At 51.5% G+C, this 57,671-nt stretch carries 50 protein-coding genes and 1 riboswitch (1 of these 51 running past the window's edge); of the genes, 33 read left to right on the forward strand and 17 right to left on the reverse strand.

Annotated features, from left to right (window positions below):
* Positions 1–168: 168 nt before the first annotated feature.
* The 3 genes from L6H70_RS18925 to L6H70_RS18935 form a co-directional block, all read right to left on the reverse strand.
* Positions 169–2,499: a UvrD-helicase domain-containing protein gene (locus tag L6H70_RS18925; RefSeq protein ID WP_236335588.1), complete on the reverse strand. Its 2,331-nt coding sequence runs from the start codon at positions 2,497–2,499 to the stop codon at positions 169–171.
* Between the two features lie 232 nt (positions 2,500–2,731).
* Positions 2,732–3,190, reverse strand: a complete 459-nt coding sequence (locus tag L6H70_RS18930; RefSeq protein WP_236335591.1) for an Imm30 family immunity protein — start codon at positions 3,188–3,190, stop codon at positions 2,732–2,734.
* Positions 3,191–3,200: 10 nt separating this feature from the next.
* Positions 3,201–4,064 (reverse strand): Cof-type HAD-IIB family hydrolase, encoded by an 864-nt coding sequence (locus tag L6H70_RS18935; RefSeq protein ID WP_236335593.1) that lies wholly within the window; start codon positions 4,062–4,064, stop codon positions 3,201–3,203.
* Between the two features lie 237 nt (positions 4,065–4,301).
* On the opposite strand from L6H70_RS18935, the gene L6H70_RS18940 reads away from it, so the two are divergent.
* Positions 4,302–5,543 carry a DUF445 domain-containing protein gene (locus L6H70_RS18940; protein ID WP_236335595.1) on the forward strand — a complete coding sequence of 414 codons (1,242 nt, stop codon included), beginning with the start codon at positions 4,302–4,304 and terminating at the stop codon, positions 5,541–5,543.
* Between the two features lie 110 nt (positions 5,544–5,653).
* Here the strand turns inward: L6H70_RS18940 and L6H70_RS18945 are convergent, their stop codons facing one another.
* The 3 genes from L6H70_RS18945 to L6H70_RS18955 all read right to left on the reverse strand — a co-directional run bounded on the left by L6H70_RS18945 (position 5,654) and on the right by L6H70_RS18955 (position 8,195).
* Positions 5,654–5,980 carry a P-II family nitrogen regulator gene (locus tag L6H70_RS18945; RefSeq protein ID WP_236335597.1) on the reverse strand — a complete coding sequence of 109 codons (327 nt, stop codon included), beginning with the start codon at positions 5,978–5,980 and terminating at the stop codon, positions 5,654–5,656.
* 207 nt (positions 5,981–6,187) lie between these two features.
* Positions 6,188–7,288 (reverse strand): glycosyltransferase family 4 protein, encoded by a 1,101-nt coding sequence (locus L6H70_RS18950; protein WP_236335599.1) that lies wholly within the window; start codon positions 7,286–7,288, stop codon positions 6,188–6,190.
* A gap of 88 nt (positions 7,289–7,376) precedes the next feature.
* Positions 7,377–8,195, reverse strand: coding sequence for a hypothetical protein (locus tag L6H70_RS18955; protein ID WP_236335601.1), 819 nt, complete (start codon positions 8,193–8,195; stop codon positions 7,377–7,379).
* 287 nt (positions 8,196–8,482) lie between these two features.
* Here L6H70_RS18955 and L6H70_RS18960 point away from each other — a divergent pair, with 287 nt between their 5' ends.
* The 7 genes from L6H70_RS18960 to yfcE all read left to right on the forward strand — a co-directional run bounded on the left by L6H70_RS18960 (position 8,483) and on the right by yfcE (position 18,566).
* Positions 8,483–12,025, forward strand: coding sequence for a PAS domain-containing hybrid sensor histidine kinase/response regulator (locus L6H70_RS18960; protein WP_236335603.1), 3,543 nt, complete (start codon positions 8,483–8,485; stop codon positions 12,023–12,025).
* Positions 12,022–12,639, forward strand: a complete 618-nt coding sequence (locus L6H70_RS18965) for a C39 family peptidase (protein ID WP_236335605.1) — start codon at positions 12,022–12,024, stop codon at positions 12,637–12,639. Before L6H70_RS18960 ends, L6H70_RS18965 begins: the two co-directional genes overlap by 4 nt.
* Positions 12,640–12,774: 135 nt before the next feature.
* On the forward strand, positions 12,775–14,733 hold the full coding sequence (pulA, locus tag L6H70_RS18970) for a type I pullulanase (protein WP_236335607.1): 1,959 nt from the start codon (positions 12,775–12,777) through the stop codon (positions 14,731–14,733).
* 312 nt (positions 14,734–15,045) lie between these two features.
* Positions 15,046–15,372: a PadR family transcriptional regulator gene (locus L6H70_RS18975; RefSeq protein WP_236335608.1), complete on the forward strand. Its 327-nt coding sequence runs from the start codon at positions 15,046–15,048 to the stop codon at positions 15,370–15,372.
* 4 nt (positions 15,373–15,376) lie between these two features.
* Positions 15,377–16,177: a permease prefix domain 1-containing protein gene (locus L6H70_RS18980; protein WP_236335609.1), complete on the forward strand. Its 801-nt coding sequence runs from the start codon at positions 15,377–15,379 to the stop codon at positions 16,175–16,177.
* 244 nt (positions 16,178–16,421) lie between these two features.
* Positions 16,422–17,906 carry a glutamate synthase subunit beta gene (locus L6H70_RS18985; RefSeq protein WP_236335610.1) on the forward strand — a complete coding sequence of 495 codons (1,485 nt, stop codon included), beginning with the start codon at positions 16,422–16,424 and terminating at the stop codon, positions 17,904–17,906.
* 117 nt (positions 17,907–18,023) lie between these two features.
* Positions 18,024–18,566: a phosphodiesterase gene (yfcE, locus tag L6H70_RS18990; protein ID WP_236335611.1), complete on the forward strand. Its 543-nt coding sequence runs from the start codon at positions 18,024–18,026 to the stop codon at positions 18,564–18,566.
* A 22-nt stretch (positions 18,567–18,588) separates the two neighbouring features.
* On the opposite strand, the gene L6H70_RS18995 is transcribed toward yfcE, so the two are convergent.
* Together L6H70_RS18995 and L6H70_RS19000 are read right to left on the reverse strand one after the other, a co-directional pair.
* Complete coding sequence (locus tag L6H70_RS18995) at positions 18,589–18,756, reverse strand: aspartyl-phosphate phosphatase Spo0E family protein (protein ID WP_236335612.1); 168 nt, start codon at positions 18,754–18,756, stop codon at positions 18,589–18,591.
* Positions 18,757–19,016: 260 nt separating this feature from the next.
* Complete coding sequence (locus L6H70_RS19000) at positions 19,017–20,408, reverse strand: helix-turn-helix domain-containing protein (protein WP_236335613.1); 1,392 nt, start codon at positions 20,406–20,408, stop codon at positions 19,017–19,019.
* A gap of 218 nt (positions 20,409–20,626) precedes the next feature.
* Here L6H70_RS19000 and L6H70_RS19005 point away from each other — a divergent pair, with 218 nt between their 5' ends.
* The 21 genes from L6H70_RS19005 to L6H70_RS19100 all read left to right on the forward strand — a co-directional run bounded on the left by L6H70_RS19005 (position 20,627) and on the right by L6H70_RS19100 (position 41,346).
* Complete coding sequence (locus L6H70_RS19005) at positions 20,627–21,655, forward strand: agmatine deiminase family protein (RefSeq protein ID WP_236335614.1); 1,029 nt, start codon at positions 20,627–20,629, stop codon at positions 21,653–21,655.
* Positions 21,656–21,683: 28 nt separating this feature from the next.
* On the forward strand, positions 21,684–22,559 hold the full coding sequence (aguB, locus tag L6H70_RS19010; protein ID WP_236335616.1) for an N-carbamoylputrescine amidase: 876 nt from the start codon (positions 21,684–21,686) through the stop codon (positions 22,557–22,559).
* A 258-nt stretch (positions 22,560–22,817) separates the two neighbouring features.
* The gene (locus L6H70_RS19015) at positions 22,818–23,633 is read left to right on the forward strand and encodes a transporter substrate-binding domain-containing protein (RefSeq protein WP_236335618.1); all 816 of its coding nucleotides are present in this window, start codon (positions 22,818–22,820) and stop codon (positions 23,631–23,633) included.
* A 105-nt stretch (positions 23,634–23,738) separates the two neighbouring features.
* Positions 23,739–24,386: an amino acid ABC transporter permease gene (locus tag L6H70_RS19020; protein WP_206102895.1), complete on the forward strand. Its 648-nt coding sequence runs from the start codon at positions 23,739–23,741 to the stop codon at positions 24,384–24,386.
* Positions 24,387–24,401: 15 nt separating this feature from the next.
* Positions 24,402–25,124 (forward strand): amino acid ABC transporter ATP-binding protein, encoded by a 723-nt coding sequence (locus L6H70_RS19025; protein ID WP_236335899.1) that lies wholly within the window; start codon positions 24,402–24,404, stop codon positions 25,122–25,124.
* A 155-nt stretch (positions 25,125–25,279) separates the two neighbouring features.
* The gene (locus tag L6H70_RS19030; protein WP_236335620.1) at positions 25,280–25,726 is read left to right on the forward strand and encodes a tellurite resistance TerB family protein; all 447 of its coding nucleotides are present in this window, start codon (positions 25,280–25,282) and stop codon (positions 25,724–25,726) included.
* Between the two features lie 124 nt (positions 25,727–25,850).
* A complete protein-coding gene (locus tag L6H70_RS19035; protein WP_236335622.1) occupies positions 25,851–26,447 on the forward strand; it encodes a TerD family protein in 597 nt (198 codons plus the stop codon).
* Between the two features lie 26 nt (positions 26,448–26,473).
* The gene (locus L6H70_RS19040) at positions 26,474–27,049 is read left to right on the forward strand and encodes a TerD family protein (protein ID WP_236335623.1); all 576 of its coding nucleotides are present in this window, start codon (positions 26,474–26,476) and stop codon (positions 27,047–27,049) included.
* Between the two features lie 23 nt (positions 27,050–27,072).
* Positions 27,073–27,654, forward strand: coding sequence for a TerD family protein (locus L6H70_RS19045; RefSeq protein WP_236335624.1), 582 nt, complete (start codon positions 27,073–27,075; stop codon positions 27,652–27,654).
* Between the two features lie 94 nt (positions 27,655–27,748).
* Entirely contained in the window at positions 27,749–29,044 is a 1,296-nt protein-coding gene (locus tag L6H70_RS19050; protein WP_236335625.1) for a TerD family protein, read from the forward strand.
* Positions 29,045–29,072: 28 nt separating this feature from the next.
* Positions 29,073–29,816, forward strand: a complete 744-nt coding sequence (locus L6H70_RS19055; RefSeq protein WP_206102900.1) for a TerC family protein — start codon at positions 29,073–29,075, stop codon at positions 29,814–29,816.
* 235 nt (positions 29,817–30,051) lie between these two features.
* A complete protein-coding gene (locus tag L6H70_RS19060; protein WP_236335626.1) occupies positions 30,052–31,242 on the forward strand; it encodes an HpcH/HpaI aldolase/citrate lyase family protein in 1,191 nt (396 codons plus the stop codon).
* 76 nt (positions 31,243–31,318) lie between these two features.
* Positions 31,319–32,623 (forward strand): phosphoribosyltransferase family protein, encoded by a 1,305-nt coding sequence (locus L6H70_RS19065; protein WP_236335900.1) that lies wholly within the window; start codon positions 31,319–31,321, stop codon positions 32,621–32,623.
* Entirely contained in the window at positions 32,607–33,767 is a 1,161-nt protein-coding gene (locus L6H70_RS19070; RefSeq protein ID WP_236335627.1) for a cysteine protease StiP family protein, read from the forward strand. The genes L6H70_RS19065 and L6H70_RS19070 overlap by 17 nt, the downstream gene beginning before the upstream one ends.
* On the forward strand, positions 33,764–34,597 hold the full coding sequence (locus L6H70_RS19075; protein ID WP_236335628.1) for an HAD family hydrolase: 834 nt from the start codon (positions 33,764–33,766) through the stop codon (positions 34,595–34,597). The genes L6H70_RS19070 and L6H70_RS19075 overlap by 4 nt, the downstream gene beginning before the upstream one ends.
* Positions 34,594–35,649 (forward strand): ATP-grasp domain-containing protein, encoded by a 1,056-nt coding sequence (locus L6H70_RS19080; protein WP_236335629.1) that lies wholly within the window; start codon positions 34,594–34,596, stop codon positions 35,647–35,649. Before L6H70_RS19075 ends, L6H70_RS19080 begins: the two co-directional genes overlap by 4 nt.
* 34 nt (positions 35,650–35,683) lie before the next feature.
* Complete coding sequence (locus tag L6H70_RS19085; RefSeq protein ID WP_236335630.1) at positions 35,684–36,394, forward strand: hypothetical protein; 711 nt, start codon at positions 35,684–35,686, stop codon at positions 36,392–36,394.
* 11 nt (positions 36,395–36,405) lie between these two features.
* Entirely contained in the window at positions 36,406–37,506 is a 1,101-nt protein-coding gene (locus L6H70_RS19090; protein ID WP_236335631.1) for a toxic anion resistance protein, read from the forward strand.
* Positions 37,507–37,725: 219 nt separating this feature from the next.
* Positions 37,726–40,203, forward strand: a complete 2,478-nt coding sequence (locus L6H70_RS19095) for an S-layer homology domain-containing protein (RefSeq protein WP_236335632.1) — start codon at positions 37,726–37,728, stop codon at positions 40,201–40,203.
* A gap of 72 nt (positions 40,204–40,275) precedes the next feature.
* Positions 40,276–40,398: a hypothetical protein gene (locus L6H70_RS28720; protein WP_269751866.1), complete on the forward strand. Its 123-nt coding sequence runs from the start codon at positions 40,276–40,278 to the stop codon at positions 40,396–40,398.
* A 150-nt stretch (positions 40,399–40,548) separates the two neighbouring features.
* Complete coding sequence (locus tag L6H70_RS19100) at positions 40,549–41,346, forward strand: formate/nitrite transporter family protein (protein ID WP_206102908.1); 798 nt, start codon at positions 40,549–40,551, stop codon at positions 41,344–41,346.
* Positions 41,347–41,409: 63 nt separating this feature from the next.
* On the opposite strand, the gene L6H70_RS19105 is transcribed toward L6H70_RS19100, so the two are convergent.
* The gene (locus L6H70_RS19105; RefSeq protein ID WP_236335633.1) at positions 41,410–41,859 is read right to left on the reverse strand and encodes a rhodanese-like domain-containing protein; all 450 of its coding nucleotides are present in this window, start codon (positions 41,857–41,859) and stop codon (positions 41,410–41,412) included.
* A gap of 115 nt (positions 41,860–41,974) precedes the next feature.
* Between L6H70_RS19105 and L6H70_RS19110 the strand changes: the two genes are divergently transcribed.
* Entirely contained in the window at positions 41,975–42,847 is an 873-nt protein-coding gene (locus tag L6H70_RS19110) for a LysR family transcriptional regulator (protein WP_236335634.1), read from the forward strand.
* A gap of 82 nt (positions 42,848–42,929) precedes the next feature.
* On the opposite strand, the gene L6H70_RS19115 is transcribed toward L6H70_RS19110, so the two are convergent.
* Both L6H70_RS19115 and L6H70_RS19120 read right to left on the reverse strand, forming a co-directional pair.
* Positions 42,930–45,248 carry a TPM domain-containing protein gene (locus L6H70_RS19115; protein WP_236335635.1) on the reverse strand — a complete coding sequence of 773 codons (2,319 nt, stop codon included), beginning with the start codon at positions 45,246–45,248 and terminating at the stop codon, positions 42,930–42,932.
* Positions 45,249–45,415: 167 nt separating this feature from the next.
* Positions 45,416–45,559 carry a hypothetical protein gene (locus L6H70_RS19120; protein ID WP_167336675.1) on the reverse strand — a complete coding sequence of 48 codons (144 nt, stop codon included), beginning with the start codon at positions 45,557–45,559 and terminating at the stop codon, positions 45,416–45,418.
* A gap of 288 nt (positions 45,560–45,847) precedes the next feature.
* On the opposite strand from L6H70_RS19120, the gene L6H70_RS19125 reads away from it, so the two are divergent.
* Entirely contained in the window at positions 45,848–48,964 is a 3,117-nt protein-coding gene (locus L6H70_RS19125; RefSeq protein WP_236335636.1) for an EAL domain-containing protein, read from the forward strand.
* Positions 48,965–49,039: 75 nt separating this feature from the next.
* Here the strand turns inward: L6H70_RS19125 and L6H70_RS19130 are convergent, their stop codons facing one another.
* On the reverse strand, positions 49,040–50,020 hold the full coding sequence (locus L6H70_RS19130) for a GGDEF domain-containing protein (protein WP_236335637.1): 981 nt from the start codon (positions 50,018–50,020) through the stop codon (positions 49,040–49,042).
* A 328-nt stretch (positions 50,021–50,348) separates the two neighbouring features.
* Positions 50,349–50,448, forward strand: a riboswitch (purine riboswitch).
* Between the two features lie 129 nt (positions 50,449–50,577).
* On the opposite strand from L6H70_RS19130, the gene L6H70_RS19135 reads away from it, so the two are divergent.
* Together L6H70_RS19135 and L6H70_RS19140 are read left to right on the forward strand one after the other, a co-directional pair.
* A complete protein-coding gene (locus L6H70_RS19135; protein WP_236335638.1) occupies positions 50,578–52,020 on the forward strand; it encodes an NAD(P)/FAD-dependent oxidoreductase in 1,443 nt (480 codons plus the stop codon).
* A 145-nt stretch (positions 52,021–52,165) separates the two neighbouring features.
* Positions 52,166–53,683 (forward strand): methyl-accepting chemotaxis protein, encoded by a 1,518-nt coding sequence (locus L6H70_RS19140; RefSeq protein ID WP_236335640.1) that lies wholly within the window; start codon positions 52,166–52,168, stop codon positions 53,681–53,683.
* A 158-nt stretch (positions 53,684–53,841) separates the two neighbouring features.
* Here the strand turns inward: L6H70_RS19140 and L6H70_RS19145 are convergent, their stop codons facing one another.
* The 5 genes from L6H70_RS19145 to L6H70_RS19165 all read right to left on the reverse strand — a co-directional run.
* Positions 53,842–54,420: a nucleotidyltransferase family protein gene (locus L6H70_RS19145; protein ID WP_236335641.1), complete on the reverse strand. Its 579-nt coding sequence runs from the start codon at positions 54,418–54,420 to the stop codon at positions 53,842–53,844.
* A gap of 162 nt (positions 54,421–54,582) precedes the next feature.
* Complete coding sequence (locus tag L6H70_RS19150) at positions 54,583–55,014, reverse strand: MerR family transcriptional regulator (protein WP_236335642.1); 432 nt, start codon at positions 55,012–55,014, stop codon at positions 54,583–54,585.
* Between the two features lie 26 nt (positions 55,015–55,040).
* Positions 55,041–55,769, reverse strand: a complete 729-nt coding sequence (locus L6H70_RS19155; RefSeq protein WP_236335643.1) for an SDR family oxidoreductase — start codon at positions 55,767–55,769, stop codon at positions 55,041–55,043.
* A 179-nt stretch (positions 55,770–55,948) separates the two neighbouring features.
* Positions 55,949–57,262 (reverse strand): 2-oxoglutarate dehydrogenase complex dihydrolipoyllysine-residue succinyltransferase, encoded by a 1,314-nt coding sequence (odhB, locus tag L6H70_RS19160; protein WP_236335901.1) that lies wholly within the window; start codon positions 57,260–57,262, stop codon positions 55,949–55,951.
* 56 nt (positions 57,263–57,318) lie between these two features.
* On the reverse strand, positions 57,319–57,671 hold the end of the coding sequence (locus L6H70_RS19165; RefSeq protein ID WP_236335644.1) for a 2-oxoglutarate dehydrogenase E1 component. It continues 2,515 nt past the right edge of the window; only the last 353 of its 2,868 coding nucleotides appear in the window; its start codon lies off the right edge, out of view; the stop codon is at positions 57,319–57,321.

Consider the following 57,671-nt stretch of genomic DNA (forward strand, 5'->3'; position numbering starts at 1 on the left):
ATCTCATATGAATACGTTGTGAACTTTTGTCCTTTTTTCACCATAAAAAATGCACCCCTTAGATTTCATCGGATAAACCAGGGGTTTATTCCAATGTCTATTCTAAGGGGTGCACTTCACATTTGTTCTGTGGAAAGGGGCTTTGTCTGCAGGTGAGTCTGTCCTGTATTATACAGGAACCTCCCGCGTACTTTTCGCCATGGGCGAGCTGCACAGCGGGCAGGGCTTGGAGGCCAGATGATCCTCGGCCCCGCCTGCCTTCATCCGGGTCCAACCCGGGCAGCTTGTACCGGTACAGTTCCAGACCGGAACGGTATGCATCCGTACATTCGCTCCGCTGCCGGAGGAATACGATCTGGTCACGCCGGTTCTGCTTACCGCCACAGAGGCGGGCGCAGGCCGGGAAGGGGCGGCTGCTGCACGGAAGGCGGACAGCATAAAGCGGGAGACTTCCGCTTTCTTCCCCCGGTGTCTGGCCGGTGAGCTGATGAACAGCTCCTCCCGGGCCCGGGTGACGGCTACGTAGGCGAGCCGCCGCTCTTCTTCCAGTGCGGCAATGCCGGATTCGCTGCCGGTCTTGAAGGTGCCGGCTGCCGGGGGCTTGGTAGTCTTCCGGTCCTTCAGCCGCTCGCCTTCGAGCGCCGAGCTGTGGGGAAGGATGCCTTCCGATGCGCCGATCAGGAAGACAACAGGGAACTCCAGCCCCTTGGACTTGTGAATGGTCATCAGCGCAATCCGGTTGCCCTGCTCCTTCAGGCCGGGCTGGCGGCTCTGCTCATTCCGCTCGGTAATATTAGCAATGAATTCGAGGAAGACCGGGATGCTGTCGAACCGTTCAGCAGAGGACTCCAGCTCGTCTAGCATTTCCTTGAGCGTCTCACGGTGCAGTGTAGCCTGGTGCCGTTCATTGGCTTCAATGAAATAGTCATAGAAGTTCGTGCGGATCTGGCGGATCGCCTGCACCGGTGTTAACGCCGACAGCCCGCGTATCAGCTCCAGCCGGTCCCGCAGCTTAGCACCTTTGAAATCCTCCATGCCCGGCAGCGACAGGAGATGGATCAGCGGTCCTTGCTTGGGCTGGACAGCCTCCATCCGGCGGATATGGTCCATGCCTTTTTCCCGGCTCATATAGAGGGTCGGCAGGATGTTCTCCATCGCTGCGAAGTTGCGCCGGTTCAGTGACAACCGCAGATGATCCAGCACCGGGGAGATCAGCCAGTGCTCGTAGAGCAGCTGGCCTTCCCCGTAATCCACATAGGGGATATCCCGCAGGAGCAGCAGCTCCAGCACCGCCCGGTTGCTGCTGGAGGCGCGGTAGAGCAGGGCGAAATCACGGTATTCCCTGTTTCCGCTGTCCACTTGGCTGACAATATGTTCAACAATCTGCTCGGCTTCCTCATCCGCGGTCTGCGGGCGCAGATACCGGGGCTGGCTGCCGCTGTTTTTGGCGGCCTGCAGCGTTTTGGAGCGCCGCCGCAGGTTATGGCGGATGATGCCGTTGCCAAGGCCGACAATAGCCGGGCCGGAGCGGTAGTTAATATCCAGCGTGATTACCTTGGCGCCCGGGTAAAGCTTCTCGAATTCGAGGATGAACTCACTGCGCGCGCCGTTGAAAGAATAGATCGTCTGGTCATCATCGCCGACAACCATCAGATTGTGCTGCGGATGGGCAATCATTTTGACCAGCTCATACTGCAGCGCGTTCGTATCCTGAAATTCGTCGACCATGACATACTGGAATTTCTGCTGCAATTCATGGAGCAGCGCGGGCTGCTCCCGCAGCATTTTGTATGCGATCAGCAGCACATCGTCGAAATCGATTTTGAAATTATCGGTTTTCCATTGCTCGTACAGGACCAGGATCGCCTTCATTTCCTGTTCTGCGGTTGTGCTCTCCGGCAGATTCTCCGCCTCGCCCATATTCATCTTGCAGGAAGAGAGCAGGGCGAGCAGTGTTTCCGGCGGATAGGCATCCTTCGGCAGCCCCAGCTCCCGCATAATCTGCTTCAGCAGGATATGCTGGCGGCGCGTCTCATGAAAGATGTCCTGCCGCAGTCCTTGTCTTCTCAGGAAATAGAGAAAAAAGGAGTGGAATGTGCGGGCCTGAAGACGGGCGGCATCGCTTTCCTCCACACCCGGGAGCAAGGCGATGCGCTCACGCATTTCAGCAGCCGCCTTGCTCGAGAAGGTCAGCAGCAGCAGCCGGCTGGGCGAGATGCCCCGCACCGACAGCAAATAGCCGGTCCTGCAGATCAGCACCGAGGTTTTGCCGGAGCCTGCACCGGCCAGTGTCAGCAGCGGCCCCTGATGATGCCGTACTGCCGCGATCTGCGGCTGATTGAGCAGAATGCCCCCTTCTTCCAGCCTGCGGAAATAAGCGGCATCACTTTCCTCCGGCTTCACCATCTCGCGGCTGGTCCGGGCTGAAGCGATGGCCGCCTGGGGAATGCGCTCACCGGTTGCACCCAGCGGTATATTATGAAATAAGAGCTTGTTCATTAGATTCACCTTCATTTAAGTCCACTAACGGGTTGATTTTTGCCAACTTACACTATACCACGTATCTGTTTTGGCGAAATGTTATTTTTATGCCAGAGGATGGGGCGCGTATGGGGAACCGGTGCTACAGAGGGGGAAATGCCGAAATGAGATAAATTGCAGGGTGGGCCCATCCAGGGCATTTTAAGCAGTGGCCCTTTTTAACGGCAGCCTTCCGGGTTTCGGGCCACCGTCACTTTATCTTTCCAAGCACATAGTTCACTTTGCGCTCGTACCCGCGGGGTTTGTTCTCCCGGATCTCTTCGAGCAGAAAAGCCAGTGCCCGCTTCACCCTTGGAGGCATGCCTTTAGCTATAGCGGCATATTCCTTCAGGAACATATCGTCGCTCAAGATCCGCTCGTTCAGCACGATGGCCCAGCCCCGGGCAGGCTCGAGCATCTCAGGCAGCGATTCCAGCAGCTGGGTCAGGTACATCTCCATGTGGCAGCTTTCCACAAAATGAACGAGGCTGAACATCATTTCCTCGTGCTCCGTCTCGTCATCGAATACCTTGAAAATCTGCTGGATCACAGCATCCTCGGTATCACCTGCCAGTCCTTCGAGCGCCTGTTCAAACCGTTCGCACTCCAGCTCCGTCCGCAGCAGGCGGTTGTTGTACAGCTGGGCGATGCCCGGATACATATTCATCATGAGTGGCCTCCTACTTCCGGTCCAAAAGATGGCGGATTCCGGCGGCAACACCATGCTCTACATTACTCAGTGTGATGAAATCAGCGGTTTCCTTTAGCAGGGCAGCGGCATTCGCCATGGCAATTTTATAGCCGGCCTTCTCAAACATCGGAAGATCATTATAGCTGTCGCCCATCACAGCAACCTGCTCAGCCGGAATTCCGTAGTGGGCAGCCAGCAGGCTTACGCCGTTACCTTTGTTGGCCTCCTTGTGGTTGATCTCAATATTGCTCTCATGGGAAGCGGTGATAATGAGGCCGGGAATCGCGGCAAACCGGGTAGATGCTTCTTTGAGCACTTCAGGGTTCAACGAGAAGGCCAGAGCTTTATAGATATGGTTGTCTTCTTTGCTCCACACGTCTTCCATGCTCTCTACGTAAGTTACCGCAGCCTGCTGAAACTGCTTGGCGATCATCGCCTTCAACAGCCAGCCTACTCCGTCGGGGATGTCTTCGTCTTTCAGCTCCGATAATTTTTCCAGGCGGACACGCTTGTCCAGCTCTACATATACATTGTCCTTGGTGTACACTTCGTAATAAAGTTCGTTAATTTCGTTCATCCAGCGCAGCGCAGGAATAATATCCTCTTTGTCGAGCGGCCGGCTTGCCGCAATGGATCCGTCAGGCAGTGTCAGCACTGCTCCGTTCAGGCTGACCACCGGGCACTCCAGCTCGGCCAGCCGCAGCTGCCGCTCCGCATCCATGTACGAACGTCCGGTGGCGATTGCCACAATATGGCCCAGACTTTGAGCGTTTGCAATAGCCTCACGGTTCTCCGGGCTAATCTTGCCGTCCTCATTCAGCAGCGTTCCATCCATATCAAGTGCAATCAGCATGGCAGTGTTCTCCTTTTTCGCTTCGTAAAGTTGTCCCTACCTGGGACAGTGAAATGATTCTTTGTATTTTATCATTAATTCTTTGTAATTAAAAAATCCATTTTCAAGTAAGTGGAGGATTTTCAGAAAGGACTCCGGTCGTGTTACAATGAGAGGTAGACCAACAAGCTGGCATCCAGAGCGCTTTTAAGCTTACATTGCCCATTGTGAATTGTTTTTAGGTAAGGGGGATAAGGAATGAAATCCAGAAATTTAGCTACGATATCGCTTGCCGTGATGGCCTGCGGTTTTCTGATTACGCTGTTTTTACCGGAAAATATAGGGACCGAGCTGTTAAGAGGCGGCTTTGAGGCCGGCCTTGTCGGCGGGATTGCTGACTGGTTCGCAGTTACCGCGCTGTTCCGGCACCCGCTGGGCCTGCGGATTCCGCATACCTCACTGCTGCTCAAGAACCGGGACAAAATCGTGCAGTCACTGATCTCGGCCATGGAGAATGAACTGCTGAACAAGGCAAGTATTGAGAACAAGCTGCGCAAGGTCCGCATTGTCTCTCTGGGCAGCGGGCTGTTGACGAAATTTATGTCCAGAAAAAAAGCAAGAACCGAAATTCTCGGACAGCTTAGCGCGCTCGTGCAGCGCCTTCCGGTGGAACATGCGGTGCCTTATCTTCAAACGGCTCTCGCGGACTATCTCCGGGATGCAGAACTAGGTGTTGCTGCTGACCGGATCGCGACCAGGCTGATGAATGACGGAAAGGATACCGCAGCCCTTGATTATGCGCTGGAGGGGATTTCCGGCTGGAGCGGGCGTCCGGAGACGCGTGCCATGCTGGGCAAGATCGCCAGTGAAAAGCTGGCTGAAGTTAAGCTTGGCGGGCTGAAGGGGATGGCCTTTCAGGCCTTTGTAGGATTTATGGACGCAGACATGCTGGGAGAAATGCTGCAGGGCATGCTGCAGTCGGGTATCCGCGATTTCCGCGAAGCAGACAGTCCATACCGGGAAGAAATGATCCGCGAAATCCGCGTCGCCATATTCCAGCTTGTAAATGACGAAGCGAAGATCACTGCGCTGAAAGACTGGGCGCAAAAAGAGCTGCAGGGCGAAGAAGCAGCTGCGTTTCTGCGCCAGCAGCTGGAGGTTTTCCGTGGCAAGGCAGCTGCAATGCTGGAGGAGGACCGCAGTTCCGGCGGGCGCAGGCTGTTCGCGCTCTATGCCATGCTGATCCGCCGTATCAGCGGGGAGAAGGAGTGGATTCAGGGCTGGGAAGAACGGATTCGGGCTTCATTGATTAATATCGTAGAGGCTAATCATTTCCGGCTTGGTGTATTGGTCAAAGAAAACCTGGATCAAATGGACGATGCTAGCCTCGTTAACATGCTGGAGGATAAAGTGGGCAAGGATTTGCAGTGGATCCGGGTCAACGGCGCCGTATGCGGCTTTGTCGTGGGTCTGGTGCTGACAGTCATCCAGATGATTTGAGGATAAGGCAATTGGAAGAGGCAGCAGAACGTTTCCTGGAGCGGGATTTCCGTCCAGGCGACGCTTTGCTGCCTCTTTAATATGGAGATATGACTTAGGAAGATAAGCGGCTACAGTTGGTTTTTACCGTTGCTGATCGTGAAGGTCTCCAGCACAGGCAGGACAAAGATCTTGCCGTCACCGAAGGAGCCTTGTTCGCCGGTTCTTGCCGTTCTCATAATAATGCTGATGACATCGTCCTTCTCATCATCATTGATGACAATCATCAGGAGCTTTTTGGAGATTTGATTGTAGTAGTTGGTTCCAACTTGAATTCCTTTTTGTTTGCCGCGGCCCAGCAAATCCATTTTACTGATGGAGGGGAAGCCGGCCAGCATTAATTCAGCCATGACCGCATCCGCTTTCTCGGGTCTTACAATGGCTTTGATCATTAACATAACGATGCACCCTTTCTACAGCGAATAGTTGTTGTAGGGGGTTGCCAGCATCTTGATAGCGGTATAAACTAACACAGTTTGTTATTGGCAACGCTTACAATATGAGTATAATAGCTACAGCTGCCTATATCCTGCGAGGATGATCACAATTCCTTTGTTACACATTGTCGCAAAGGAAGAGGAGCGCCTGTTAGGTAGACTCCTCGGTTACGGCTTGAGTAGCAGGCCGTACAGCTCCTCTAAATGCGCTGCAGTATGTTGCCATTCGAAAGTCCGCAGCGCATCGCTGCGGCCCTGCATTCCGATCTTTGCCGCTAGTTTGGGATCTCGGCCTACCCTGAGCATAAGCCTTGCAAAAGGCAATGCTTCCTGGTACCGGTTCACCAGATAGCCGTTATGACCTGAAGTGATGATTTCCCGGATACCGCCATTGTTCGAAGCGATGACCGGCAGGCCTGAAGCCATAGCTTCCACATTCACTAATCCGAAGGATTCATGCCGCTGGGAAGGGCAGACGAAACAGTCAGCAGCCTGATACAAGCCGTGTATATGTTCGTGGGGGATAGTGCCAAGGAAGGTCACAGATACGCCGAGCCGGCTGGCCAGGCTCCTGAGCTTACGGATATATAACGGTTTGCCCGGGCCTGCGATGATCAGATGGGCGGGCAGGCGTTTGTTCAGATGCTGCATGGCCCGGATCAGCACAGGTACTCCTTTACGAGGAATAACCCTGCCCACGAACAATACAGTAAACTTCGGTGGAAGCCGGTATTTTCTGCGCAGAAGCAGACGCTCCGGCAATTCAACAGGGGTGAAGCGAGATAAGTCGGCTCCCAGCGGAACGACACTGAGCTTACTGGAAAGCCCCGAAAAACGCCTGGAAAGCCGCTTCTGCAAAGACCGGCTGTTGACCGCAACGGTATTGGCGTATGCAAGGCTGCGGGCAATTCTTGCTTCTGCCGGTACAAAGGTCAGGGAATGGAGATACAGCAGTACAGGGGTCTCCGGATGCTGCTGCTTCACGGCGGCCATCAGCAGCGGACGATTATCGACCTGAATCACATCGAAGGATTCCCCCTCCAGAAAGTGAAGCACGGAAGCCCGATAACGGGCGGGAGTTCCTGAAGCCAGCCGGATGATCCGTACCTGCTCCAGTTCCTCTGATTCAGGCAGAAGGGCTGTTGTACGGCTTAGAATTGTTACGTTATGTCTCCGGGCGAGCTGTTTGGCGATGGCCCAAATACAGATCTCCACAGATCCGTCTCCAGGTACCGGGAACTGCTCCGGGGCAATAATACAGATATGCATAGCTCCAGCCTCCTCAAGGCCCATTAACGGATGTTTTCTCTTTCCTACCATATGCGGACTGACAGGCGGAAGACACCCCGGGGTTAGTTCAGGCGGCGATTTGCTTCGTTGTCGCTGCAATCACTGCAGCAATCTTTTGTTCCAGCTCGATGATTTTCTGTTTACTGGCGGCGATCTGCTTGTATCCGGAAAGGAGTGAGGTCAGGGATTGTCCGGCAAGAACCGGATTCTGCTTGCGGATGGCGGACTTAAAGTCGCCGAAATCTGCAGTTATCCGCTGGTTTAGTGCGGTCGCCACACTTTTCTGGGACTTGATGGTGGTCTGGGGGCTGTCGATGCCGGCTAAGGTTTTGCGTGCTGCAGCAATCTTTCGGGTGCGCTCCTCTTTGGCAGCCTTTAGCAGGGTTTCTTTGTCCCGGATCTCCTGGCGGGCGATTTGGACGGCAAACTTCATGGCCTCCGCCTGTGTACGCAGTACGGAATTCAGCGTCTTGTCTTTAAGTCCCTTCAACAGGGTGATCCGGTTATTAAGCGCACTATATTGATCAAAGAGAGGCTGATAATGCTCTTTGGCGCTGCTGACCGCAGAGGTGAGCTTGGCCACAACAGCCTGATCGATCTCCTTAATCTGGTTACGGACCACAAGCAGTGCTTGTGCGTTGCTCTCATGCAGGAGACGGATCTGTTCTTCACGGCTCTCATACTGTGCAGTCTGGGCAGAGAGTTCACTGTACTGGCTCTTCAGCTTGACTCTGGCTGAGGATTCAGCGGCGGCGGCAGTCAGCTCAAAAGCGGCCTGAATCGAGGGTGTCAGCACAGCAGCAGCTGCGCTTGCTGCACCGGCTGAGGTGAATAAGGACACCATAAGCATAAGTGCTGCAGGGAATGTCTTCATAAGCTTGTTCAACTTTGGATTCTCCTCCTGTCTTCACTATTGTCCGCAAACGGCAAAAAGCACCCGTAAGTAAAAGGCCAATAAGCCTTTATTACGGGTGCTTCCATCGTAATTGGTTAAATATGTGATATTAACCAACACTCTAAATGAACCGCAGAGAGCCGTCAATATTTAAAATTTTTAATTTATGTTCCGAAGTCGCGCTGTACATTTCTTCCGGCTTCCTCTTATCGTATACTGGTAGAAGTACAACTGAGAGTCTGCACAGAGCTGGCTCATGAGAAGGGGGCCCCTATAAAATGAATTACTTGGCAGAGAACTGCAGTATTCTGGATCAAGCATTCATGATGTCTCCAGTAGGAATGGCTGTATGGGCCATAGAGGCGGACAAGTGGATTAAGGTTAACTCCGCGCTTTGCAATATTCTGGGCTGTAGTGAGTCTGACTTTCTTGAAGGAACTTTGTGCAGCGGGGATCATGCATCGCTGGCGGAACTGGAAGGATTGTCTCTGGCAGGGCGCATTGATGGGAAAGCTTTCCCGCCGGGTGCTTCTGTAGTAAAAGAATTGAGATTCCACAACCGTGCCGGGCGCTCTGTATGGCTGTCTCTTACGCTTGTCCGTGCAGAAGAGGGACAGGCCTCCCCGCATATTATAGTTTATGCCATAGATATTACCGACAGGAAAATCGCAGATCAGCTGACCGTAGACAGCCGCGATTTATACGATTTATTTATAAAAGATGATCAAAGCATTATTTCCTTTACCCAGCCGGACGGCATCCTGAGCTTTATTTCACCTTCTGCGAAGAAGCTGCTCGGCTATGAGCCTGAAGAGCTCATCGGCAGGAACCGCCTGGAATTCTATCATCCGGATGATGTCGCAGGCCTGGACAAGTCGTTCGAGGGACTTCTGCAGAATGATACGTATACCCGCCGTCTCCGCCACAAGGAAGGGCATTATATCTGGTTAGAAACCTCTTTTCATGCTATCCGGAATGAGCAGAATGAAATCACGAGAATTATGGGCATTGGCCGGAATGTGACCAGCCGCAAACAGAATGAAGAAGCGCTCGCCGCGGCACAGCGGGTTGCCAGAATCGGCTCCTGGACCTGGGATTTAGTCAAAAGCAAGCTGGCCTTCTCGGAGGAGCTGCGGCGTATTCTGCATTATAGTGTAGGTCCAACCGGTGTGGATTACCAGACGTTCGCAAAGCTGGTCCATCCGGAGGACCTGGGCTATTTGTATGAGAATGTAGAGCTGGCAATCAACCATGGAGAGTCCAGCGAAGCTACCTACCGGCTGGTCCTCCCTGATAATACCCTGCTGGCGGTAAATATTCAGTCGGATGTGATCTATAGTCCGGAAGGACAGCCTATCAAGCTAATCGGCATGATGCAGGATATTACCGAGCGGCAGCAGATGGAGCAGCAGCTCAGGGAGAGCGAGCGCAATTTCCGGCTGATGTCCGAAAACTCACTGGATCTGATTTCACGCCTTACAGTCGACGATGTCGTCTTTTTGTATTGCTCCCCGGCTAGCCGTACTTTACTTGGTTACGAGCCTGAGGAGATGGTCGGTACCAGCGCCTATGACTATCTGCATCCCGACGACCTGCCCCTGATACAGGAAAAGATGATGCAGAACAAGGCAGCCGGTTTCATTTCGCCGATCTCTTACCGGTACCGCCACAAAAACGGCAGCTATATCTGGTTCGAGACGAACAGTCGTTACATTTTTGATGAGCAGGGACAGCTGGTGGAGATTATTGCCGTCGCCAGAGATATTACGGAGCGCAAACAATTCGAGTCGAGGCTGCAGGAGAATGAGCAGCGATACAAATCGCTGTTCGAGTACAATCCGTCAGCGGTATATTCGATGAACCTGCAGGGGGATTACTTAACTGCAAATGCTATTTTGGAGAAATTGTCCGGCTACTCCATGGAAGAGCTGATCGGTAATTACTACGGGCCGCTTGTGCATGAAAAGGACATTGAGAAGACAAATTATCACTTTTCTTTGGCCTGCCAGGGATTCCCGCAAAGCTATGAACTCACGCTGATTCATAAAGATGGGCATCTGGTGGAGATCAATACGGTCAATATTCCGATTATCGTCGATGACGAGGTTGTCGGTGTCTACGGGATTTCCCGTGACATTACCGAGCGCATCCGGTATACCGAGCAGATTGAGAAGTTGAGCAATGATTATACCCTGATCCTTAATGCAGTCTCCGAGGGCATATTTGGCCTTGATACGGAAGGCAGGATAACCTTTATCAACCCTGCCGGTGCAGATATGCTGGGCTTTGCCTATGGCGAGATTATGGGACGTCCTTATCTTGGCCACATTCAGCAGACAGCACGGGACGGCATCTATTCCCGGCCTGAGGAATCCCCGCTGATCCGGGCTGTCCAGACCGGGGAGTCCCTTTCCAGCAAGGATGCGGTGTTATGGCGGAAAGACGGATCGAGCTTTTTGGCTGAATACCAGGTTACCCCTCTGTTTGATAAAGGAGAGCGCATAGGTGCGGTTGTCGTCTTTCGGGACAACACCAATGAGAAGGAGATTATCCGCGCTAAAGAATCCGCAGAGAAGGCGGATCAGGCCAAATCGGAATTTCTGGCCATCATGAGTCATGAGCTGCGGACACCGATGAATGGCATTATGGGCATGACAGACCTGCTCGCTGAGACAGAGCTTGACGAGGAGCAGCGCGGATACGCCAATATTATCAGTGAGAGCAGTGCTTCCCTGCTGTATATTCTGAATGAAATTCTGGATTTCAGTAAAATTGAAGCCGGGAAAATGACGCTGGTGCATGAGCCGCTTAGCCTGGAAAACGTCATGGATAGTGTCACCGAGCTGTTCCTGCCCAAAGCCAGGGAAAAAAACATCGAGCTGAGCTGCCGGATAGACCCCGATGTACCGGAGCTGATTATGGGGGATGCAGCCCGGCTGCGCCAGGTTTTGGTTAACCTGGTCAGCAATGCTGTTAAGTTTACCGATACGGGGCATGTTTCTATTGTTGTAGGGACGCAATTCTGTCCTAACCGCCGCAAGCTGACCCTGAAATTCAGTGTCCAGGATACAGGGATTGGCATTCCGTCCGAGAAGCAGTCCCTGTTATTTCAATCCTTTTCCCAGCTGCATCCGGCAATTAACCGTAAATATGGAGGTACCGGACTTGGACTTTCGATCTGCAAGCGGCTGGTTGAGCTGATGGGCGGGGCAATTACCGTGGACAGCAGGGAAGGGGAGGGCTCCAATTTCTACTTCACCCTGCCTATCGATATTGACAGTGATCCGGATGAATCTGCTGAGGAAATGGTAAGGCCGGAGGACAAGGAACCGGCAGGCCAAAGCGGAATGGGTGCGGACAGCATCCCGTACGCCTTGCCGGAGCCGGCGGAGGAAACGCTGCGGAATGCCGGGGCTCTGCCGCATGCAGAACCGAAATACGGTCCGCTGCGGATACTGGTTGCCGAAGACCATCCCATCAACCAAAAGCTGCTCCTGACCATGCTGCAGAAAAGAGGCTACAACGCCGATCTCGTAGAAAATGGGCAACAGGCGCTCCAAGCGGTGCAGCAGCAGGACTATGATCTTATCTTTATGGATGTGCAGATGCCAATAATGAGCGGGCTAAGTGCAGCAGCCCGGATTAGTAGGCTGCCTGTAACCGGCAGCCGCCCCTATATGGTAGCTGTAACTGCCTACGCCAGACCGGAGGATCGGGAGAAATGCCTGGCCGTAGGTATGAAGGATTTTATCAGCAAGCCTTTTCTCGCTTCTGACATTGAACGTATACTGCGGGAGCGGCAGGAGAAGATATCCTTATGACACAGTCACTGCTAAGCCGCCGGATTCCTGCAGAACCCTATACACAGTGGGAGCCGGGCGTTCGTTCACCCGGCTCGGCCTGCGGGCCTGCCACTATGGCAGCGTTAATGGAATATTGGCACACGCGGCAGGGAGTAGCCTTTATTCCTGGAATGAGGCATTTTGACACCAAAGCAGCACATATAAATAACATATACAGCCGTCACGGCGGAAGGCCCTGGGGCATGAGTGTGCGCAGCTTCACCCGAGGCCTCCATGCATATCTCAGGTTAGCTGCCGGGAAGGATGGCCATGACGGATGGCAGCACACTGTAACCGTCTTTAATGATATGGAGCGGTATACAGCGGAGATTGATGCAGCCAGGCCGGTAGCACTCAAGTTTGATAAATGGTGCAGCTTCCGCTGGCAAGGGGATTTTGCCTACAATTATCACTGGGTTCTGGGGATCGGCTATGAAAAGCCTGCTGGCGGAAAAGGGCCGGTGCTCCTTGTTCACGATAATGGACTCCGCCTTAAGGACGGCGGCTACCGCCCGGGGCAGGAGCGGCGCATCCCTTATCTTCCCAATCGGAATATCATCACAATGGTAGCACTGGACATCACCCGGGTTTAGTCCTGAAGTCTAAGCGGGAACCGCTCCTTTAACTTGTAAAGGGAGGAGCGGGCGAAAAGTTTGTACAAACGTTTGCGCAAAATGGATAATGGCGCTATAATTCCAGTTATTAAAGGGTAAAGGAGACAGGTTGCCTTGTCCGTACAAAAAGAAATGAAAGAACCTATTTATTATGGTGATCCGGCGGCCACGGACGGAATCTCCGTGTTCGACCAGGATTTTGATGATCTTTTCAGTTATGATGGCGATGATCTTGGCTTAAGCTACACTCCTGCTCAATCTGCCTTTTGCCTATGGGCACCCACTGCCTTTGAGGCTGAGGTTGTGCTCTATGAGTCATGGCAGGAAGCTGAAGGAGAGCATTTACCGATGACCCGGGATGTGCGGGGGGTCTGGAGGCTGATGGTAGCCGGAGACTTGGACGGCAAGTTCTATACATACCGGGTGCGTGTCGGGGAGCAGTGGAATGAAGCGGCAGATCCCTATGCCCGGGCTGTTGGCGTCAACGGAGACCGGGGCGCAATTTTGGATTTACGTAAAACTGACCCTGAGCGTTGGACTGACGAGAAGCCACTTCTGGTCGATCCGGTCGATGCTGTAATCTACGAGCTTCATTTGCGTGACTTATCTGTCCATCCGGCGAGCGGCATTACCCATAAGGGACAATATCTTGGTCTGGCGGAAGAGGGCACCCGCGGTCCGGGTGGAATTCTTACCGGACTTGATCATATTGCCGGCCTCGGAGTAACGCATGTGCAACTGCTGCCTATCTACGACTATGCTACAGAAAGCGTTGATGAGACCAGGCTCAGCCAGCCCCATTATAACTGGGGATATGATCCGAAGAATTACAATGCGCCGGAGGGCTCTTATGCCACCGATCCTTATGTACCGAGCGTACGCATCCGCGAATTGAAGACTATGATCCAAGCGCTGCATGACCGCGGTCTGCGGGTGATTATGGATGTGGTCTACAATCATGTATATGACGGGTTCCGGGTCAATTTCACCAAGCTGGTTCCCGGCTATTATCTGCGCTATAAGCCGGATGGCAGTCTGTCAAACGGGTCGGGCTGCGGCAATGATGTCGCCAGTGAACGGCTGATGATGTCCCGTTTTATTGTAGAATCCGTCCTCTACTGGGCTAGGGAGTATCATATCGACGGTTTCCGCTTTGATCTGATGGGACTTATTGATATTGAGACGATGCAGGAAGTCCGCCGCAGATTGGATGAGATCGATCCTTCGATCCTAACGATTGGCGAGGGCTGGATTATGGACACGGAGCTTTCCCCTTCGCGGCTGGCCAGCCAGAGTAACGCGGATGTGCTGCCGGGCATCGGGCACTTCAACGACGGCTTCCGCGATGCAGTGAAGGGTAACATCTTCCGGTATGAAGAGCCGGGATTTATCGGCGGCAAGGGTGGTCTTGAACAGGCTGTAAAGACAGGCATTACCGGCGGAGTAGTGTACGGTCAAGCTACAGGACAGTTTGCTGACGAGCCGCAGCAGTGTGTGAACTTCATGGAATGCCATGATAACCATACGCTGTGGGATAAAATCGTGCTGTCCTCGGAGGGGGTAAGCGATTCCCGCCGCGAAGCGATGCACCGCCTGGCCTCGGCCATGGTGCTGACGAGCCAAGGGATTCCGTTTGTTCACGCCGGACAGGAGTTCATGCGTACAAAGGACGGGGTTGAGAACAGCTATAAGTCGCCCGTTGAGATCAACCGCATGGATTGGGAACGCTGCGCTGCGCATACCAGTGATGTCGCTTATATGAAACGGCTTATCGCTTTGCGCAAGGCGCATCCGGCCTTCCGTCTGCGCACGGCGGAAGAAATCCGCACCCGCCTTATCTTTGAGCGGTCGCCGGCCGGTACGGTCGCCTACACGTTGCGTGATCATGCCGGAGGAGATTCCGCTAAGCACTTGTATGTGCTCTATAATGCGAATCCGGACGGAGCTTCGCTGAGCCTGCCTGCCCTTGGAGAATGGAGCATCCTGTTCGGGGATGAGCTGGTCACGGGTGTTGCCGGAGGTAAGCTGGCAGTCCGGGGACTTGGAATGGTTGTGCTGGCTGTGCAGCCTTAGGCAGCATCACTTGCTATATGCTTTGCTGGAAAAGAAACGGATACCGCCCCGAAAGGGGAGGGTACCCGTTTCTTTTCCATTTTATCGGCCAATATGTGTAAAAAAGTACTTCACCTGTCGTAGTAGATGTGCTACACTTCAGTTACTACGACAGATGAAGTAATAATTGACCGCGTGAATGCTTACGAAGTGAGTTTTGCGAAGTAATCCAGTGAAGCTTATGCTACAAAACTTTTAGCTTATGCTTACGAAGTAAGTTTTGCGAAGTCATTCAATGAAGCCTATGCTACAAAACTTTTAGGAGGGTGAATTTTGATCAGCAGTGATGTCATTCGGGGATACAACGATACGCTTATCCTTTACATGCTCCTCGATGGCGAATCCTACGGATATGAAATATCCAAGAACATCAGGAAGCTGTCGGACGAGAAATACATTATGAAGGAGACCACGCTATATTCGGCATTCACCCGGCTGGAGAAGAACGGATATATCGATTCCTTTTTTTTGGATGAGACGTTTGGCAAAAGGCGGACCTATTACCGGATTACTCCGCTGGGTCTGGCCTATTACCGTGAGAAATGCGAGGAATGGAAGGTTACGCAGGAGGTCGTCAATAAATTCATAAAGGAGCTGTAATGAGATGGATACCATTACCGGATATTTGAACAATATGTTCGCCTCTTTGCCCAGAACTGAGCAGACCTACAAGCTGAAGCAGGATCTGCTGTTGAGTATGGAAGACAAGTATTACGAACTGAAGCAGGACGGGAAATCGGAGAATGAGGCGGTAGGCATTGTCATTTCCGAATTCGGCAATATCGATGAACTGATTGAGGAGCTCGGCATCGCTGTAGAGGGAACAGATTCACCGCTTCCGCAGCTGGCTCCGGAAGATACCTGGAGCTATATGGCTGCCAAGAAGAGAGCCGGATTCATGGTGGGACTTGGCGTGATGCTGTGCATCGTTGGCCCTGCTTTACTGATTCTGCTTAGTACACTTGCAGAATATGGTTTCCTGCAAGGGGTTATTTCCGAGGATACAGCCGGAATCCTTGGGGTGGTCATCCTGCTTGTACTGGTGGCTCCAGCTGTCGGACTATTTATTTACAGTGGTACGGTGTCGGAGAAATATAAATATTTGCAAAAGGGCTTTACCCTGCCGCATTTTTTACGCACCGAAATTGAGCAGCGCAGCAGAGCATTTACTCCCACCTATACCCTTTCTCTGACTATGGGGGTATGCCTGTGTGTGCTGAGTCCGGTTCCGGTCATTACCTGGTCGATGATTAATGACGACGCTACCGCTTATGGTGTGGTCATTCTGCTGGCGCTGGTGGCACTTGCAGTCTTTCTGTTCATTTACTACGGAAGTATCAAGGATAGCTTCAAGTTCCTGCTCAAGGAAGAAGAGTATACTTATAATGCGTTTAGAGCCCAATAAGACATCCTCAGACCGCTTTACCCATCCCCGGAATTTTAATTAAAAAAGTGACATTACTCATTTAGGTCAAAGAGGATCAATGATAATATAAAGGCATTTCAATCCAAGAAAGATCCTAACAGGGACTGTGAAGTGGCGGAACACCGTTACCTCACAGCTTCTTACTTTGTTGCTTTACAGTGACAAATAACTAGTCGGTGACGGAGAGTAACGGCCAATCAGAGAAACTCGGAGGATGACAGGAATGGGTAAAACAACCGGATTTTTAGAGTATCAGCGGCAGGCTCCTGCGGAGTGCGAGCCTTTAGAACGCATTAAGAACTGGGATGAATTTTTAATACCAATGGATGAAGAGAAGCTGAAGGAGCAAGGGGCCCGATGTATGGACTGCGGAACACCGTTCTGTCATGTGGGGCGGCTGCTTTCCGGGATGGCATCCGGCTGTCCGCTGCATAATCTGATTCCCGAGTGGAATGACTTAGTATACCGCGGCAATTGGCAGGTTGCATTGAAGCGCCTGCATAAGACCAATAACTTTCCGGAGTTTACAGGACGTGTCTGTCCCTCGCCTTGCGAAGGGGCTTGCACCGTAGGACTGAACGGCAAGCCGGTAACCATCAAATCCATTGAGCGGTCGATTGTAGATAGAGGTTTTGCTGAGGGCTGGATCGTTCCTGAGCCTCCTTTGGTCCGTACAGGTAAGAAGGTAGCCGTAGTCGGCTCCGGTCCTGCAGGACTCGCCTGTGCGGCGCAGCTCAACAAGGCCGGACATACCGTAACTGTATATGAACGGGCAGACCGGATCGGTGGATTGCTGACGTACGGGATTCCCAACATGAAGCTGGATAAGCAAACCGTTCAGCGGCGGGTGGATCTTCTGGCTGCCGAAGGGATTACCTTTGTGACCCGGACCGAAATCGGCAAAGATATTACGGCTTCACAGCTCCAGGAAGAACATGATGCCGTTGTGCTATGCGGCGGCTCGACGCAGGCGCGCGACCTGCCGATTGAGGGGCGTGATCTCCGCGGTATACACCAGGCGATGGAGTTTTTGACGCTGAACACGAAGAGCCTGCTTGATTCCGGACTGGCAGACGGAGAATATCTCTCTGCTGCAGGCAAAGATGTAGTAGTTATCGGCGGCGGCGACACGGGTACCGACTGCGTGGCGACTTCCATCCGCCATGGCTGCCGCAGTGTAATCCAGCTCGAAATTATGCCGCAGTCTCCGCTGACCCGTCAGGCCAGCAACCCTTGGCCGGAATGGCCAAAGGTATTGAAGGTGGATTACGGCCAGCAGGAGGCAGCTTCCTTGTACCAGGAAGATCCGCGCCGCTATCTCGTTTCTTCGAAACGTTTTGTCGGAGATGATGGCGGACATGTCCAGGAACTGCATACTGTACGGATAGAGTGGACCCGTAATGAGCAGGGGCGAATGATTCCAGTGGAAGTGCCGGGCAGCGAAGAAATAATTAAGACACAGCTCGTGCTGCTGGCCCTTGGCTTCACGGGACCTGAAGATACAGTGCTGGATCAGCTTGGAGTAGAGCGTGATGAGCGTTCTAATGCCAAAGCGGAGTTCGGTACGCAAACCACCAATATCGAGGGCGTATTTGCGGCTGGAGACATGCGCCGTGGACAGAGCCTAGTAGTATGGGCGATTGATGAAGGACGTCAGACCGCGCGTGAAGTGGACCGCTATTTGATGGGTGCCTCCAATCTGCCTTAATTAATCCGGGAATATTAAAGTATGCGACAGGACGCCAGCGGCGTCCTGTTTTGCGCTCCGGGTACAAGAGGAAGTAAGATTAATAGGAAAGCGAATAAGGGAAGGGAAGATCACCTGATGAAACTAATGTTTATCTCCGATATTCATGGCTCACTGTTTTGGCTGGAACGGGCTTTAGAAAAGGCTGAGCAGGAACAGCCGCATACCCTTGTGATCTTGGGGGATTTCTTGTATCACGGGCCGAGGAATCCGCTGCCGGAGGGGTACGACCCGCAAGGTGTCGCTGCCCGGCTGAATGCCTACGGCAAATCGCTTGTGGCTGTGCGCGGTAATTGTGATGCCGAGGTGGATCAGATGCTGCTGCAGTTTCCGATGATGGGCGATTATGTGCTGATCCTTCATGAAGGCAGGAAAATCTACGCCACTCACGGTCATGGCTTCAGCATCGACCAATTGCCTCCACTCGTTCCGGGCGATGTCTTTATCCAGGGGCATACGCATCTTCCGGTAGCTGACGTTAAGGAAGGTATTTATGTACTTAATCCGGGTTCGATCTCTTTGCCTAAAGAGAATAACCCGCATTCTTACGGGATTATGGTTGACGGGAAATTCACCATTAAGGACTTTGAAGGCAATGTGGTGAAAGACATACGATTGTAAAGATAAGGTGAGCGAGGCAATACTAATGTGTAGGCTTATCATAGGGGTACTGGTTTAAGAGCTCGTCCAGGATCACAGACTGCTCAATGACCTTGGGATGAGTAAAGCACCCGTATATTTTCTCCGTCTGATAAAGCTTCGTCCGGGCGTTTTCCACCTGAAGTAATAATAAATCAAGATTATTCTGCATAAAACCCCCTCCTTAAGAGTATGTTAGTACATGCTGTCAAAAAGCAGAATGGTAAAAAATATGCGGAAACCAAAGAAGAAGCTGCGCCATTGGCGCAGCTTCTTCTTTGGTTCTATTTTAGAATAATCCTACCTGTAGTTGCTAAAAAGACTGCGCAAAACTCTTAACCCCCGGCACCATGGGTCATAGGCTGAAATACATTAGCTTGAATTGAATCGCTGCTGCTGGCATACGCAGGTACGGCAAGGAGAAGCACAATACTAGCTACTGACAGTAATAATGCCATCTTTCTCTTCATTGATCTTTTGCACCTCGCTAATGGAATTTGTGTACCTCTGAATTACTTCCGGGGATGCAGATACCCGGTGTTTCTCGAATAACCCCACACATTTAACAATGTTGGTGTCATTTCTTATAGTAACAGATGATTCCAAACTCTCTAGTAAGTAATGGAAGCCAAATTCGAATTTATTTCGACTAAGATGGTAAATCGCTAACTCGGTCAGAAACCGGGTATATCGGTCACCCGTTAATTGCTGATTGAATTTACCTAAGCGGCTGTGCTGTTCTCTGTAGGACAAATGGTCCTTAAAGCGCTCAAGAATATCATCAACATTAAACCCGTAACGGTTAGCAGCCTGCATAATTTTGAATAAGGCCGGGAAGATCTCAGCTTCCTTGGTTTCAACATAATGTATATATTCAGGCAGCACCTCGACTTGACCGGCCATTAAGCGGTACAAATACATATTGGCCATCGCCCATTCCTGAAACTGCTCCATAACCCGCTGTTCTTCTTGGCTGTATGGAGTATTTACCCAGCTCATATCGGAGTATAAGGAAGCATGATACAGGGCGTTGTCATAATTGCCGAGTTCATCGGAAACCAGTGACCGCAATAAATGTGCATACAATATATAGTAAATAAGCGGTCGTGCAGGCTGCTTCTGGGTGCTTTCTTTCTTTGTCTTTTGCTTATACTGCAGGCTGGCTTTTTGGCCTAAAAGCTCGGCTAGCTCATCAACCTTTTCCCAGCGGTGCATGGAAGCAAATACATCGGCCAGATGCTTAAGCGCATCGAGCTGATCGGCTTCGTCCAGGCGCTCTACATAGGGTTCGAATTGATTGGCGGCATGCAGGTTCGCATCCTGGCTCTCACTGAGCCCGATTGTAAACAGTCTATAACGGCAGAGGGCGAGCCGTTCGGAATGCTGGAAACGTTCACCTTCTGCGACACTTTCGTATATCAGTGCAGCAGCGGCATGGCTGCCCTGTTTGAACAGCTCTTCGGCCGTATCAAACAGCATGGGGGAGTAAATCAGCTTGTCCATAATGTGCTGGACTACACGGTGGATGCAGTCGAGTTTATTCAGTTCTGCGCACCGCTGGAGGAGAGGTCCGATCCGCCGCCAGTCCGGAGCGCCGTTAATAATGTAATTATCGACATACAGTTCATAAAAATAGCCCTCAGGCAGGTCCATGGCTGTGGTGATCCGGTCAAGCTGCTGCATTGCAATCGGACGATGTCCCTGGATCACATTGCTGAGTGTACCGGAATTCATTCCCGAGCGCGCGGCAAATTTTGAAATCGTCAAAGCTTCTCTTTTCATGTAATCTTCGAGCTCTGTTAGGATCGTTGATGCAGGTTCCAAGTCATGACCACCTTTCACGCTGTAGGTCCGGTAATTATAATTGTACATCTTCCAGTATTATACAAAATCTAACGATGGTCAATATTAGAGATACGTCTTATATGTGAACATGCTGTTTTCTGGCAATTGAGCGTGTCACCAGTTTATTGTATGATGGGTAAGGAGCTTTTTAGTAGTGATAACCCGCTCCAAATTTAACCAGTAGAGGTAGCTAACGAATGTATCCTAAAGACTTGAACTATACAATGCCCGCGGAATGGGACAAGCACGAACGGACCTTCATCTCCTGGCCGGTGCAGGCGTCGATGGTATTTCCGGATAACTATAAAGCTGTAAGCGAAGGCTATACTGAGATTATACAGGCGATTGCCGAGTTTGAGCCAGTAACAGTTATAGTAAATCCTGAAGAACTGGCAGCGGTGGAGGCTCTGGGTCTTGGATCCAATGTAACGCTTTTGCCGATCCGGCATAATGATGCCTGGCTGCGTGATAACGGGCCGACGTTTGTTGCGGCCGGGGACGGGAAGCTCGCCGGTGTGAACTGGAAGTTCAATGCCTGGGGCGGCAAATATATGCCTTGGGACCTCGATGATGAGGTGGCACCGCAGATCCTGGAGCAGCTGCAGGTTGAACGGTTTGATGCACCGCTCGTCATGGAGGGAGGCTCGATCCACACCGATGGTGAAGGAACACTGATTACCACGGAGGAGTGCCTGCTTAATACCAACCGCAATCCCGAGCTTAGCCGCGAAGAGATTGAGGATTATGTGCGCAAATTCACTGGTGCAGAGTCGATCATCTGGCTGAAACGCGGTCTCAGCGGCGACGAGACTGACGGACATGTCGATAATATTGCTTGTTTTGCCGCACCGGGCAAAGTAATTATCCAGGTATGTGACGATCCGAAGGACGAGAATTATGAGATTACCCGGGAGAATCTGCGTATTCTGGAGAGTGCAGTAGATGCTAAAGGCCGGAAGCTGGAGATTATCCAGATTGCCCAGCCTCCGCGGGTTGATTATGAGGACAGCCGCCTGACGCTCAGCTACCTAAATTTTTATTTTGTCAACGGCGGCATCATCCTGCCGGTATTCGGCGGTACGGCTGCTGAGACAGATAAGCTGGCCGAGCAGCAGCTGGGCGGGCTGTTCCCTGACCGCAGAATCCGCACGGTGAACGGTATGGCCGTGATTGGTGAGGGCGGCAATGTGCACTGCACTACCCAGCAAATGCCGGCAAGGAAATAAATGAATTTTGGCAAGGAGGACTAACAACGTGAGAAAAGTAAAGGTAGCCGCAACACAAATGAGCTGTTCCGGCGACATTGATGAGAATATCCGCAAGGCTGAAGTCCTGGTTAGAGAGGCGGCGGCACAGGGAGCGCAGATAATTTTGCTGCAGGAGCTGTTCGAAACACCGTATTTCTGCCAGAAGGAAAAGTCCGATTATTATGCGTATGCTACTGAGCTTGAGCACAACAAAGCCGTGAACCATTTCAAGGCGATCGCCAAAGAGCTGCAAGTAGTGCTGCCCATCAGCTTTTATGAGAAGAAAAACTATGCTCGCTACAATTCGCTGGCGGTCATTGATGCCGACGGAACCGTAATGGGCAAGTACCGCAAGAGTCATATTCCGGATGGTCCCGGTTATGAGGAGAAGTTCTACTTCAATCCCGGTGATACCGGCTTCAAGGTATGGAATACCCGCTATGCCAAAATCGGCGTGGGCGTCTGCTGGGACCAGTGGTATCCAGAAGCGGCCAGAGTGATGAGCCTGATGGGGGCAGAAATTCTGTTCTACCCTACAGCTATCGGTTCAGAGCCGCAGGACGGCTCCATCGATTCTAAGGACCACTGGCAGACCTGCATGCTGGGTCATGCGGCGGCGAACCTGATCCCCGTCGTGGCTTCCAACCGGATTGGTGAAGAAACTGACGAGGAATCCAGCATTAACTTCTACGGCTCCTCGTTCATCGCCGGCCCGCAGGGCAACAAGGTTGTTGAAGCCGGACGAGATGAGCAGGCGGTGCTAGTCAGTGAATTCGATCTGGATGCCCTTGAGGTCGGCCGGATTGAATGGGGGATTTTCCGCGACCGCCGTCCCGAGCTGTACCGGATGATTGCTTCCTATGACGGCGATCTGACGTTTTAAAGGATAAGAATCTATAAGCTTCACCCTTAAATCGGCCGTCTCTATGGGTCGGCAATGATGTTATAAGGCTATCTCCGTGGAGATAGCCTTTTTTGTGTACCGGGAGCGTCAGAGGCGGAGAGGACGGCAGTAAATGTTATAATCTATTGATGATATGTTATGTAATCTAACGCAAGTGAGAAAAGTTAATTGTCACCACTGCTTTAATCTGATAAAATCTCCTTAAGTATTTTACAAAAACAGTAGGGGGATTGGGATATGGGGATCGGAAAAAAGTGGGCAATGTCAGCTTTAGTTTCATGCTTCGTGCTTACAATGGTGGGCTGCGGCTCGAATAACAATGCGGCAGGCAATGGTACAGCGGGTGAAATGATCAAATTCGCCAGTGACGCCAGCTACGCACCGATGGAGTATATGGATACGGATACCATCAAGGGTTTTGACATTGATTTCATCAAAGCGGTTATGGAAGAAGCGGGGATCAAATATTCGGTAACCAATACGGGCTGGGATACGATGCTTTCAAGCGTGAAGCAGGGGACGGAATATCAGGCTGGTCTTTCTTCCGTATCCATCACGGATGAACGCAAGGAAACCTATGACTACTCCATCCCTTATTTTGAATCGACGAACATGATCATGGTCAAAGAAGGCAGTGACATCAAGAACGCTCTGGACCTGAAGGATAAAGTGGTAGCGGTTCAGGGGGCTACGACAGCCGATGACCTAATGAGCGGAATCATGGGTGTCGACAACGCCAACCTGAAACGCTTTGACAGCAATGCAGTGGCGCTGATGGAGCTGAACAGCGGCGGAGCCGATGCGGTTGTAGCGGATATTGCCATCGTGAATGAATATATCAAGAACAATCCGAAAGAGAAACTGACCGGAATTATTGATAAGGAAAACTTCGGTTCCGAGTACTACGGTATCCTCTATCCTAAAGGTAGCGAATGGAAAGCTAAGCTGGACCCGGCGATCAAGGCGATCATCGAGAACGGAAAGTATGCGGAAATCTACAAAACATGGTTCGGGGAAGAGCCGGATACGGCCACTCTTCTGAGCGCGGAGTAAGGCAGGGAAACAACAATGCATGCGTAATGATTGCTATTGCGCATGCTTCTTTTTTTGAAGAGAGCAATAGAGAAAGATAGACGCAGAAGAGAAGGGGAGAGTTCTATGGATTTCAGATTCGACATCATCGTTCATTATTTACCGGTTTTATTGCGAGGAACACTGTTTACGATCGGTGTATCCATCGTCTCGATTCTGTTCGGCTCTATTCTAGGGCTGGGCATCGGATTCGGCAAAATGGCGCCAAAAGCCATCTTCCGCTGGCCCTTTCATTCTTACATTAACTTTTTCCGGGGGACGCCGCTGTATGTGCAGATTCTGATCGTACACTTTGGGGTGATTCCTGCTTTTTACGGAACGACTAATGTGCTGCTGACTTCGTTTGTGGCGCTTTCGCTGAACTCGGCCGCTTACTCCGCTGAGATTTTCCGTGCAGGCATCCAGTCCATCGATCCCGGTCAGCGTGAAGCGGCCTTATCGCTTGGAATGACCAAATGGCAGGCGATGCGATTTATTATTTTGCCGCAGGCGATCAAACGGATGGTTCCGGCGTTCGGAAATGAATTTATTGTGCTGGTCAAGGATTCCTCGCTGCTGGCGCTGGTGGCTGCCCCTGAAATCATGTACTGGAGCAACACAATGAAAGGCCAATATTTGCGGATCTGGGAACCGTATCTGACCGCTGCACTGATCTATTTCATCCTAACCTATTCCCTCAGCAAGCTGCTCAATTATATCGAACGGAAGGTGTAAGTTCATATGGAGCCTATTATTTCAGTGAGACATTTGCATAAATCCTTCGGAGCCCACCGGGTACTGACGGATATTAACGTGGATATTCACAGCCGGGAGGTTGTCGTGGTCATCGGGCCTTCAGGTTCGGGGAAATCGACCTTTTTGCGCTGTCTCAATTTGCTGGAGCAGCCGCAGGACGGCGATATAATTATTGAAGGCACTTCCTTGATGGCCAAAAGCACAAGGATTAACGATATCCGCACAGAGGTTGGCATGGTGTTCCAGCAGTTCAATCTGTTTCCGCACAAAAAGGTGATCGAGAATATCATGCTGGCACCGGTGCAGGTCCGTAAATGGCCGGAGGACAAGGCGCGGGAGAAGGCGCTGGAGCTGCTGCAAAAGGTAGGTTTAAGCGAAAAGGCAGAGATGTACCCCGCTTCTCTCTCCGGCGGGCAGTCACAGCGTGTAGCGATCGCCCGTGCGCTTGCCATGGAGCCGAAGATTATGCTATTTGACGAGCCGACGTCGGCGCTGGATCCGGAAATGGTCGGTGAGGTGCTTGCCGTAATGAAGGATTTGGCCCGTGAGGGAATGACCATGGTTGTGGTTACCCATGAGATGGGCTTTGCCCGCGAAGTAGGGGACCGAGTGCTGTTTATGGAGCAGGGGGTTGTCGTAGAGGAAGGGGCTCCAGAGCAGCTGTTTGGTAATCCGTCTCATGAGCGCACCCAGGAGTTTTTGTCAAAGGTTCTGTGAGAATCTGGAAAACTAGAATAATACTTTTCAATCGGTTATATTAGAAGAGTAGGCGGGAGTACCGATGAATACGCCAGATATCTGTCGAAATGACGGAGGGGAGGCTCTCTAATATCTTTAGTTATCATAACTTATAATGATAGAAGGAGAATACGATGAGCACATTTAAAAATTGGCTGAACACAACTAAAAGCGGACTGACTGAACAGGTTAAGAAATTTAAAAATAAAGATTTCATGAATGCGGTCGTTGCGGGCTGTGCCTTAGTGGCTGCTGCAGACGGTAAGATTGAAGAGGCTGAGAAGAACAAAATGGCCGGATATATGAACCTCAGTAACGAGCTTAAGGTATTTGATATGAGAGATGTCATTACCCAGTTTAACTTCTATGTCAGCAATTTCGAATTCACCCCGGAGATCGGCAAACAGGAAGCGCTCAAGTCCATCGCCAAATTTAGCGGCAAACCGGAAGTCGGCCGTGTAATTGTAGGTGTATGCTCTGCTATCGGGGCGGCTGACGGTGATTTTGATGAGCAGGAAAAGGCTGTTGTACGGAATATCTGCAGTGTGCTGGGACTCAGTCCAAACGAATTCAGCCTCTAAAGGCTGCTGGATATTTGCCATTAATTCGATGAAACGAAACAGGTTCTTGACCGTATCACTGATATAACATCCTCATGCTAGACTTACAGGCTGTGATTCTTTTCGGAAACGGAGGTACTTGAAATTGGCTGGAATTAATCTGGTAAAAGGTCAGAAGATTGATTTAACTAAAGGTAATGCCGGGCTGTCAAATGTCATTGTAGGTTTGGGCTGGGACCCCGCCGAGCCTGCCCGCGGGTTCTTCGGTGTGAAGAAACAGGCCAATGTGGACTGCGATGCCTCAGCACTGCTGCTTAGTGAGAATGGCAAGCTGGTCAATAAAACGAATCTTGTATGCTTCCACAACAAACAGAATCCGAACAATTCGGTTGTTCACTCCGGGGACAACCTGACCGGTGACGGAGATGGAGACGACGAACAGATCATGGTCAATCTGAAGGCGATCCCTTCCGATGTGCACAAGGTTCTGGTTGTGGTTAATATTTATGATGCCGTCAACCGCAAACAGGATTTCGGAATGATCAAATCCGCGTACATCCGAATCATGAATGCATCGGGCAATACGGAGCTGGTCAAGTTTAATCTGACGGACAATTACACAGGCTTTACGGCGCTTATCTGCGGGGAGTTGTACCGCTACGGCGAGGAATGGAAATTCGCGGCGATCGGTGAAGGCGCCCATGCAGCACATATTAATCAGCTGGCTGAACGATACATCTAAATCTAATAGAAGAGAGGTTTATACTCATGGCGATTAATTTATCTAAGGGACAAAAGATTGATTTGACGAAATCCAATCCGGGCTTGACCAAGATTACGGTCGGCCTCGGCTGGGATACCAACAAATATGACGGCGGCAAGGATTTTGACCTTGACGTGTCCGTATTTTTGACCAATGCAAGCGGCAAGGTTGCTAAAGAGACCAACTTCATCTTCTTTAACAATAAGCAGAATGAGAATGGTTCGGTAATTCATACCGGAGATAATCGTACTGGCGAAGGTGACGGAGACGATGAGCAGATTCAAGTGGATCTTCCTAATATTCCGGCTGACGTGGAGAAGATTGCCTTCACGATCACCATCTATGAAGCTGAGCAAAGAAGCCAGAACTTCGGACAGGTATCCCGCTCATACGTGCGCATCCTGAACGAAGCCAACGGTGAGGAATTGATCCGGTTCGACCTCGGGGAAGACTTCTCCATTGAAACCGGTGTAGTTGTCGGCGAATTGTACCGCAATGCCGGCGAATGGAAATTCAGTGCAATTGGTAGCGGCTACAAGGACGGCCTGGCTGGCCTTACCCGTGATTACGGATTGCAATAAATCAGGAAAGAAGGTATTAGCCAGTGACAATCAGTCTTTCCAAAGGACAACGGATTGATCTTACCAAGACCAATCCGGGTCTGACGAGAGTGGTAGTAGGGCTAGGCTGGGATACGAACAAATATAGCGGAGGCAAAGACTTTGACCTGGATGCTTCAGCATTCCTGCTGCATGAGGACGGCAAGGCTAAGGGTGAGGATGACTTCGTATTTTATAACAACCCGAACGGTGGCACAGGCTCCGTAACGCATACAGGAGATAACCGTACAGGTGAAGGTGACGGGGATGACGAGCAGGTCCTTGTTGATTTCAGCAAAGTTCCCGCGCATATTCAGCGTATTGGGATTACGGTGACCATTTATGATTACGAATCGCGCGGCCAGAATTTCGGACAGGTATCCAATGCGTTCGTGCGTGTAGTCGATGCCGGTAATGATCGCGAAATTCTGCGTTATGATCTCGGCGAGGACTTTTCAACCGAGACGGCAGTTGTATTCTGCGAGTTTTACCGTCATGGTGCGGACTGGAAATTCCAGGCGGTGGGCAGCGGTTTTACCGGCGGTCTCAGCGCATTATGCAGAAACTACGGGCTGGATGCGCAATAGCAGCATTAGTCGGTTTCAAAGGCGGGATCCTCAGTGATCCTGCCCTTTTTATACAGTAAAAGCTATTAGTTAAAGGTTAAAGGTGGCTTAACCAATGAACGTAGAAGCAGTGAAAGGTCAGAAGGTTGATCTGACCCGCGGGAACCCCGGACTTAAATCTCTGATCGTAGAGATCGGCTGGCGTGCTCCGGCATCAATGGAAATTGATGCTTCTGCTTTTTTACTGGGAGCACAGGCAAAAGTAAGCAGCGACGAGGATCTGATCTTTTATAATAATCCTGTTACGCCTTATATCAGCTATAAGGATATACCGGTTGCCGGATCAAGCGGCCTAAAGCACTTCGAAATCGAACTGGACAAGGTCCCCACTGAAACAATGAGGATCGCATTTGCAATTACACTTTATAACGGTGAGAGCCGAAATCAGATGTTCGGGCAAATGGGAGATGCTCATTGCCGGATTCTGAACCGGGTAACCGGGGAAGAAATCATGCGATGTAATCTTGGAAATCATTTCTCTGTGGAAACGGCTGTTGTAGTAGGAGAATTATATAGATATAACAGTGATTGGAAATTCAGCGCCATTGTAGCTGGTTTTGACGGTGGGCTTAAGGCGTTATGCGGGAACTATGGCATTGAGGTGGAGGACGAGCCTGCTGCCTCTGGCCCAAAGGGTCTGGGAACATCTCCTGAGCCGAAGCTGGCTCCCAGGGCAGATATTATTCCACCGCCTCCGGCAGCACCCGTACCGCCGGCCCCGGCGGACAGTGCTCCCTCGCCAGTGCTGAATCTCAATCTGAAGAAGATTGAACTGAAGAAAAAAGGCGATTCGATTAATCTGAAGAAATCTGCCGCCGGTCTCGGGGAAGTGCTTATTAATCTGAACTGGAACCAGCGGCAAGGCGGAGGATTGTTCGGCCGCAAGGGCGGCGTAGATTTAGATCTCGCTTGCCTGTATGAATTGAAGGATGGAAGAAAAGGTGTTGTTCAGGCACTGGGTAATGCTTTTGGCAATCTTCAGCAGCCGCCTTATGTGATGCTGGATGGCGATGACCGCACCGGCTCCGTGAAATCAGGTGAGAATCTGCGGATCAACGGCAGCAGGGTTGCCGAGATCAGGCGGGTCCTGATCTTTGCTTTTATCTATCAGGGAGTGACCCATTGGTCTGAAGCAGATGGTGTTGTAACGATTCATCAAGGCGATGGACCGGATATTATCGTGAATCTGGACGAGCATAACAACCGCAAAGGGATGTGTGCAATTGCGCTTATACAGAACGTCGGTGATGAAACATTCAGTATTGAGCGGCTCGTGCAGTATTTCAGCGGCCATAGGGATATGGATCAGGCCTATGGATGGGGATTGCGCTGGGTAGCGGGCAGCAAATAATTTTATTTTTCCGGAGGCGCAAAGCGAGATGGATTGGTTTAGTGATTTTTTTAGAAGCATCAGTGATAATTATGGACATTTCTTTTCCTGGAGTGATATAGCCGGAACGCTTTCTGACCCGGTGAGCTGGGGAATTATCGGCAGTCTGGTTCTGCTGGAAGGGCTGCTCTCCGCCGATAACGCGCTTGTGCTTGCGGTCATGGTCCGGCATTTGCCGAAGGAGCAGCAGAAGAAGGCGTTGTTTTACGGGATCTTGGGAGCTTATTTATTCAGATTCCTGGCCATTGGCCTGGGGACGTATTTAATTGAATTTACACTCGTCAAAGTTCTGGGCGCCCTGTACCTCTTTTACATCGCTTATAAAGGATTATTTAAAGGCGGCGGAGAAGACGGGCATACGGAGAACAAAGGCACCTCTTTCTGGAAGACGGTACTCCTTGTTGAATTAATGGATATTGCTTTTAGTATTGACAGTGTTATTGCAGCCTTCGGTCTGAGCAGTGAAGTATGGGTGCTCTTCCTGGGCGGTATTCTCGGCGTACTGATGATGCGTGGCGTAGCTCAAGTGTTCCTGAAGCTGATTGCCAGGTTCCCTGAGCTGGAGCAGGCCGCATTCCTGCTCATTGCCATTATTGCCGCTAAGATGCTTGCTGGAGCCTTTGGATTTGAAATGCCGCATGTGGTGTTCTTTACCATTCTGATTGCGGTCTTTGTGGGAACCATTCTGTACAGTTCCGCGAAGAAAAAGAAGGAAATCGATAAAGAAGCCTAATAGTCATAGTAGTAGTTTCATAAGGAGGGGACCTTCACAGGGAAGGTGGAGTGCTCCCTCCCGGGTAATCGTATATGTAGTAGCTTGGCCTTTGCTTGTATTGGAGAAAGCCGGAAGCCGTCCCCGATAGGACGGCTTAACCGGTTCTGCAGCTCTCTATAAGGAGAGGCTATTCTTTTTTTGAAATAGAAGGATTATTTGCCTCACTTTGTACAACTATTAGGGGGAACGGCCTTTGAAATACTTCGATTACCTGACCAAGGAACAAGAGACGTCATTATTCTACTCTCCGCCTGTTACATTTAACCATAGAACGAATAAGGAACTGCTAGCCTATGCCGTTGGCGCAGCTCTTTATATGCCGGCTACCCGCGCCAGCGTTGCGGAAGATATTTTGAAGCTCAGAGGGGCGGGTCTGGTCACGGTAATCATCGATCTGGAGGATGCCATTGGCGATGGAGAGGTCTGTTTTGCTGAGGAGTCGGTGTTTAGGCATCTTTCTTTTCTGTCCGCCTATACCGAGAATGAGCCTGAACCTGAGAACAGCCTTCCGCTGATTTTTATCCGTGTCCGAAGCCCCGAACAGCTGCAGCAGCTGATTTTCCGGTTGGGTTCCCTGATTACGATGCTGACCGGCTTTGTCTTCCCCAAATTCTCGGCAGAGAACGGTGTGGATTTCTTTGAAGCCATTGCCGATTATAACAGCTCGCGCAGCTATTCTGCACCCGTGCTGTACGGCATGCCGATTCTGGAGAGCGCCCCGATTATTTACCGGGAGAGCCGGATTGACAACCTGCTGGCGATCCGCAATCTGCTCGGTGATTACCGCGATTATGTGCTGAATGTCCGAATCGGGGCAACCGATTTCTCCAGCCTGTTCGGGCTGCGCCGCAGTCCGGATATCAGTATCTATGACCTTACCCCCATCCGTGACTGCATGTCGGATATCATCAATGTATTCGGAAGGATGGAAGAGGGCTATGTCATTTCAGGCCCCGTGTGGGAATATTTCGGCAATAAGGGACATAGGGGACTCCGTCCGCAGAGCCAGCAGATCTCTTTTGAGGATGCCTACGGCAGGCTGAATTATTTCTCCAGAGCGATGGAGGGCCTGATCCGTGAAGTCACTTTGGATAAAGAGAACGGCATCATTGGCAAAACGATTATTCATCCTTCCCAGCTTAGACCCGTCCAGGCTTTGTACACGGTTCAGCATGAGGAGTACGTGGATGCGTTAAGTATTGTGGAGAGTAATGACGGCAGCCGTGGTGTATTTAAAAGTGAATATTTTAACAAAATGAACGAAATTAAGCCGCACTTGAACTGGGCGAAACGTATTTTACTACGATCTCAAGTATACGGGGTGTTACATGAACAACAGCATTTTACCTTCTTACTACCCGAGAACGAATATTCACACGTTTAATATTGTTGAAAATCTGCAGGTTACGGTAACCGAAACATCCAACCCCTTTCATATGCCGGTGGAATCGTTATTTTCAATGGCTGCCCGGATTAATAAAAAACGTTCGTTCCTCTTTGTCAGCAAAGTGCTTGGCAAGCATATTCCGGTGAACCCCTATACCCCGCTGCTTAGCGGAGCTGCACTGGGACTGCTGCTGTACCGCGAAATGGGCGGTGAAGCGGGCAGTGATACGATGGACGAGCTGCTGGACCAGGCGGTTCACGGCCTGATCCACTCGCTCTATGCGGAAGAGGCTTACCGCAAACTGCTGGCGGCACGGCTTACGCTTCCGCGTCCCGTTGTCTTTATCGGTTTTGCTGAGACGGCTACCGCTCTGGGGCATAGTATGTACAACATGTTTGCCGGCGGAGCGTCATATATTCATACTACCCGTGAGGATATTCCAGAAATGGAATCGGTCGTCAGCTTTGAAGAAGAGCATTCCCATGCGGTTGACCATCTCTGCTATGCGCTGAATGCTGGCCTGCTGTCAGGGGAAGAGCCGGTTATACTGGTGGATGATGAGATTACGACCGGGAATACGGCCATTAACACCATTCGTGATATCCAGTCTAAATTCCCGCGCAGGGAATATGTAGTGGCCTCGCTGCTGGACTGGAGAAGTGATGCTAATATTCAAGCTTACCGGGACCTGGAGCAGGAGCTGGGCATTAAGATCAGGGCCTTATCGCTGCTGCAGGGAACGATTGATGTAAAAGGTGTGCCTCTCTTAGAGGCGGACGGACGCAAAGGCCGAGTCGATGCTGACACGGGAGTGCCAGTAGTGACTACTTACGTAAGAGACAGGCTGGAGCGGCTGATGGTCAGCTCCACTGATTCCTGCGGTGAGATCAATCGCTCGCCTTACCTGAAGCTGAGCGGACGTTTCGGCCTCGAATCGGCCGATAATGTGGCAATAGATCAGGAGGTTGCACGGGTGGTGGAACAGCTGCGCAACCTGCGCGAAGGAAGCCGCACACTGGTGATGGGCGTAGGCGAATTCATGTATCTGCCGATGCGGATTGCTGCAGAGATGGGGGAGGGGGTATCCTACCAGTCCTCTACCCGCAGCCCGATTCATCCCGAGCGCAGGCCGGACTACGGGGTGCACAACGCGTACGCCTATCCGTCAGCCGGTGATCCTGCAATCACAAACTACATCTATAATGTGGATCACGGCCAGTATGATGATATTTTTATCCTCCTTGAACGTGAGGTGCCGGCTCAGCGCATTAAGCCGATGACAGATATTCTTAAGGGACTGGCGGGCAGTAAAGTGCATCTGATCGTACTGGCTCCTGAACAAGAAGGGGAGGCCGCGGCAGATGAAGGGGACAGATAGTCAGGAGCGTGTGATGCGCCATAGAATAGCACCTCCGGTTCCTATGGGCAGCTACCCCCCGTCAGACGTAACTTTCCTGCTGAAGGATCTCAGCGACATTTCACTGGAGCTGGGGACGGCGGAGCGGGAGAAGGCAATCCAGTCTGGAGTGAGTTATTCCGAGATGCTGCCGGTGGAATATCAGCCAACGGAGCAGTATATTGAGTTGTTCCAGGAGACGCTGCGGGAATCTGCAGCGAAGGTGGCCCTGGCGGTTGCGGTAGTCTCCGAGCGGATTGTGGCTCAGCGGGGAACGGAGGGTACCGTGCTTGTCTCCCTAGCCCGGGCCGGAACGCCCGTAGGCGTGCTGATCAAACGCTATATCGCCGAAACCTATGGAGCTGAACTGCCGCACTACAGCGTCTCGATTATCCGCGGCAAAGGGCTGGACGAAAATGCCATTCTCTACATCCTGCAGCAGCATGGGGCAGGGGCCAAGCTGCAGTTCGTGGATGGATGGACAGGCAAAGGCGCGATTACCCGTGTTCTTATGGAATCCTGCGCCGGATTCCACAAGAAGTATGGCATTGCCTTGAACAATGATCTCGCTGTATTGGCTGATCCCGGACATTGTTCCGGCACCTATGGAACCAGAGAAGATTATCTGATTCCCAGCGCTTGCCTCAATTCGACGGTGTCAGGCCTGCTGAGCCGTACGGTACAGCGGGATGATCTGATTGGCCCGGGAGACTTTCATGGAGCCAAATTCTACAGAGAATGGCTGGATAACGATTATTCCAATGTATTCATCGGGGCAATTACTCCTTATTTTGCTTCTGTAAGGAAGCAGGCGGTTGCCGTTGCTGAGGAGATGCAGGCCTCTCCGCCAGAAGTGTCCTGGCGGGGAATGCGTGATATACAGACCCTTCAGGAGAAGTTCGGAATGGACAATATCAATCTGATCAAACCTGGTGTAGGTGAAACAACCCGGGTATTGCTGCGCAGAGTGCCGTGGAAGATTATTGTCGATACTAAGAGCAATCCGAATCTGCGCCATATTCTGCTGCTTGCAGAAGAGCGTGGGGTCCCGGTAGAAGAATACCCGGGGCTGGCCTATTCCTGCTGCGGCATCATCAGGCCGCTTAAGGGAGGTGAAGCCGAATGATCTATGCCAGCGATTTGGACCGAACGCTGATTTATTCGCTTGGCGCGCTCTGCGTCCCCGAGGATACCCCGGGGCTTGTGCCTGCCGAGATTATTGATGGCAAGACAACTGCGTATATTTCCCGCAAGGCTCTGGAGCTGCTTCAGGAGCTTACGGCGAACGTTATTTTCATGCCGGTAACTACACGCACTATAGCGGAATACAAGCGGATTAACCTGTTCCAGGAGACGCTTATCCCGGATTATGCGGTCACGAGCAACGGCGGCAATATCCTTGTGGGCGGAGTGGTAGATCAAGAGTGGCGGAGTCATATCGGCAGGCTGGTGGAGCAGAATTCTGCTGCGGCAGCAGAAGTAAGGGAGATTGTCCGGTCTGTAGTGCGAACAGATTGGATTATCAGCGAGCGTTACTGTGATGAGCTGTTCTTTACGTATATGGTATACCGGGATCTTCTGCCGTTGGATGAGATTAACCATATGTCCGAGCGTTTGCACGGACTGGGCTGGAGAGTTTCTCTACAGGGCCGCAAGCTATACATAGTGCCTGAGGCTGTGAATAAAAGCGATGCCATCATCCATGTGCGGCGAACTGTCCGTTCAGAGCCCATGGTAGCTTCGGGCGATTCGCTGCTGGATAAGAGTCTGCTGGAAAGTGCTGACTATGCCATAGCTCCATGCCACGGAGAAATATTTGCCGAGCAGCAGGTGACTCAAGTAAAATTAAACTATCCTTTTACGCAGCAGAAAGGTGTTTTTGCCGGGGATGAGATCATGTTATATGTAAGGGAGATTTATAACAATCTATCGACATTGGGAGTTGGGCTGAAGTGAAGAAGGTAAATATTTATTTCAACCGCTGGTTTTCCGTGGCTTATCATTATATGAATCTCATCCGTAATAACGAGGATGGTGTTCCCGTACAAATTTTTGCTACCCACCCCGATATCAGGCATATGTCGCTGCAAGGCGCCGATGTCGCCGGTACCGAACCGGCTGTTACAGGCATCGAATACGTCCAGTTCTGTATCGATTTTTGCCGCAGTAATGAGATTGATATTTTCATTCCCCGCCTGCATATGATGGATATCGCCCTGCATGCGGCGCAGTTTGATGCGATCGGTACGAAGGTGCTGGTATGCCGTGATCTGGACCTGCTGGAAATGATGCTGGACAAAGGCAAGTTCTATGAAAAGGTTAAAGATAGCGGAATTATGGAAATTCCTGAATACCATGTAGTCAATACTGCGGAACAGTTCAAGACGGCATATGAGGATCTTGTAGCCAAGGGGCTCCGGGTCTGCTTCAAGCCGACCGAAACCGAAGGGGGGTTAGGTTTCCGGATAATCAACAATAGCCGTAGTCCTCTGCAGGAGCTGTTCGGCTATGTGACGCAGCATATTTCCTTCGATGAAGCCTACCGCGTTCTATCCGGCGCAGAAACCTTCCCCGACCTGATGGTAATGGAGCTGCTCGAAGGATATGAGTACAGTATAGATTGTCTGGCCGATGAGAATGGCAGGCTGCTGGCGGCAGTGCCGCGCCGTAAGGATACCGGACGCCTGCGGGTGATGGAGCATATTCCTGAGCTGGAGCTTATCGCTGAACGGGTAGCTGAAACGTACCGGATTCCGTTCAATTTTAATATTCAGATGAAGTATGGCGGTTCCGTTCCTAAGCTGCTGGAGATCAACCCCCGCATGTCGGGAGGTCTGCATGTCTCCTGTCTGTCGGGCATTAACTTCCCATATCTGGCGGTCAAAAGCGCGCTCGGCGGTGAGGTCCAGCCTGTAAGCTTCGGTGAGGATGTACTGGCAAGCCATGTGGAACAGCCGATGATTATGAAAATATTTGCTGAATCTACTATTCAAGACGCTGTGAATTAAGCAAACTGCAGGAAGCCTGCAAGAGGTGAGAATAATGAATTCAAAATCAAAAGTACTACTATACGCGGCTGCCGGATATGTAGTGGCGGTATTAACCAGCAGTTTCCTGCCGGAGCTGCTCTCCCTGCTGCTGCCGGTAGCCGGAGCCGCGGCCGGCCTTTGGGGCGGCAAGCGCACACGGGTTAACCTCCCTGCGGAGGTTCTTCCTGCCGGACAAGCCCCCGCAGCGGCTCTGCCGGCATCTGCGGCCAGTCGCCCTGTAACGCGGGAAGCGGCAGCCGGAGGCGCGGATACAGCTGGACAAGCTGATGCAGCCGCCAGAGGGCACGCCGAGATTAAGATCGGAGCAGAGTTTGCTCCGGTTGTAGAGTATCTGGTCATTCTGGAGGATATGATTATTTCGGAAGGCCAGAAGGACACCCTGGACAATGAGATCGTCGAGAAATCACTGGCGCTCTTCGCAAGAATCCAGCGTGTTCTTCCGCTGCTGCAAGAGCTGGGCAACGGTGAGATTAACCATACCGTCCGCAGACTGGTTCTGAAGGATCTGAACGGGGTGATCAATCCGTTCCTGCGGCTGGGCGGCGAAGCGAAGACGAAAAACCGGAGAATGCTGCTGAACGGTCTGAGGGATGTTGATTCCAAAATATCGGATATCGCCTCAACGATCGAACATAAAGACCTGATGGAACTTCAGACCAAGGCGGAACTGATTCATCAGCGCTACAGCAGTTCCGAATTATAGGAGGGAAACCCATGTCCACGCAGTTAATGCAGCTCAAGCAAGAAGATGAGCAGAAGGTAGTCGAGGAAGCCTCGCAATTAATCGAAAAAGTAGCAAAAACGGATACTGTAGCTCTCGATTCCTTAATGGACGATATCGGCAAGCTGGGGGTAAAGACTCAGGAAAAGGCTGGCCAGACCCTGAAGCTGCTGGATCGCCCGGTGAATGATCTGATGTCCGGCAAACGCGTCGAAGTGCCGAATATGATTATGAAGCTGCGCAATGAATGCGAAACGCTGCAGCAGAGCAAGAATGTTAGCTTTTTTGGCAAAGTGCTCCGTAAAAGCCCGCTAAAGAATTATGTCTACAAATATCAGTCCGTCCGCACGAATATTGACGCCATCGTTACCGGTCTGCGTGACGGCCGCGACACGCTCGAAGAGAGCATCGTCAATATGCGGCAGCTGAAGCGCACCTCCATGGAGGAGATTTACAATCTGCAGACCAAAATCGCCTTCGGCAACAAGCTGAAGGAATTGTTCGAGGTTGAGATCGCCAAACCGGAGAATGAGTTCCGCAAAGCCTATCTGGAGCGCGGCCTGCGCAAGGTCATGGTCCGGATTCAGTCGATGACCGAGATGATTCTGCTCTACAATCAGGCAATTGCCGCTACAGACATCATCAACGACAATAATGACAAACTCATCGATTCCGTTAACAACGCGATTGATAAAACCTCCAACCTGATCACCGTGTCAGCGATGATTGCCATGTCACTGGCGGATCAGGAGAATGTCATTTCCGCTGTAGAAGCGACGAACAAAACGATTGAGGACCAGTTCAAGGAGAATGCGCGTCTGCTGCGCACTACAACCGAGAAGACCACAGAGCTGCTGTCCAAGCCTTCGATGTCTCTAGAAGCAGTGAATCAGGCTATCGGCGATCTGCTCAGTGCCCTTGATACGTCTGAGCAGTCCAACCGCCGGATTATCGAGAGCTGCCAGGATTATACGTCCAAAATGACGACTATCAATACGCAGCTGAACAACCGGCTCGGACTGAACGAAGGTTCCCAGCCGCAGGCGCTGAGGCAAGCGGGTTCAGATAGCGAGCTTAGCAGCTTTTTGAACTAACAGAGCAAGCAGCATTGATATGAAGTTAAGTCCGCCGGACCATCCGGCGGACTTATTTGCGTATATTCTGTTATTAATTTGAGAATATATCTAATTTACTAATATTTTCATATAGGATATTATGGTAATGCTTTATCTGTATTGATTGTGAGATAAGTATAGTAGAGCAGGTATAATTTAAGGCTGTTCCAGGGTGAGCGGCATATAGGAGGCTTGTTAATGGGCAGGAAGTTCAGGGGGATAATGGCGGGGGTACTTGGGATTAGTATGCTCTTAGGATCTATGGGTGCAGCAGGTGCGCAGAGCAGCGGCAAGGATTACGAAGGCCACTGGGCACAGAAGACGATTGAAAGCTGGCTGGAGAAGGGTGACCTGAAAGGTTTTCAGGATGGATCGGTGAAGCCCAACCAGACGATTACGAGAGCGGAATTTATGACACTGGTCAATCGTTCCTTCGGGTTCACTTCGGAAAGCAAGATCAGCTTTACCGATGTGGCTTCAACCAATTGGGCTTACAGTGAAATTGCGAAAGCGGTTGCAGCCGGGTACATACAAGGCTATAACAATGACATCCGTCCCGGTGATCCCATTAACCGCCAAGAGGCGGCGGTAGTCGTAGGCAAGCTCCTGAAGCTTGCTGGCGGAAATATAAATGATCTGAAGATGTTCAGCGATGCCGGGCAAATTGCCGAGTGGGGCAAAGCCAGCGTTGCAGCAGCGGTTGCAGCTGGAATTCTTAAAGGTTACCCGAACGGCACGTTTGCACCTCAGCAGGCACTGACCCGGGCAGAATCCCTGACACTGATTGATAGTGCAGCTGCTCAATACACAGCCGATCAGCCAACGGCAACTCCGGCGGCATCAGCTACGCCGTCCGCAAGTCCGACGCCAACCGCAACTGCGGCAGCAGCGGTAGGCGGTGGAGGAGGCGGGGGCGGCGGGGGCGGTTCAGTTACAGCAACGCCAACGCCAACAGCAACACCAGTAGTGACGCCAACAGCAACGCCAGTAGTGACTCCGGAGCCTACGCTGCCGGTCAGCGATATTCCACTGCTTGATATTCATGTTGCTTCGGTTACGAATACTTCCGTAACGAATGGCGTCTACTTGAACTTTGACTATAGTGCATTGCCTGCCTCCATGTTTGGGAACGGAACATATGCTACTTATTATGTAACTACAACCCCGATAAACTCCAGAGACCTGAAATGGGTGCTGCAGAACAGACGGGCGCTTACTACTTCTCCTACGTATTCATATCCGAATAATTCACATGTCAAGGTTGATGTGCCTAGCGCATTTGTACCGGCGGCAGGTGATTATTATGTATCGGTTATATTAAATGCGCATGACCAAACACTAGGCTACTATTCGCAAAAGGTTAATCTGCAGCCGGCGTTTGTCTCCGTTTCAAAGAATTTTGTAAAGCTGGAGACCGGTGTAACCATTAAGCTGGAGAAGCAGGTAGTTCAGTCTACACCTGATATTATGGGAGGAACATACTATTCTGATGTCGTTGATGTGACCTATGCTCTGAAAGATCAACCAGGTAACGCTGTGTATTACAGCATTACTCCCAAGTATTACATGGATGTTGATTATAAGTGGGCAGTCGGAGATCTCCTCAAGAGTTCACATAGTCTGTACTCCGATAAGATCATCCGGGTGACCGATCACTATTATCCGAAGAGTATCAGCGATATTCCACTGGTATATGAAACCTTGGGGAATAATAAAACCTATAATGAGCAAGAGTATACAATCATTTTCTATAACAAGGATTTGCAGGCGCTCAGTTATTACCAGGGCAAAGTAACGCAGAGTGATGAACTAGCGGTAGAGACTGCAGAGAAAAAAATTGATGAGATTTCGGGCAAACCCGCGCTGGAAGAAGAGAGTGTCATTATGAGAGCTTCGCGAGCGTATTCGCTGCTTAATGATTCCCTCAAAGCTCAGATCAGCCAGAGCCGGAGAACAACGCTGGAGAATGCCTTAAGTCAGCTTGAAATGAAGAAAAGCTCAGGTCCGCTGGGCAGCAGCCTGCCTTTGGCATCGACGAAACTCACCCCACAGCGCACTACGTTCAATGGCTTAATTCTAACCGCTTATACTGTGGATACCATTAGTGAGGCCGAAAGTATCTCTCTGTATATCACTGACAGTCCTTTCACTGCCGCAGATCTGGCTGTTCCAAGTGTGTACGGCAAGCAGAAATTCCGCGGCTATGATTCTCTTTCTGTAACAGGTGTGCAAGGAAATCACTATGCTACGGTTGTGATATACGATAAGAACGGCCAGCCTATACGATACGCGACGCAACTGATTGATTTCACTGTTACCGCTCCGGTATGGGACGGATCAGCGGTGCAGATTCAGGATGGAGTAAGTTTGGAACGGGATTATAGTAATGGCAGCCGCGCAGACTACGTCATTTTTGAGGATTATAAAAAAGCCCATCCTGAGGCGGTATATGCTACAACGACATCCAGATCAGAACTTGGGACAGTCCAGGATTTTAACCCGGAAAATGTAGTAAAGCATTTGAATGCGTACAACTTTACAAGCAGCTATCCATTTATCCGATTATCGTATGAGACCGAAGAAGCTTTAACCGGATTAACCGAGGATTACATTATCATTTTCTATGATCAGAATTTCAAAGCCATTAGCTATTACATTGGTACTCTGGCTGACTAACAGCTATCGCCGCAAACAAACACCACTCATAATCCCCTGCCCCAAGGCATAAGTTGACTACTAAGCCGACATATGAAGGAAGTGAGGGTGCAGCGGATGATTCTGGGATGCCTGATACTTGTGCTCATCGTCGTAGCCAGCAGCGAAAAGGCAGAGGCGATTGCCAAGCTGAATGACCCGGCAGATGACACCTAACGAAAGAGTGTGGGTTCTCTCCAAATAGAATGTAATTTAATTGGGCTTCCGTGGTTCAAGTAAATTCCAGCGGTTTATTGGGTATAATAACCCAAAGGCTGCAGTGCAGCCGCAACTATTGCTGAAAATATGGACGTAAGCGGAGGTCATATGGAGAATGAGGCACTGCTGCAGGTTGAAAAACTGGCACTTAAGAAACAGAAGATTTATCGGCAAAGTGTTTTACGCTATATCGCCAGGGCGATGCTGGCCAGTATGTTCATCGGATTCGGTGTCATTGTAGCGTTTAAAACAGGGAACTTCTTCTACATGGAGCAATCGCCGATGACGTACCCGATGGCCGCGATCACATTCGGGGCAGCGATCATCCTGATCTCCTATGGTGGAGGGGATCTGTTCACAGGGGACACCTTTTATTACACGTACGCGGCATTAAGGCGCAAAATGCAGTGGACAGAGGTTGTCCGGATGTGGGTAATCAGCTATATCGGGAATATCCTCGGGGCTACGGCGTTTGCGCTGCTGATTTTTTTGACCGGGCTGTTCTATGATTCCAGCGTAAACGGATTTCTGCTGAATGTCGTAGCCCATAAGATGGAGGCTCCGGCGCTTCAGCTGTTTTTCCGGGCCATTCTTTGTAACTGGCTGGTTTGTCTGGCGTTTTTTGTTCCGATGTCCATGAAAAGCGATGGAGCTAAAATGTTCGCTATGGTTCTGTTCGTCTTCTGCTTTTTCATCTCCGGATATGAACACAGCATTGCCAATATGTGTACATTCGCTATAGCGCTCGTGCTGGATCATCCCGGTACGATCTCATGGGGCGGTGTAGTCCATAATCTGGTTCCGGTTACCCTCGGAAATCTGATCGGCGGCGGCGTTCTGATGGGCGTCATGTACTATTATGTGAACAAGCCGTTTCTGGACGAGGAGCACGGGGATCCTCATTAAAGAGTGTGTATAGAAAAAGACTTTGCTCCGTCAGGAGCAAAGTCTTTTTGCTATACTCTGGATTTATACCAGCGGCATAGCGTAGTAAAGAGGCGCTTCTTCACGCAGACTGCCCTCCAGAGCTCCTCCTTCCTTCCGCCAATACTCGATTCCTCCGAGCATCTCCTTGACCTGGTAGCCTTGGCCGGCAAGTCTGGCAGCCGCTTTGCTGGCCCCGTTGCAGGCAGGCCCCCAGCAGTAGACCACCAGCACCTCCTCGCGGGAAAAGGGAGGAGGGGTATTACTGTGTATCCGGCCGGAGGGCAGTGAAACAGCACCCGGCAGATGGGCAGCTTCATAAGCGAGAGAATCGCGGACATCAACGAGCGTAAAACCGGTTATGCCTTCGCGCAGATCGTAGGCGACATCGGCTACATCGGTTTCAAATAAGCCTTTGGCAGAGAAATAACTCGCCGCCTCAGCGGGGGTGGCTGCCGGAGTAGACAGAACCTGTGATTTTGCTTTGATATTCATTAAACGTCCTCCTTAACTTAGCTGGGCTTTGCTTTATTGTATTACGGATTTATAATTGTAGTTATCTATAGTTATTCATAATAAATATCGAAAATATTGATAGTTGGGGGATGGCATGGAACTCACGTATTTGCGGACCTTTTGTGAAGTAGTGTCCTGTGGAAGCTATACCCGGGCAGCAGAAAAGCTGGGATATGCCCAATCCAGTGTAACGGCCCAGATTAGCAAGCTCGAGGAGCTTTACGGAGCGGTCCTTCTGGAACGCTCCGGCCGGGGCATGATCCCCACCTTTGCCGGGAACAGCCTGCTTCCCTATGCGCGGCAGATGCTGGAGCTGAGCGGAGAAGCGAAGGGCGTGGTGTCCAGCGGAAACAGCGGCATACTGAATATCGGTTCGATCGAGACGCTGGCTGCCTATTATCTGCCGCACCGTCTGCACCGCTATAGGGAGCAGCATCCCAGGGTACAGTTGCGTGTTCAGCCCGGTTCGGAGGTTCAGATTATTGCGGATGTCAAAGAGAAGGCAGCTGATTTCGGGCTGATTTTTGATGTCCCTTATGAATCAGAAGAGCTTGTCTCGCTGCCGCTGCGTCAGGAGCAGCTGTTCGTGGTTGTCCATCCGGAGCACCCGCTGGCAGCTGAACCGGCAATTGCCCCGTCCGCACTGTCGGCAGAACCGCTGGTGCTGACGGAGGAGACCTGCACATACCGCAGGCAGCTGCTGCAGGAGCTGCGGCATTCCGGTATTACGCCAAGAATTGATATGGAATTCGGAAATCTGGAAGGCATTAAGCAGGCGGTGAAACACCGTTGGGGGACGGCCTTTTTACCCTGGTATGCCGCCCAGGAGGAGCTTGACTCCGGGGCATTAATCGGAATTCCTCTAGCCGGGGAGCAGGAGAAATTCTACATCCAGCTGATCTACCGTAAGGAACGGGGGCTGTCTGCGGCTTTTGGTGATTTCATTGCGGCGATGCAGCAGCAATAGACGCTTAACGCAAGGAACCCTCCTGCCAACATTTTGGTAGGAGGGTTCTTCGGCTATGTGAGGTTTAAATTCCTGCGGAGCGTTACCACTTGGAGCCGCCGGAACTCCGGCCTGATTTGCCGCCGCCGCCCCAGGAGGAACCTCCGGATGAGCGTCCGCCGCTCCAGGAGGAGCCGCCGGAGGAACGCCCTCCGCCGAATCCGCCAGAGGAGGGCGGACCGGACGACATCCGTTTGCGGGCCTGCTCTCTCAGCTGGCGCTCGCGCATCATGGCCAGCTGGGCCTGGCGCTCGGCTTCTTCCTTTTGCCGCACAAGCCGGTTCGCCTCTTCGGCAAACGAAGAGATCTGCGCAGCATAAGAGCGTCCAAGGGCTTCTAAATCATCGAGATTGTATGGACGGGCGGCCAGCTGTGACTCAAGCTGGCCATATTCCGGCAGCAGACTCACCTCGAAACGGCTGCGGCCAGCTAATCCCCGGCTCTCCAGCAGCCGCTGCGCCGAATCTGCCTGCCCCTGGCCCTCGAGGAAGATCCGCTTTACGGCCTCTAGCCGTTCATTCAGTTCATCGAGGCTTTGCGAGACACTGTTAAACTGGCGGGAGGTTTCCTCCTGCAGGGTAAGTAGGCGGTCCAGCCCGCTGCGGGCATTGTCATATTCGCCGCGCTCATCACTGGTCCAGGTTTCGATCTGCGGAACTTCGCCCGCTCCCTGCCGCAGGCGTGCGCCGGTTGTATCCAGTATCTCAGCCAGACTGCTCAGATGCTGCTCTGCGAACCGGGATCTTGCTTCGGCCAGCCGGCTTTGCAGTTCGTTGCGCCGCCGGGTCAGCCCATCCCAGCTGCTGCGGACCGTCTCCAGATCGCGCAGGTTATTCTGGCGGATCAGTGCCTGTCGTTCCGTCATGGCGATAGCCTCGGCAAGCAGTGTGTCCATGTTAGCGGCAATGCTGCGAACCTGATCCATGTCTCCAAGACGCAGCGGCGCTTCCAGCGTCTCTGCTGCCTTGCGCGCCTGCTCCAGGCTGTCGTAAGGCTTGACCTTCATATTATGCAGGGAGTTCTGTTCAATCAATCCGTCAAGCTTCGTGCGTGCAGCAGCCACAGCGGAGGGGAAGCCCTCCAGTTTGTCGTCGTAGAGGTCAACATCACGCAGATCCTGCTCGATGTGCTCCTGATGCTCCTGTGCCTCCTTTGTAATGTCCTGGGCGGCAATCGGATCGAAGAGCTCGAGCTGATCCGCCTTGGCCGTTGCTTCGGCAAGCTCTTTCAGATCCTCGGTAATTTCCTGCAGCTCATAACCGGTCTCTTTAACCGCATCCTGCAGCTGGCCCTCAAGCCCGGGAGCATCCTTCTTGAGCTCGGTAATCTGCTGCTTAACATTACGGTCGGCATCACTGATCACGGCAATTTGCCGCTCTTCTTCGGCAAGCGAGTTGCTTAGCATGTTTGCTGTCTGCTCAGCCTGAGCAATCGCCGTCTTAAGCGCAGTCAGCTGATAAAACGCCGGGTGTGATGAACCGGTGTTTTGCAGCGCGGAGATGTTCACGAGCTGGGCATCCAGGCGTTTGGAGATGCCGTCAACCATTTCTCCGGTTTTGCCTTGAACGATACCCTGGAACGGCTGCAGTGACTCCATGGCGCGGTTGGTCCGCACGAGCAAATCAGCCAGCTGCTCCTGCTGGGCTGCAAGCTGCTTACGGCGGCGCAGTCCGGTAAAGAGCACGAACAATACGAATGCCAGCAGCGCTGCGCCTGCAACAATTGCAGCGATTGTCAGCAGCGGAAGGCCGCCGCTCTGGCCCTTATTACCGGCTGCAGTCCCGGTGTCCGTGCCAGGTCCGGGTCCGGCAGTCCCTGCGGTGCTGCCGCTGGAGGTTCCGCCCGTACTTCCGGCTCCAGCGCCTCCATTACCTGGCGCGCTGCCCAGAGACTGCAGCTCAGTGATTAGAGCGCGGATCCCTTCTGCAAAGTCGCCTGCTCTGGCGGAAGGGATGAAATAGGAGTCGATAACACTGGTAATAGCCGAGCTTCCGGTGCCCCCGCGCTGGCTCATCGACCAGCTGTCCAGCGCATTCTGCAGCCCGGGATTAATGAAATTCAGCTCCACCTGCTGGTCTCCTGCGGAGATCAGCAGCAGAATATCCCGGCTGGTTAGCGCCCAGGCATCGTAGACATCACTGGCATAACGGGTGGAATCAGCCCCCTCCAACGAATCGATGGTCAAGATGTGGAAGGTGTAAGGCTCTCCGGCAGCAGTGTTGGCAATTGCGGCCGCCTCCTGTGCAGTAAGCAATCCGGCTTCATCGGTAACCAGCCCCTGCTGTGCAGGAAGGGCAGCGGCTTGGACTCCATTCATCCACAGCATGCTGAATATCAGGAACAAGGCGATATATTTTTTCAAATAGGGCACTCTCCGTTCTAGAGGACTATGGTACAGCTGATTAAGCTGATTATATATTATTACACATCCGAAGTCCCGCCGATGCAGAGGGCGGCGATCCGTTTGATAAGCGAGCAATAAAAAAGCCGCATCCCCGTGTACCGGGGATGCGGCAATCTGCATGTCAGCTATCTGGTTTGCAGGCAGAGTATATATTGAAGTCTGGATTTGATTTCCTTTTGCCATTTCAAATCTCCAACTTTTACTGCAAGATTGAGCAGATCCAAATAATCGTCAACCTGTAATGCCGTCCGGGTAGTGGCTGCGTTCATGGGCGTTCAGTCTCCTTTAACTCAATATAGTGAAGTGGATTAAATGTTGGATACAATAATGATAATCATTATCAATTGTTATTGCTATTATCCACATTTTATCGGTAAAAAGCAATATAAAATTATAGGTTCTTACTTTATTTCTGTTATACCAGCTTCAGGACAGCGGAATGTTTGCACATTTTATCACAATCGAAGAGGGGAGAAGCAGGAATGCTACCATTTTTTGTCGAATACAGGGTGTTATAAAGGCTGTTAGCTGATTTTTTTGGAAAAAGGAGAATTGCGATGAAGCGGTGTAAACTCTTGCTTCTGATTAGCATTGTGTTCATGCTTGCACCCCCTGCTGCCGCTCACGCTGAAAGACAGGACATAAGATACCAGGCAGAATTAGATTATCCGCCTTATAAGTACATAGAGAATGGATATCTGACCGGCTTTGATATTGACCTGACCAGCATGATTTTTGAGAAGCATAAGTATCTTGTTCATTACAGTACAGGTGATTGGGAGAAGACCTATAAACTGCTGAGGAACGGGAGGATCCACACAACCGGACTTATGGCTGTGACGGAGCAAAGAAAAAAGGACATATTATTCTCAACTCCTGTATTTAAGAGCTATGTCTCCGTGTACTCACGCTCAGCGCTTAAAGAAAAGGTTACACTAAGCACGCTGGGGAAATATAAGATCGGCGTAGGTAAGGATCAGTACCCGGAAACTGTGCTGCAGAGCAAAGCTCAAGTATCACAATACATAGAATATGCAACCGTACCGGACGCGCTGGAAGCTCTCCAGAATGGTGATATTGATCTCCTGTTTGAGAATCAGGGAGTTGTCGATTATTTAATTGTGGAGCGGGGAATGACGGGTAAAATCATCCGCAAAATGAGCAATTTATACCCTGTAGAAGTTGCTTATGGCGTGAGTAAATCAATGCCCGGGCTTGTCCCGTATATCAATGCGAGGCTTGAGCGGCTCCGGCGTTCCGGGGCTTTTGAAGAATTGTATCAGCAATATTTCTTTGCTCATTCGGACAGCTACACTGCAATGATTTATGGCCGGATTATTTCCGGCATTGTTATTGGTGCGTCTGTACTTTTATTTGGAGTTATTTGCATCAGGCTGTATATCCGGCGGCTCCGGCGGAAGATTCATTCGGAGCAAGAGTTTTTTGAAGATGTCATCGAACATACCGGTATGATGGTGTGGGCAGTACAAGGCGATAAGAGGGTTGTGCGCTTTAATCAGTATGCGGAAAAAATGACCGGGCTAAAAGAGAAGGAAGTGCTGGGCAAAAGGCTTGATGAGCTCCCTGATCTAAAAGGCGGAGTTGCTCTGCTTCAGGATTTGCTGACCAGAGCGGTCAACCGGGATTACGTTAATAATGTGGAATTGAAGCTGCCTGATCATTCACCGGAAGCGCGATTTTTTTCTTTCCGGACTACATTAATCAAGGGAATGGACGAGCAGGATGAGGATGTCTATCTTCTCGTGGGGCTGGATATCGATGACTGCAAACAGAGCGGGCTTAAGCTGCAGCTTAGCTATGAGGAACTGGAGTCTACCTACGAAGAGCTGTCGGCAACAGAGGCTGAATTGCAAGAACAGCTGCACAAGCTGAGTGTAAGCGAACGCCGCTTCCGCCTGACTTCCGAAGGATCCGGAGCCTATATATGGGAGCTGGACTCCCATACCGTGGGCTACAAGCTGTCAGACCGCTGGTATGAGGTTATGGGCTATACAGAGGAAGAGATTAACTCGTTCGAGAACGGGGTTCTCAGTATTATTCACCCTAATGACCAGCAGGCTGCGAACAAAGCCAGGCAGGATCATCTTAACGGACTGACCCCGATCTACGAAACCGAATACCGCATGCGCACCAAGGACAATAATTATATCTGGTTTGAGGTCAGAGGCAAAGCTATGATTAACCCTGCAGACGGGGCAGTGCTGTTCCATGGCTCCCTGATCGATATAAGCAGACGTAAGCAGGCGGAGCTCAACCTGAATAACAGCTACCAGGAGCTGGAAGCGACCTATGAACAGCTCACAGCGACACAGCAGGAGCTTGTAGAGCAATACGACATGCTGCTTGAGAATCAAAAGAACATCCACCGCCTGGCCTATATGGATTCGCTCAGTAATCTGCCGAACCGTATCTCCCTGCTGGAGACGATGGAGAAATACTTCCGTCGGCCGGGCAGCAAAGCTGCGCTATTGTTCGTGGATACAGATAATTTTAAATATATTAACGATACGCTGGGTCATAAATCAGGGGATATTCTAATCCGTAAGGCCAGTGAGAGATTAGAGTCGCTTGTCCAGAATGAGGCGATGCTCTCCAGGCTCGGAGGCGACGAGTTTGTGATATTTATCGAAGACGCTGTCGACCGTGATAAAGTGCTTAGCTTAGCAGATAATATTCTGCGCGCCTTCCGTAAATCTTTTCTTATCGGAGAGAGCAATCTGTATGTATCCGTCAGCATCGGCATTTCGTTCTACCCGGAAGACGGGGAAACTACAGAGGAGATCCTTAAGAATGCCGACGTAGCGATGTACCGGGCCAAAGAGGAAGGAAAGGGCACCTACGTCGTCTATGACAAATCGATGCATACCCCGTTCAATGAACGGATGAATATTGAGAAGCATCTGCGCAGTGCAATGAACAACAACGAATTTGAGCTGCACTATCAGCCTCAAGTGGATATTAAGACAGGTTTGATCTCCGGTTTTGAAGCTTTGATCCGCTGGAATAGCCCGGTGCTCGGATTTGTATCTCCGCTCTCTTTCATAAAAATTGCTGAAGATTCCAGGCTGATTATTTATATTGGGGAATGGGTGCTGAGAGAAGCCTGCAGTTTTATGAAAAGCATCCATGACCGCACCGGCCTGCTTCACAAAATATCCGTCAACATCTCGATTATCCAGCTGCTGCAGGAGGATTTCGTGGAAATGGTCTTGGAAAGCCTGGAGGAAAGCGGTCTTGAACCAAGCTGTCTGGAGCTTGAGATTACGGAGTCCATCTTTATGGAATCCTTCGAAAATACGGTCAGCAAGCTGGAGTTCCTCAAGTCGCGCGGAATCCGCATTGCCCTGGATGATTTCGGAACTGGTTATTCTTCCTTGAGTTATTTGCAGCATCTCCCGATTTCTACGCTCAAAATGGATAAGATCTTTATCGATTCCCTGGCTGATGACTCGTACAGCCAAACATTTGTCCACACCATTATTGTGCTTGGCCATAAAATGGGGCTTGAAGTTGTAGCTGAAGGAGTAGAGGATGTCAGTCAGCTGGCATTCCTGAACGAATCTGACTGTGACAAGGTTCAAGGCTATCTGGTAAGTAAGCCTGTGCCTCAGCGGGGCGTCTGGGAACTGCTTGAACATCAGAATTTTTATTGATTGTATAAAAAACGGACCTGCGAATGTACGCGGATCCGTTTTTTTTTCGTGATTAGAAATCAAAGGGAAGCTTGCCTACAGCAAAACAATTTTATTTTTACCGGTTTTCTTTGCTTCGTAGAGGGCATCATCCGCCTGCTGGAAGGTGAAGCTTTTCGAGTCGGTGACTGAAAACTCATGCATTCCGATGCTTACGGTAACGGAGCTGCCCTCCATTTCCGCGACCGGCATGCCTGCGATTCCTGTAAGGATCCGCTCCATAATTTCATTGGCCTCATTCAGAGGCTTGGCGGTCAGGATAACTACGAATTCCTCTCCCCCGTACCGGGCGGCAAAATCATCAGTGCCAATGTGTTTCAGCACCATAGCAGCTACTTGCTTAAGAACGATATCTCCTACCCAGTGCCCGTACTGGTCATTCACTTTTTTGAAATTGTCGATATCCAGGACCGCCAGCTGCATCGGAAAGGGGTTGCTCTGCTGATGCTCAATGAGCCAGCCCAGATATTCATGAAAGGTCTTATGGTTATACAAGTCGGTCAAAGGGTCGATTTTGGAGAGCCGGTCCATAATGATATTCTGGATCCGCAGATCCTGCTCCGACTTCACAGACTCCTCCAGTGAACGCATAAGGTCTTTTCCCCGGCAAATGACTCCAAATCCGGCCAGCGCAGTAGCGGCGAAGATCAGAGCGATAATAACATGCTGGATCCGCAGCGTATATTCGTAGGACGGTGTACCAATAAACAACATAACGATGTAGATCAGACAAATGGCTGAGGATATTTTCATATAACTGCTTTTCAGATATATCATTGATACAAGCAGGGGCGAAAGCATGATAAGCGGCTTCACCGGATACTCTTCACTAAGATTCGTGATGATTAGGATAGCGTAGATATGACTTGCAAAGACAATCGAGAGTTCTGAGTACATAGGCTTCCATTTGCGGATCGATTCCAGGATGAGAATAAGGACAAGGATAATGGAATCGGGAATGAACACATGGGTAACGAAATATTGACGGTCCGTAAATTCAGGTCTAAGGCCCCACATAGATAGTGAAATAAAAAGCTGGCTTGCCAAATATACAAGCAGAACCAGCCAAAATGTATTCAGAAGTACCCGGTTCCAGTGATTTTGGCGAGGAGTTGGGGGTGGGATATGCATGAACAGTTCCTCATTTCCAGTGGCAAGATATCTATATATTCGACAAATGTTTCTGTAATCCTCCCAAAGCCTGTAAGTTTTATAATGTTCGTGTTTGGAGGATATATTGGAATGTTTAGGTGATGTTAGTTCATTATTCAGGATATAAACACGAATTATCTATTGTATATGTCCTTGACACATTCGTCTGTTTTCTGTAAAATCGCAATTGGCTCATATAATAATTGATGCTGTTCGTATATCCCCGAAGATAGGGTTTGGGGGTTTCTACAGGGAACCGTAAATTCCTGGCTACGAATAGGGTGCATTTTGCATACCTATGAAGGGGCCGGGATTTTTTGTGTTGCGTATACAGAAATCTATAGATATCGCGGAAACGAGAGACTATGCCCGCATAATATAGGCAGAGAAGATCGTTTCTTCCTGGGAGGAACTGAGAACAGATGAGTAAATATGATGTGATTGTCGTGGGTGCCGGTCCGGCTGGAATATTCGCTTGTTATGAATTGACGCGTAAAGCGCCTGAGTTGAAGGTGCTGCTTGTGGACAAGGGACATGATATATACCGCCGTAGCTGCCCGATCCTGGAGGAGAAAATCAAGCTGTGTCCGCCCGCCTCGGGGCGTAAAGAATTCGCAGGCTGTCTGCCTGCCTGTTCGATCACTGCCGGTTTCGGGGGAGCGGGAGCTTACAGTGACGGCAAATTTAACATTACAACAGAGTTCGGCGGCTGGATGACCGATTACCTGGCGCCATCGAAGGTGCTGGAACTGATCGAATACGTGGATTCCATCAATCTTGAGCATGGGGCGACACCGGTAATTACCGATCCGACCACGGACAGCATCCGTAATATTGAGCAGCGCGGATACGCCGCCGGACTCAAGCTCTTGCGGGCGCAGGTGCGGCATCTCGGCACGGAGCAGAACCTGGAGATTCTTAAATCGATCTATGAATATTTGAAAACACGCATTGATATGTTATTCAAAACCGAGGTTCAGGATATTGTTACTGTTAAGGAGGACGGCTCCCACCGGATTACGGGAATTATACTCAAAAACGGTGAGAGCTACGAGGCGGATAACGTGATGATTGCTCCCGGCCGTGACGGCTCTGCCTGGATGACAGAGGTGCTGAAGAAGCGCCGGCTGAAAATGTATAATAATCAGGTCGATGTAGGCGTAAGGGTTGAGACGTCGGATGTGGTAATGCGCGAGATTAATGAACACCTGTATGAAGGCAAATTTATTTTCAATACGTCGGTAGGTACCCGTGTCCGCACGTTCTGCAGCAACCCTTCGGGTCATGTTGTGGTAGAAAATCACAGCGGTGTAATGGCGGCGAACGGCCACTCGTATAAAGATCCGAAGCTTGGCTCAAAAAACACGAACTTTGCCTTGCTGGTGTCACATACCTTTACAGAGCCTTTTGACAAGCCGAATGAATATGCCCGGGAAATTTGCAAACGGGCCAATGATCTGTCAAGTGGCGGCGTAATTGTGCAGAAATACGGCGACATTCTGCGCGGACGCCGTTCTACAGAGACACGGATCAAGGAAGGGTTCCTCGAGCCTACACTGAAAGAGGCAGTACCAGGCGATCTGGGCCTGGTCCTGCCGTACATCACCATGAAGAGCCTGATTGAAATGGTAGAGGCACTGGAAAAGGTGACGCCGGGCATTGCGTCGGAACACACGCTGTTCTACGGTGTGGAAGCGAAGTTCTATTCTGCCCGGCCGAAGCTGACAGACAGGCTGGAGACGGAAATCTCCGGGCTCTATTGCGGCGGGGATGGTGCAGGAGTAACCCGGGGATTGGCTCAGGCGGGTGCAGCCGGAGTCTGGATCGCGCGGGGGATTCTAGAGCGGGCAGCCGTTACTGCCTAAAATATAGATACAATAAAGCGGGCTGTCTCTTAGTGCAAAGTGTTTGCACTAGGGGATGGCTCTTTTTGTCGAATAAGTATTTCCTTTATTTAACTCTGTTGATATAATGTTAGAATACATAACATGATTGGAGTGGAAGTTGGAAATGTCAGTTCGCCGGAGTAAGAATGTCCTAGTCACACTGTTGCTGCTGCTGGTTGGTCTGTATGGGTTATGGATTGATATGCTTTGGGTCCATAAGCTGGTGTTCCTGGTGTTGATGGCGGCACTCGGCGGGTTCGCATGGAATGCTTACCGCAGCGGACTACAGAGGGAAGAGCTTCTGAAGCAAACCCGGGACCAAGTCGAAAGTCTCAGCAATGAAATTGTCGTTACCTCGGACAGGCTGCACGGGGCGCTTGAGGAAATCAGCCGCCATACGGAAGGGCTGCAGCAGACAGCCGATTATTCACATGCCTATGAAGTAGATCTGCAGACCCGCAGCACTGAGGCTAAGGCTAATATCGATGGCGCGTTTGCGACAATGGGCGGAGTGGCGGATGTAACCGCACATATTAAGGAACTGACCGAACGGCTGGGGGCAAATATGCTGGATGCCCGTCAGGAGATGACGGGCATGCTCGGCTCCCTCCGGAACACGGATGCAGTGATGGCGGAATTGCAGGAGCAGAGCGCGGATATGCTGAGTAAGTTCACAGCACTGAGCGGTCATCTTGCCCTGGTAGAGGAGATTAATTCGCTGATTGTCGGGATTGTGAATGAGACCTCGCTGCTGGCGTTGAATGCTTCGATAGAAGCGGCACGGGCCGGGGAGCAGGGACGGGGATTTGCCGTGGTTGCCGGCCGCATCAGGCAGCTGGCCGATCAGAGCCGGAGCTCGGTGGAACGGTCTTCAGCTGTGCTGTCGGATATCAATAACGGTGTCCGGCAGGTGCTGGAGTCAGTAACTAAAGAGCAGAATGCGGTCTCCCATGGGGTGAATGAAGTAGCAGCTGTGAAGCTGCGACTGTCCGATATGTCGGCAAGGATCGAAGAGGTAGGGGCCGCCGTTGCGGATACCGTTACCGCCGCCTCGCGGCAGAGCGGACTGATCGGTATAGTGACAGGGGAACTGAGCGGTGCGGTGGCCATTGTGAATGAGACCATTGCCGGTGTAGATCTGACCCTGGAGCAGGTAACACGCCAGCGGTCGCAAATTGGCCAGCTGAATGAAATCAGCGCCAGTCTGCTTGGCGAGTCGCAGGCTTTGCAGCAGTCGGTGAACCAGATCGCCGGACGGGAGGCGGTTGAAATGAGCCAGTACGCTGCCCGGCTGCAGGAAATGCAGAGCCTGCTGCAGGAAATTTCAGCGAAGCAGGAGCTGTGTGCACCGGACGCTGTCAGCCACGGCAATGTGCTCACTGCCTGTATGAAAAGGGTACCTGATGTTCAGGCGATCTGGTCCAACCGCACAGACGGCACCTTTATCTACTCCGAACCGGCGGCCGGGCTGATGAACGCCAAACGCCGCGACTGGTGGAACGGGGCAATGAGCGAAGGTGAATATGTCTCCCGGCCGTATGTCTCGGCGATTACCAAGCGCTCCTGTATCACATTGTCCCGGGCCATTAAGAACGGGCAGGGGGAGACAGTAGGTGTGGTGGGGATTGATCTAGCAGTTTAGGATGAAGTAACTCATATGTAGAGTGACGGTATCCAATAAGGATTATGCGGACAGCAGGCACTGTGAAATACAGGAGCCTGCTGTTTAGATTTTTACGGAGCATAGAACATTCTTTAGTTACGCTTATACAGTTGTCGTACAGAAATTTATATGCGCGATCAGGATTCCACTACAGAAACGATCTGCAGCTGATTCCAGACCGCCTGCCAGTTCTTTTTCGCTACCCGTTCTTCGTAGATGCTCTGGAGCCGGGGGATGGTACTGAATAGCGGAGAGGGCCTCACGACCATGTCCAGCACATCTCTGAGCCCATGCGGTGCAGATAAGATGGCCTCGCCCTGTCCGGTAAGTGCAAGACCAAGGGCAGTCGCCGTTTCAGGGAATTTGGACATGCCGTCTGTGGCCGATGAATAGGGCTCCAGATCGTTAATAACATGCATTCTTGCCTGGTTTTTGACCGACCAGGGGACCGATGGATCGGCCTCCCGTAGCCGGGCTTCCCAGGTTTTCTCGACTTCCTCACGGATATCGGAAGGGTCGTAATAAATGACATCTACATCCGCAAGTGGTGTTCTGCTGCTAAAACCATGCTGGACATCCCACACTTTAGAGCGCACAAATCCGGCGCAGACCCAGCAGTCCGGTAGCTCCAGACCTCTGGCAACGGCCAGAACATCCATCATCCAGCGGTCTTCCGCAACTAGACGCAGCAGCTCTTCTTCATTATGTATCCGCAAATGACTATACCTCCGTTATACTAATTAGACTCACTGAAAACTCCTCTTCAATTCTTGCAGGGCTTACTGAATTTGTAAAGTTAAACAGGCCCGGTAGGTGATTAGCCGAAACAGCAAAACGAACCCGATTTCCACATTATGCGGAGAAAGGGTTCGTTTGGTTTAACTGTCCGGAGATTCACAGCCGGGGGTATCCTGATGCGGATTCTCCGCCAGCTCGCGAAAGTGGCTCAGCTTATATTGGATCACGTTTTGCGTTTCTTGCAGCCTTGCGATTTCACGTGCGATTCTGTCGTTATGCGCCTCCAGCAGGGTATAGCGCTCGGACAATGAACTGTCACCCTGGCGGGTCAGCTCCAGATAACGCCGCATTTCTTCCAGGGTCATGCCGGTTGCTTTCAGGCGCATCAGGAAGCGGATGCCGAGAATCTGATCCTTACTGTAGTGCCTGTGCCCGTTTGGTTTGCGGTCGGCATAGGGCAATAATCCAATCCGCTCATAATAACGTATCGTATCTTCGGTTAAACCGGTCAACTCCGCAGCTTCACGGATGGAAGTGACCGTCTCCGGAATTCCCTCTGTAATGAAATTCACTTCAAGCCTCCTTCAGTAGCATTGACTTACCAAGGAACTTCTCCATTCTCATCAAAGAATCCTCCTGTCGGGCCGTCTGCATCCAAGGTAGCCAGCCGTACGGCAATTCCGGCTCCCTGCTCTACAGATTTTTGGCCGGTGAAGCCATTGAGATCGGTCGCTGTAAAACCGGGATCTCCTGAATTAATCTTAAGCGGAGTATCTTTGAATTCTTTGGCAAACGAAATCGTAGCCATGTTAACTGCTGCTTTGGAGCTGTTGTAGGCCAGCAGGTTGAAGCTGGCGAACTCGTAGCCGGGATCGCTGTTGTAAGCTAAGGAGCCGAGGCCGCTGGACATATTGACGATCCGGGGGGCCGGGGATTGCAGCAGCAGCGGCAGCATGGCCCGGGTAACGGCGACCGTACCGAAGAAATTGGTGTCAAAGGTGGCCCGGATGTCTTCCATCGAAAGTTGACTTGGCGCAGCACCGCCCCCCAAGGATATACCGGCGTTGTTAATCAGAATATCAAGCCGGGAGTATTCCCCGGCAATTGTCTGTGCTGCGGCTGCAATACTATTCTGATCCTGCAGATCAAGCTGGACAAAGCAGGCATCGACGCCTTCTCTTGCTAAAGCGGCTGCCGCTTCGCTTCCCCGCTGTTCATCCCGTGAGCCTATCAGTATTCTATGGCCGAGGGCTCCAAGCTGCCGGGCCGTTTCATAGCCAATCCCTTTATTTGCACCAGTGATCAGAACGGTTGCTGGTTGTGTCATCGCTAATTTCCCCTTTTCATCATCCAAGATACGGTGGCCACCTGTCATGAATGTACTACTTGGAGTATGCTCAAAGTCAAGCAGCAAAAAAAGAGGGATACGAGGACGATGCTGCTGTCTTCGTATCCCTCTTACTATATCATTGGACTGGTGACGGGTAGCGGGCTCCTGAAGCGGGGTTACCCCTCCAGCAGCAGCGCTTCCGGATCCTCTAGCAATTCCTTGACCTTGACGAGGAAGCTTACCGCCTCCGAGCCGTCCACGATTCGGTGATCGTAGGACAGGGCGATATACATCATCGGCCGGTTGACGGTTCTTTCCTCATCCAGCGCGATCGGACGCAGCTGGATCTTGTGCATGCCGAGAATGCCGACCTGCGGGGTATTCAGGATCGGTGTAGAGAGCAGGGAGCCGAATACGCCGCCGTTAGTAATCGTGAAGGTGCCGCCCTGCAGTTCTGGAAGACTAAGCGTGTTAGCACGGGCTTTGCCGGCCAGTTCGCCGATCTGCCGCTCGATTTCCGGGAAGCTGAGCCGGTCCGCATCACGGACAACCGGCACAACCAGTCCTTCCTTGGCGGAAACAGCGATGCCGATATCATAGAATTTCTTAATCAGCAGCTCCTCGCCGTCAATCTCTGCGTTCAGCAGCGGATAGGCTTTGAGTGCGCCGATGACAGCCTTGGTGAAGAAGGACATGAAGCCGAGTCCGACCTCATGCTTCTCTTTGAAGGCATCCTTGCGCCGTTTGCGGATGTCGAGGATGGCGGTCATGTCCACCTCGTTGAAGGTGGTCAGCATGGCCGCGGTCTGCTGCGCTTCGACCAGGCGGCTGGCAATCGTCAGCCGTCTGCGCGACATGCGCTTGCGCTCCACGGCCTTGCCGTCCTGCTGCGGCGCTGCATTAGCCGCAGCGGGCTTCGCTGCCGCAGGTGCAGCCTGCGGCGCCGGAGCGGACGGCGCAGCGGCCCCCTGGCCGGCTGCGCCATGGCCGTTCACATCGGCCTGGCCAATCCGGCCGATGGGGTCGCGGGCACTGACCTCGCCGAGGTCGATGCCCCGCTCCCGGGCCAGCTTGCGCGCCCCCGGCGAAGCCAGGGCCGCAGTGCCGGCAGCCGCGCCTTCGGGAGCGGCTGGTGCCTGGGCAGCGGCGGCCGGAGCCTCCGCTGCCGCTGGCGCAGCAGCAGGCGAAGCGCTGCTGCTCTCAGCTGCGGCGCGGCTCTCAGGCGCCGCCTCAGCCTGCGGCGCTGCGGACGCGCCGGCGCTGCCGATCACGCCGATCGCCTCGCCTACGGCGACGTTCTCGCCGGCCTGGCGGAGGATGGCGGAGATAACGCCATCCTCCTCGGCACTAATCTCAAGATTGACCTTGTCAGTTTCAAGCTCGGCCAGCACATCGCCCTGACCGACGGTGTCGCCTTCTTTTACCAGCCATTTGTAGATCGTTCCTTCGGAAATCGATTCGCCCAGATCGGGTACTTTAATTTCGGACACAGGCCGATACCTCCCCAAACTTAATAGTTTTCATTATCGTGACACCGCCCTCCGGATTAGGAAGACGGTACAGGCGCTTGTACTTGCGAGTTCGATTTTAGGGCTTCCGTAACGATGCGACGCTGTTCGAAGCTGTGAACATCGGCATACCCGCTGGCCGGACTGGAACGTTCCGGACGGCCGATATACTGTACCGTGACATTCTGAGGGGCGATATTCCGCAGCCGGGGCTCGGTATAACTCCAGCCGCCCATGTTCTTCGGCTCTTCCTGTACCCAGATAATCTCCTGCAGCGAGCGGAAGGAGTTCAGGTGGGCCGCCAGCTCCCGTTCCGGGAACGGGTAGAGCTGCTCCAGCCGGAGAATATGAAGCCAGGACCAATCCCGGTCCCCGGCGGCTTCAAGCTCGG

The organism is Paenibacillus auburnensis (genome assembly GCF_927798115.1).
Lineage (GTDB): Bacteria > Bacillota > Bacilli > Paenibacillales > Paenibacillaceae > Paenibacillus_AQ > Paenibacillus_AQ auburnensis.

Bases quoted from the DNA above. Each gene is read 5' to 3' on its own strand.
- L6H70_RS19065 (WP_236335900.1), top strand. From the start codon at position 31,319: ATGGCTGCCCGGATTAATAAAAAACGTTCGTTCCTCTTTGTCAGCAAA.
- L6H70_RS18925 (WP_236335588.1), bottom strand. From the start codon at position 2,499: ATGAACAAGCTCTTATTTCATAATATACCGCTGGGTGCAACCGGTGAG.
- L6H70_RS19015 (WP_236335618.1), top strand. From the start codon at position 22,818: ATGGGGATCGGAAAAAAGTGGGCAATGTCAGCTTTAGTTTCATGCTTC.
- L6H70_RS19005 (WP_236335614.1), top strand. From the start codon at position 20,627: ATGTATCCTAAAGACTTGAACTATACAATGCCCGCGGAATGGGACAAG.
- L6H70_RS19110 (WP_236335634.1), top strand. From the start codon at position 41,975: ATGGAACTCACGTATTTGCGGACCTTTTGTGAAGTAGTGTCCTGTGGA.
- L6H70_RS18935 (WP_236335593.1), bottom strand. From the start codon at position 4,064: ATGCTGATTGCACTTGATATGGATGGAACGCTGCTGAATGAGGACGGC.
- L6H70_RS18940 (WP_236335595.1), top strand. From the start codon at position 4,302: ATGAAATCCAGAAATTTAGCTACGATATCGCTTGCCGTGATGGCCTGC.
- L6H70_RS19125 (WP_236335636.1), top strand. From the start codon at position 45,848: ATGAAGCGGTGTAAACTCTTGCTTCTGATTAGCATTGTGTTCATGCTT.
- L6H70_RS19020 (WP_206102895.1), top strand. From the start codon at position 23,739: ATGGATTTCAGATTCGACATCATCGTTCATTATTTACCGGTTTTATTG.
- L6H70_RS19030 (WP_236335620.1), top strand. From the start codon at position 25,280: ATGAGCACATTTAAAAATTGGCTGAACACAACTAAAAGCGGACTGACT.
- L6H70_RS19050 (WP_236335625.1), top strand. From the start codon at position 27,749: ATGAACGTAGAAGCAGTGAAAGGTCAGAAGGTTGATCTGACCCGCGGG.
- L6H70_RS18945 (WP_236335597.1), bottom strand. From the start codon at position 5,980: ATGTTAATGATCAAAGCCATTGTAAGACCCGAGAAAGCGGATGCGGTC.
- L6H70_RS19140 (WP_236335640.1), top strand. From the start codon at position 52,166: ATGTCAGTTCGCCGGAGTAAGAATGTCCTAGTCACACTGTTGCTGCTG.
- L6H70_RS18985 (WP_236335610.1), top strand. From the start codon at position 16,422: ATGGGTAAAACAACCGGATTTTTAGAGTATCAGCGGCAGGCTCCTGCG.
- L6H70_RS19070 (WP_236335627.1), top strand. From the start codon at position 32,607: ATGAAGGGGACAGATAGTCAGGAGCGTGTGATGCGCCATAGAATAGCA.
- yfcE (WP_236335611.1), top strand. From the start codon at position 18,024: ATGAAACTAATGTTTATCTCCGATATTCATGGCTCACTGTTTTGGCTG.
- L6H70_RS18980 (WP_236335609.1), top strand. From the start codon at position 15,377: ATGGATACCATTACCGGATATTTGAACAATATGTTCGCCTCTTTGCCC.
- L6H70_RS19155 (WP_236335643.1), bottom strand. From the start codon at position 55,769: ATGACACAACCAGCAACCGTTCTGATCACTGGTGCAAATAAAGGGATT.
- L6H70_RS18960 (WP_236335603.1), top strand. From the start codon at position 8,483: ATGAATTACTTGGCAGAGAACTGCAGTATTCTGGATCAAGCATTCATG.
- L6H70_RS18965 (WP_236335605.1), top strand. From the start codon at position 12,022: ATGACACAGTCACTGCTAAGCCGCCGGATTCCTGCAGAACCCTATACA.
- L6H70_RS19100 (WP_206102908.1), top strand. From the start codon at position 40,549: ATGGAGAATGAGGCACTGCTGCAGGTTGAAAAACTGGCACTTAAGAAA.
- L6H70_RS19055 (WP_206102900.1), top strand. From the start codon at position 29,073: ATGGATTGGTTTAGTGATTTTTTTAGAAGCATCAGTGATAATTATGGA.
- L6H70_RS19075 (WP_236335628.1), top strand. From the start codon at position 33,764: ATGATCTATGCCAGCGATTTGGACCGAACGCTGATTTATTCGCTTGGC.
- L6H70_RS19090 (WP_236335631.1), top strand. From the start codon at position 36,406: ATGTCCACGCAGTTAATGCAGCTCAAGCAAGAAGATGAGCAGAAGGTA.
- L6H70_RS18995 (WP_236335612.1), bottom strand. From the start codon at position 18,756: ATGCAGAATAATCTTGATTTATTATTACTTCAGGTGGAAAACGCCCGG.
- L6H70_RS19130 (WP_236335637.1), bottom strand. From the start codon at position 50,020: ATGTGGGGCCTTAGACCTGAATTTACGGACCGTCAATATTTCGTTACC.
- L6H70_RS18930 (WP_236335591.1), bottom strand. From the start codon at position 3,190: ATGATGAATATGTATCCGGGCATCGCCCAGCTGTACAACAACCGCCTG.
- L6H70_RS19085 (WP_236335630.1), top strand. From the start codon at position 35,684: ATGAATTCAAAATCAAAAGTACTACTATACGCGGCTGCCGGATATGTA.
- L6H70_RS19095 (WP_236335632.1), top strand. From the start codon at position 37,726: ATGGGCAGGAAGTTCAGGGGGATAATGGCGGGGGTACTTGGGATTAGT.
- L6H70_RS19105 (WP_236335633.1), bottom strand. From the start codon at position 41,859: ATGAATATCAAAGCAAAATCACAGGTTCTGTCTACTCCGGCAGCCACC.
- L6H70_RS19135 (WP_236335638.1), top strand. From the start codon at position 50,578: ATGAGTAAATATGATGTGATTGTCGTGGGTGCCGGTCCGGCTGGAATA.
- L6H70_RS19040 (WP_236335623.1), top strand. From the start codon at position 26,474: ATGGCGATTAATTTATCTAAGGGACAAAAGATTGATTTGACGAAATCC.
- L6H70_RS28720 (WP_269751866.1), top strand. From the start codon at position 40,276: ATGAAGGAAGTGAGGGTGCAGCGGATGATTCTGGGATGCCTGATACTT.
- L6H70_RS18950 (WP_236335599.1), bottom strand. From the start codon at position 7,288: ATGCATATCTGTATTATTGCCCCGGAGCAGTTCCCGGTACCTGGAGAC.
- L6H70_RS19120 (WP_167336675.1), bottom strand. From the start codon at position 45,559: ATGAACGCAGCCACTACCCGGACGGCATTACAGGTTGACGATTATTTG.